Source organism: Fictibacillus nanhaiensis (assembly GCF_042686385.1).
GTDB classification, from domain to species: domain Bacteria; phylum Bacillota; class Bacilli; order Bacillales; family Fictibacillaceae; genus Fictibacillus; species Fictibacillus nanhaiensis.
Genome location: NZ_JBHUPF010000006.1, coordinates 634,384 through 692,054, shown reverse-complemented (window position 1 = coordinate 692,054; position 57,671 = coordinate 634,384). Strand labels below are relative to the sequence as shown.

The window sequence follows — 57,671 nt, the reverse complement described above, 5'->3', positions numbered from 1 at the left end:
TCCTTCAGGCAGGTAGCGTTCTCCAGAGCTTTTCACGTCTAGGTCTTCGGGTTGGCGGTAGTCTAGAAAGCGGATGACGTGGTCTTGGAGTATTAGGTTAATTCTTTTTTTGTTGAAGAGACCCAGACCAATTTTCATAGTACATCCCCTATGCATAAGTTTTTTACTAAAGTAGAAATTATATTTAGAAACTACAATTCCTTTAACCATTTCACAATTGCTATTATGAAATGATTAAATGATATAGATAAGAATGAAGGAATCACCATTTAAGAGTGATTCCATTAAGTATGTGTATTTATTCTCCGTCTAAATAATTAGTTAAATTAGATTCAGGGACAACTGTAGCATCGGTATTCGTACTTAGTATTACTGAAGCTGAGTCATGACCTGTAATATAATATTTTCCATCAGCATCAACCGTAACAGTCCAAACAGCATCCTTATAGTCGCTTAAATAACCTTTAAAGGGATTAACAGTAGCTGAGCTAACCCAACCGGTAGTACCAGAATACTTACCTTCAGCAGAATGCTTTAACTTAGCTGCATTTATTATTTGTACCGCTTCCGTAACCTTTGCTTTATCTTTTGTATTTCCAATAATCCCACCAATACTAACAACAGCAATCGCAGCAATAATTCCCAATATCACGATTACTACTAGCAATTCAATCAGCGTTAAACCTTCTTCATTCTTCGCATACTTTTTTAATAGCTTGTTTAACATGATTTCTTAACTCCCCTTTATATTGTATTTTATTGATACTTTTAGCCAATCGTTTTATAGATTTCAAACATCGGCACCATAACAGAAACTACTATCGTCCCTACAACTGAAGCCAAAAAAACAATCATCAACGGCTCAATCATCGCCTTCAATCGATCAGTCCCTGTTTCTACTTCTTTTTCGTAAAAGTCTGCCACCTTCGCAAGCATTTCATCCAGTGACCCTGTTTCTTCACCTATTGAAATCATCTGAGTCACAAGCGGTGGGAAAATCCAGTGCTTTTTCATCGGTTCTGTTAACCGTTGTCCCGTCTCTAGTGAACTCCTAGATTCACGTATCACTTTTGCCACGACCTCGTTTTCTACTACCTTCTCCACAATCGAAAGAGACTGTAAAATTGGAACGGAGCTAGAGAACAGTGAACTCAATGTACGCGTCATACGTGCCAAAGCTGATTTTTGAAGCAGCTTGCCGAATACTGGTACTTTTAAAATCGCGAAATCAAAGTAATACCGGCTGGATTTATTTTTGCGAATAATCAAGAGTGCTAGATAGAGTAGTACAAAGATTGTGATTAAAAGCCACCAAAACTTCTGTACAAAGTGACTGGCTGCTAGGACGAAAAGTGTGATCGCCGGCAGCTCTCCACCTGCGTCTTGCAGCATCGCCGCAAACGTTGGTACAACCTTTGCAAGCAGGAAGATGACAACAAACACCGCCACTACTCCGACAATCATCGGATACATCATAGCTGAAATGATTTTTTGTTTCGTATAATGCTGTTTTTCAAAATAAGTAGAGAGCTGGTCGAGCGTATCGTCCAAACTACCACCCGCTTCCCCCGCGGACACCATGTTGATGACCATCGGAGGGAAAACATTTCGGTGCCGGCTCATTGCACTAGATAAAGGATTTCCTTGCCGGAGCTCCTCTTCCACATCTGCTAACACCTTTTGCAACGCTTTACTTTCGGTTTGAGCAGATAAAATGCTCGTGGAATCTACGACAGATACACCGGCTCTTAGCAAGGTCGCAAACTGTCTTAGAAAGATGACAAATTGCTGCGACTTTACAGGACTGCCTAACGAAATTTCCTTGTTAAACAGCGTCTGTTTCATCTCTTGCACTTCTGTGACGGCAATTCCTTTTTCTTTTAACTTTAGAACCGCTTCACGTTTTGAGAGTCCCAGTACGGATCCTGTTCGCTTTCTCCCACTTTTGTCACGACCCACATAACTAAACTGTGCCATCTTAGCCTCCCTTCTCCAGGAGATATGGCTCCACGAACTCTCTTGAAACTTCATTGCGTTCAAGAACTTCCTGAGCCGACATTTCGAACGTATGCATCCCAGCGTTCTTGCTTGTCTGCATCACACTATGAATCTGGTGAATCTTCCCATTGCGGATCAGGTTTGCAACGGCAGGCGTGTTCACTAACACTTCGGTAATTGCCTTACGTCCTTTTCCATCCAAAGTCGGAAGCAGCCTTTGCGACATTACCCCGACTAACACAGAAGCTAACTGAATACGAATCTGACCTTGTTGTTCTGGCGGAAACACATCGACAATTCGATCAATCGTTGACGATGCATTTGTCGTATGTAGTGTGCCTAAAACAAGGTGACCCGTTTCCGCTGCTGTGATGGCGGTCGCAATGGTTTCCAGATCTCGCATTTCCCCTAGTAAAATCACATCAGGGTCCTGGCGGAGTGCGGCGCGTAGACCGTTTGCGAAGTTGTTGGTATCAAAACCAATTTCCCGCTGGTCAATCACGCACGTTCGATGCTTGTGCAAGTACTCAATCGGATCCTCTAACGTAATTATGTGTCGGCTCATACTCCGGTTCATAAAATCGATCATCGAGGCAAGAGTCGTGGACTTTCCGCTTCCCGTAGGTCCTGTAACTAACACGAGTCCTTGGTGTCTCCCCGCCATCTTTCTCACACTTTCGGGGAGCGCCAAATCTTCCATGCTAGGAATGGAAGTTGGAATGATTCGAAACGCTAAGCTTACACAAGAGCGTTGACGATAGGCGTTCACCCGGAATCGCGACAACCCTTGAATACCATAAGAGATATCAATCTCTCCCACTTCTTCAAACTCTGGATAATACTTCTCTTCAATGACGATTTGTGAGATTTGCAAGGTATCTTCCGGTTTCAACGATTCACTTCCGTAACGTTTCAGCCCTCCGTTAATCCGAAAAACTGGAGGCATGCCAACGGACAGGTGAACATCGGATGCTTTTAATTGAAAGGCTGCTCGGAGCCATTGTTCCAATTTCTCTTTCATGACTGCACCTACTCGTTGATAGCTACACGCAAGACTTCTTCAGTCGTCGTTAAGCCTTGTTTTACTTTTAAAAAGCCATCATCAATCAAAAAGATCGTACCGTTTTTCATCGCATACTCTCTAAGTTCAACGATCGGTCGGTTGTTCATGATCAACTGGCGGATGTGTTCATCAATCACTAACACCTCATGAAGCGCAAGGCGTCCTTTATAGCCTGTACTGTTGCACATGCCGCAGCCCTTACCGCGCGACACCGCTTCGATCTTAATACCACGTTTAGCGAAGATCTCTTTTTCGCGTTCAGTCGCTTTAAACGTTAGTTTACAATCACGGCATACTCTTCGCACCAAGCGCTGAGCGACAACACCAGAAAGAGAAGCTGCCACAAGAAATGGCTCTACTCCCATATCTGTCAAACGAGCAATCGTACCGATCGAGTCGTTCGTATGAAGCGTACTTAACACCAAGTGACCGGTTAAAGAAGCACGCACCGCAATCTCGGCCGTTTCCGTATCACGAATCTCCCCGATCATGACGATGTCTGGATCTTGCCGCAAGATGGACCGCAATCCACTCGCAAATGTTAGGCCGACATTGGCATTCACTTGAATCTGGTTAATGCCAGCAAGCTGATACTCAACAGGATCTTCAATCGTAACCAGATTCACTTCCTCTGTGTTCAGCTTGTTTAGCGCTGCGTATAAAGTGGAAGATTTTCCTGATCCTGTCGGCCCCGTGATTAATATAATGCCATTTGGCTGTTTGATGAGATTGGAAAACCGCTGCATGTTGAGTTTGTTAAACCCTAGATTCTCTAAGTGGTTCAGTGAACTGCCGAGATCCAGAATACGCAGAACGATCTTTTCACCATAAATGGCTGGCAATGTAGATACACGAAGATCTACAGGATGCATATCGAGCGTCATCTTAATTCGGCCATCCTGTGGCAACCGGCTTTCTGTTATGTTCAAGTTCGCCATAATTTTAATCCGAGCCGTCAGCATATTCTGCATATGCTTAGGCAGACTGCGCTCGGTCTTCAGCATGCCGTCGATGCGGTACCGCACAACGAGCTTGGTTTCGTGCGGATCAAAGTGAATATCACTCGCTTTTTGTTGAACGCCTTGCTGAATGATCTGGTTCACAAGCTTGACGATCGGCGAGTCTTCTTCTGTCATTCGGCTGTCATCTTTTAGAGAAGCACCTTGCGGAATCAGGTCCAAAAACTCTTCCATGGAATCATCGATATCGTAAAATTTGTTATGAGCGCGAATGATATCGTCTTTCGCTGAAATGGCGCGTTCAATTTGAAAACCCGTCGTCAATCGCAGGTCATCAATGACGGTAAAATCCATTGGATCTGCCATAGCAACGAACAGCTTGTCCCCTTCTTTTTTCACCGGCATCAAAAAATGCCTGCGCGCAAACTCTCTTGGAACGATCGCTACTGCCTGTTCGTCAATCGGATATCGGTACAAACTGATGTGCGGGATACCCAGTTGGAATTCCAATACCTCAATTAGCTGTTGTTCGGTTAGAAGTCCTTTTTCAATCAGCGCGTCTCCAAGCTTTTGGTTGCCGCGTTGTTCTTTTAACGTTTGCTGAAGAACTTCATCAGAAATCAATCCAGATTCAACTAACAGATCACCAAGTCGTTTTTTAGGAACGATCATTGCACATCACCATAGCTCTCTTTTTCAGGTTCGGTGGTTGTTTCTTTTTCTTTTCCTTTTCCTGTTCCAGGAAGCGGCATCTGTGGAATCGGTTTATCACTCGGATCTGTTCCAGGAATACCCGGTAACACAGGTACGTACGGATTCGGATTAGCTGGATCTGGGTTCCACGGATATGGGTAGGGAAACGGGTATGGATATGGAACGACAGGGTATTCCGGTTCTGGCGTTGTTTCACTCGTTTCCTCTTCCTCGATCGGGTAGCCTCTTTCTTCTATCCGATGCTTAGGGGGATAAAAGTCTTCCGCTAACTTCTCAGAAGCCACTTCTTCTCCTCCTGAACCAAACGACTTTCGATACACGGTTGTCAAGTAGCCTTCACTTCCACTGTTCACCGTCACAGAACTGAAAATAGAAGCGAGTTGATCTGTAAAATGTATAATCGTCTTCGGCTCATATACTTTCTTATCAACCTTAACCGTGTACGTGAAAGGAAGAGGGACTCCAACAATGGAAGTCGTTAATTGACTTCCTTCTAATACAAAGTTCAATTTGTAAGTAGAGGCATTCGGATTTTTGAAAGCCAAATCCATATCTTCAGGTTTAACAAAGGCCTCATATCCAAGAGAGGCGTAATGCGGAAGTTCTCGTGATGTATGGCGTTCGATGATCGTAAAATTTGTTTTTTGTATCGCTGTATAAATGCCGCTCGCTAGCACGTTTAAGTCAATCGAATCTTGTGGTGTCAAACTCACACTTTCAATGGCTCCGATGAGGGAAAACACCTCTCCAGGTTTGATCTCGTATTCCTCAAGACCTTCCACATACTCTTCCAAAAGTACATTCTCATTTGGTAGTTTGATGGTGCTTTCACTTACGATTTCTTCGGCTTGACCGAACGTTGTTAAAAACTCATTCACCGGAACTTCAAGATTTGTTGTTTGAAGGGTGGAACCCATTTTCTTTAAATGGGCATACAACATTTCCTCGTCTAAAAGTTCTTGAAGTCCCGAAACGTCTAGCTGCTCAAAAGATGCTGTAACCGCTTCTTCGTTCAGATTAACCACCATTGGAGATGAAGTACCCGTTATGCTTTTAAGGCTTTCTTCGTTTTGAAACTGCCACGCTTCGGGTGATAGTTCTACTTTTTTATCGTTGTAAATGAGATAGACAGGATGTTCACTCTGCCACTTTGAGATTTGATCGTTGACTAAGCTTATGGCATCTGACTTAACAACACCTTCTAATGGTATAGAAGCGAGCATAACTCCCTCGCTATACTTGTCCTCTTCAAAAAATTGAGAGTATACCTTTGTCCCTAAGTGACTAAGAAAGAATAAAAATAGAGCTGCAAGGCTAAGGGATGCAAAGATTGCAAGAAAATTTTTCGGATTGAATTCTCTTTTAGCCATCGCTTTGTCTTTATCCCACAACGTTCATGGAAAGTTCAGCTAGCACAGCAGGTCCTTTTTCTTGAGCTTTCCTAACATCCTCTTTCTTTAAAGTCGTACCGTTCGGAAATAACAGATTGCCGTTTCTCTCGAAAATATCTTTTGTTGTCGTTCTTCCTGTAAGCAAAGTTAATTGTTTTTCTTGGAACTCAGACAGTTCTTGTGTTTCTTCTGGTTGTTCAACGGTAGCGGCAACTTCATTCAAATTGCCTAACAACATTTCCGCTTTATCTAAGAAATTTAGTTGTGCTTCCTCTTTAATGACGATCAGATCACGGCCATAGGTAATGAGCTGTTCTGAAGACAAGATCACTTGTTTAGAACGTAACGAAAGTTCAAGACCAAGAATGGCTCCTGTATCTTCGTTAATAAAAAACTCCGTTGCTTCACCAATCAGTTGACCCTTACGATCAATTAACTTTGCGCCAACGACGTTGATCTTTTTCTGGACAAGTTCGTTAGCAATCGGAATCTCCGTTAAATCAAAAATCGATGTGCTGTCTTCAATCATGACAGCAAACTCCCCTACACCAACGATCTTTTTAAAGGGAACGGCACGAACACTGATCTGCCAATCAGCATGTTCAACCGTAAGAAAATCAACCATTCCTTCTTTTGGGTTAACGACTAACGACTTAACATGACCCACTTCCGCTCCATCTGCAATACTAATGATTGGTAGTCCAACAAACTGATTACTCTTTTTCATAACATTCACCCAGTCCTTTTATGTTTAAATAATATGTTGTTATAAAGTTATTGTTTTACAAGAAAAGTATCTCGGTACCTTTTTAGCTCTTCTGCAATAACAGGGTACGAGTGCAAACGACCCTCCATCGCGTCTAACAAATCACTCACTCTCAATCGTTCATCTACTGCCGCATAAGAATCTAGCAAAAGCTTGCCAAACAGATAACAATCTTTGTCCGATAACGTTTGGTTCCATATCGTGTGAAGCATCACTTGATAAGACTCGTCGTCTCCTTGCTCTTGATATCCATTCAAAGTACTTAACAACATATCCTGTACTTCGACATTCATATCTGGAACGGGACGTTCAATCTCTGCTTCTTCTTTAAATGAAACTTCACTCTCAGTTTCATTTTTTGTCTCAAACACAACAGCAGCCTGATCTTCCACCTGTTCTTCTTGAGTAGATTCAGGCGCGTAACCGTCTTCTTCCTTTTCTTCAGCCCGTTCGGCTATGTCGATTTCTTCAACGATTGATTCAAAGTGTTCTGGATTTTGATCTGCAAGATTTTGTTCATCTAAGAGGATTTCTTCTAAGATGGTGGATTTCTCTACGAAGTGGTCTTGTTCTGTGTCTGGTCGTTCTTTTGCTTCCATAACCATTTCGTTTGTTAAATCAATGTCTAAGTCTCTAACAAAAGCTTTCTCAACAACTTCTTCATCGTTGTTTAGAATAACTTCTGCATTCTCTTCTACGATTTCTTTGGTAGCAATCGGTTCTTCATCTGGTTCTTCATCTAATGGTAGCTTTTCAATCCATTCTTCCTCATCAAGTTCTTCCAAAAGAGCAGAACGTTGCAAAAAAATGTCCACATCTTCTATATCGGTTTCAACGTTTAAATCCGTTACATCTTCTTCTCTTGTTTCAGTCAGGAAAGCAAACTCATCATCCGTCAATTCAGCAAGTCCATTGATCACATCTACTTCCATTGGAGGTTCTACAACAGATTCTGCAATTTCTAGTTCAACGTTTCGATTGTCTTCAAGGACAATTTTATCTAAATCTAAGTCTAAGAGATCGATAACATCAAGACTCTCAAACGCTTGTATAACAGAATCATGTTCCTCGTATGGCTTATCGATCAAAACTTCTTGTTTCGTCATTTCTTTTACTTCTGGAAGTTCATTTATTTCTTGAAATTCTTTTATTTCTTTAAGTTCATCTACCGTTTCAGCACTTTCTGGTTCCAGAACTTCTGTTTTATGTTCTAAATCCTCTGCCTGCCTCTCACGTAAAGGCTCTTCTTCTGTGAAAGATAGAACGATCTCCGTTTGTCCAGCCGTTGCTGGCATCAAGTTCAATCTTTTTTCTGCCACATAAGAAGCAACAAATGCAATCGCCATAATGGCAGCAAGGGCTAGTCCATAAGACAAGTTATCTAATACAAATAAGCCGCCTAAAGCGAGTAAGAACGCAAGCCCTAGCAGCGTCATCTTTAACTTTAATGGGATGTTTGGCGGATAAAAATACAACACCGTACCTGCAATCAATGTAAACGTGAATAAAAGAACAAATGGTATCAATAGCTTCTCCCCAATTCCAACATTAGCTAATTAAACCTATAATACTACAAATTTACTAAAAAACACCCAAAAATATCAAACTTTTCTAAAAAATATTGTATAATAAAAGAGAAAAATGAGGTTTTCATAGTACTTTTGTACCGGTACTCACAAGGAGGCAGATGTGATGTTATCAGAAAAAGGTTTCTCTCTTATTGAAGTGCTTATTTCACTTACCATCCTTTCTGTTTCAGTGATCGGTATTTCGCAGTTTTTTAACCAAGCGAATCAAATCTCTACCGGAAACAATAACAAGCTGGTCGCAACGAACCTGGCAAGAATGACGCTTGAGCGTTTACAGAACGATTATGGTGCCTATGAGATGAAAGCCGTTCCTAAAACGTACGAAAAGAGCGCATGTACCTCATCGAGTTGTAGAGATGTCTATGAAACGCTCATCAACAACAATACATACGAAACCAAAATTACTGTTAAACCACAAAAGGGAAAAGAATCCTCTATCAACCTTTTTCCTGTAAAAGTAACCATTCAATATACGAGCAACCAAAAAGTACAAAGGACATCAGTAGAGGGGTATGTGAAAAATGTTAAGTAATATCCGAAATCAAAAAGGGCTAACCTTGGTTGAATCCCTCCTCTCCCTCATCCTTTTTTCTATTATCGGTACCGTTATTTATTTTGTTTTGCTTAGTGGCCTAAATACCGAAAAAAAAATTTATAACGAAACACTGATTCGTGACGAAGCCGACCTTGTCATGTCCCAAATCATAGATGCACTCTATACAGCACCGGTTTCCAAAGTAAAAGACGCTTCAACGGGTTCTCAAAGTCTTTTAGTCTATGAAATAGGCAAGAACACTACCAATACAGTTGGATTCGTCAATCACGTTCCCGTCATCAACGGGCAGTCCATCAGTACGAATGACTACAACTTTAAAGATTCCACTATCGTAAAAGTTGGAAAAAGCGTCAAGATTACGTTACATGTTAAAAGCAACAAAAATGAACGAGCCAAAACGCTAACACTACAAAGTCAGTTCGGACTATTGGAGGAGTAGGAATGAGAAAGCTTTTATCTGAAAAAGGAAACACACTCATTATCGTCCTATTGATGATCGTAATTTTCACGGTAGCTGGGCTTTCCTTGGTTTCCACTACCTTCAACGGTGTCAAAAAAACGGGTGCACGTGAAACACAGATTCAATCCGTCGAGCTTGCTGAAAAAGGCATCGATTACTTGTCCACGCTCCTTGAAACAAAAACACAGCCATTAGCTGGATTGCCTGCAAAAGACTTTAACGATTCCCTAAATATCATTATTAAAGATTACAAAGTAGATCATGCGAACGCCCCATTTTTAACAACTGCTACGCTCTCTGATGACGCTGACGGTACATTAAAAGTAAAGATCTATAACGTGAAAAAAGTAACATCCGACCCGGACGACTTAAGCCAGACGATGACACTACATAGCCAAGCAACGGTCAACGGCAAAACGAAAACGTTGATCTCAACCATCCACCTCGGGGCCAAACAAGTACCAGAAGCCTTAAACTATGCCATTGGTGCATATAACCCGTGTAAAGGAAAAGACGGCTGTACCGCACGTGAGGATGATGGCAACATGTTCCTGCATGGCGGCGTCGCCATTAAAGGAGACCTTTATGTAGAACGAAACTTAATTACAAAAGACAAAGGGATCGTAGGAACAGACAACGACTGGATTTCTTCTGATTTACCGAGTGTTGAAGGGGAAAACGGTAAGAAAGCGCACTTGATTCTTCCAGGCAGTCTTTATAAGATGACGTCGGATTTAAAATATAGCGACCATATTAAAGAAAAGGTTTTTGAGAACAAAAGTCCTTACCAAAGAGTAAACAAAGAGAATGTAAGAAATGCCTTCACCTCTTTTACAGAGATAAACAAAGAATATGTCCCGATTGTGGATACAAGGAACCCGGGATTTGCCCCGATTGATATTGAAGGACAGCGGAACAAATATTACTTTGCTGAACTCGGTAACTCTTTTCCTGTTACAAACGTGAAAGACGGAAATTTCAACAATAATCCACATAAAGATCACATTAGGGACCAGTATGCCTCTTCAAATGTACATGTAGATTCAAAAAACGATATAAAATTTAATGGAAGCTTTGTCTTCAATCGCTTCAGTTCTAGAACGTATGCTGAGAATAGAGATATCACCATTAAAAACGGTAAAGATGGCTGGAGTAAACTAACGTTTAAACAAGGTGCTTATTTTGGAGGGAACGTTGTAATCGGCGATAAGAGTACGAGCCATTACAACTATAACGACTATGAACAATTTGAAATTGACGGGCCCATTTTTGTAGATGGAGACCTAACCATCTGGGGCTCTCATATCAAATTCAACTCTACGGTTTATGTAACAGGCAAGACGACGATCCGCTACTCTCGATTGCAAGGTATCCAGAACAATAACATCGAAAAGTCACTTGTTCTGTTTGGCAAAGACTCTATTTTGATTGCGAACAACAACGTTTATGGAGATACAGCAAACATCATTAGAGGGTTCTTTTATTCAGAAGAACAAATGGAGATTTACGGTGTGGGATCAAATGTAGAAATTCAGGGTGGGGTTTTTGGGAGAAAGGTTGTCTTGAATGCAACAAAAGGGCAAGTAAAAAGAGGAAGCAGCCAACCTTACCTTTTTGATTCAGGACAAACACAGATGTCACCTTCTAGGTCACGTCTAAAGATTGTTTATAATCCAGAGTTAATTAAAAATCCGCCAGAAGGTTTGCCGACTGTTAGAGACTTATCTGTTTCACAGATAGATCGACAACTTCAATGATGCAGCCTTAATAGCCTTAATGATGCAACCTCCCCATTCGGGAGGTTTTATTATTTCACAAGCCACACATTAATGATGACATGCCAGGAAATGACGATAAAATAAACAAGTAAAGCAAGGTTTAACAGTATTTGCACTCTTCTCTTAAGAGGCACAAACCCAATGGCAATAATGAGATAGGTAAAAAAGAATTTTACGAGTAAGAAGATAACAGGATCATATTCATACAGACTGCGCATTAACGGATTAAGTTCTCTTCCACCCTTTTGGAGCAACTGATGAGTGAACAGAGCATCTGCCGCATTTAAAAGCCCTAGACTCAAACAGACCAATAGATGTTTTTGTATACGAAACACGCGATCCATCCCTACTCACTCCTCTCTCTAAAAGAAGTATACCCATAAGTAGAGAGAAAGTTTACTAGAAATGTGTTGCAAAAAGCGACAAAGAAAAAGACCTCTGAAGTGAGGTCTTTTATAATTTCATATCAAGTTTGCTGCCTAAGTGTGGTTGAACGGATTGTTCTAAAATCTTCGTTAAGTTGTATTTATCGCCATTTACAAAACGAAAAGATGCCAAAAGTGTAACTCGGGAGTTAGATGTTATCAATAAATAGCATAATTCATTTAGAAATAAACGCATTAAGTAGATTACTTATTAAGAGTACTGTATCTTTTGTAAAACATCACCAATTTATAACTTCATTTAGAATACTAGTCATCTTATAAGCACCCTTTTTATTCAAGTGATCCCAGTCCACAAAATCATCCATATTAAATTGTTCTGATTTAAACATATCGATCATTTGAAAATCATATTGGACAGAAAATTCATCAATAATGTTGTAAAACCTTTTTTTAGTATCATTACTAACATGATGATAATAATATGGAGTAGTTGGGAAGACAATTAATACAGGTTTTACCTGATATTTTTTAAGTAGCTCTAACATATCTTTAAATATTTTTTTGTTCTCTATAGTAGTTGCAGGATAGAAAAGTTTGTTATGAAATTCAGCTCTTTCTTTACCTAGTTTATATCTATCACTTTCCTTGATTTTACTAATATTAGTATTAAGATAAGTTCCCGATTCCCATAAATCCTCATTAAAATCTGGTGTTAAATCTACCCCTAAGACATCCTCAATATAACAATTAAATGCATCTTCTTTAAATAAGGTAGTAAACAAAGGGTTTATTTTGTTCAACACATTATCTATCCCTTTATAAATTGGATACTTCTCACCTATTTGCAAGTTATGTGAGTCATTAAATATTGGATAGTAGATACTTTCTATTCTATTTGATTCTTGTTTAGTTAAAGATAAATCCCAATCGAAAGAATAATAAGCAAGACCCATTAACCAATGTTCTACCTCAACACCAGACTCTAGTAATTCTTTCATAATCTTATAGTCATAAAATAAATCTTGGGAGGGGAATGCTAATTTAAGGGTGTTTTTTTTAGATTCTTTCTCAACAAAGCCACGTAAAGCATATGATAACCCTGATAATACACCTTGGAAGTGATTACGCTTTTTGATTTTTTTCATTCGAGTTGAAAGCATAGCATGATAATAATTTTCATTGTGATAATTATTATATTCATCAATATAAATTCTTACATATTGAAAAAAATCAAATATTTTGTCTTTGGGAACACCCATCATACTGAATTCTTCATTAATTTTTTTACTATTATTATTAATAATTAATATAAGATCAAAAGCCTTTTCTTTAATATAAAGTTTAGCTTTGTTACATCTATCACCTTTTATATGCGCTACAATTTTCACATTTCTGTTAAATAAATTTGAAATATAAGATGAAACATTTCTAGAATCGAAAATTAATATTTTTATAATTAATTTTGATTCAATCTCACGGTATAAATTTTCAAAAATTTCAATTAATTCTTTGTATCTAGTGGAAATTTCATTGTAAAAAAAGTTTGTATTCGGTTTTGAAATAATCTCTACAATTTCTAACATTTTATTGGCTGTTGTATCTAACATATTAATGTTTATGTTAATGAAATGTATTTTTTCAGAGATTAATATAATACAATCCACCAAAGTATTAAAAGTCTCTATATGAAAAATACCTTTATCTAAAATTCTCTTCATTTCATCAATTATATCTAAGACATTTACTCTGGCTTCAATAATGTTTTTGTCAGTCATATTAATCCTCATTGAATCTCTAAATTGTTAGATTAATTATTTATTCGAATTTTAAGAGACTAGAATTTGTCTTTCAAACTCTTCTATAACATTTTTAATAAATTTAGAATAGAAAGGACAAATTTGCACGGCCTCTTTATATAGTTTAATGACAGGAAGTGTATTATTTGAAAACTCAAATTGCCTAATTCGTGAAAATATCATAAACAATTTCAATTCTGAGTCATCTAATGTTTTATAAGTTAACCCTAGCAAATTCGGGTTGAAAATTAAATGAACATAGTTTTTCCCAGCATCTATATATCTATTAAAAAGATCATTATACTTACTCACATCAACTAATTTATTTACTTCTAGAAGAATTGCTGCCGTCATACAATAATAAACACGATTTCCTTGAAGATCATTTTCACGAAGCTTTTTTTCTTCTAGGTAATTAACAATTAATTTATTAGACTTTTGACTTGAATTTAAAAGAAACCTCGTGATTTCCTTTATTTCTAGACTTTCTGCTTTTTTCAATAAATTAAATAATTTATTCATATCTGTATCTGTAATATAATCAAATATTTCCCAATAGAAAGGGGTTTTTATTATTTTCTCTATGTTATTCTCTATCTCTTTAAGATATTGATTTTTTTCATTTTTATCCTTTGTGCGGAAACTGTTAAACAATCCATAGAATGTTTTACTTTTGCTAAGTAAATAGTATATATTCTGTCTTTCTAAAATACTCATTTTAAGAATCTCTTGTTCAACTTCTAATAAATAGTCATCGTTTTCATCATTTTGTACGGAATTTAACTGCTCTATTAATAGATTTACCTTATTAAAGGTCATAAAATACTTTATAAGTAAAGATTTTTTCATTATTTGATCTGTAATCATATCAATATAATTTATACAAATTTCTTGTTTATTATCTAATAATAATTTCGAAAATTTATATAGCAAGTCATTTTTGTGGTCAGGTGTTACTCGAAAAAGTTCTATACTTGGATTAGCAGAAATAGAACAATTTTTTATATTGTTAAAAAGAGAAAGATACTGATTTACTTCACTTTTTACTTTTGCTTCAATACCCATTTTCATTTTTGTAGTAGCAGCAACATAATAAAGATCTATAAAATCTTCTACGATAGAATATCCTTCCTCTGAAACTTCTATAGCCTCAGTATATTTGCCGAGACTTAAACAAGCATTAACATAAACCTGATAAATATAAGAATTCGTCTTCTTCAGTTCAGTAGAATCCAACAAAGAATAAGCGTATTTTATCTCTATATATGCATTTTTATAATCAAAATGCATATTATACGTTTGCGCTAGTTGAAATCTGTAATAAATATTATTTGGATCATTTTTCAATTCATTTACTAACAGTGATTTTGTTCTAAGAAACTTCCTTTCCATTAACTCACGATCCTGGCTGTTGTACCCGTAATGATTAATTATAATTTCTTGGTTGGTATAAATCGGATATTCAATGTATGGTTGATTATGAACTGTACCAGTATATTTAAATTTCTTTGAATTTCTAAAAAATCTCATTGTAGGTATTTGTGAATAGTTATTAGGGTTGTTTGTAGTTATATTTCTTAAGGTTACTTGTACTGAATTATAGTTATCTATGTCATTGGTTGTAATCATATTAATGATTGCTTCTTCTTCACAAATTTCCTCGTCGGCATCTAAAATAAAAAGCCATTCTCCCTTAGCGTATGAAATAGATTTATTTCGCATATCAGAAAAGGAATTATTCCATTTTTCAAAATAAACACTTTCAGTATATGATTTTGCAATTGAAATCGTGTTGTCATCAGAACCAGTATCTAATATAATAAGTTCTACGTTTGTAAGCTCAATGGTTTTCTGAATACTCTCTAAACATCTTTTCAAATTCTCTTCTTCGTTTTTCACCATCATGCAAATACTTAACTTAATTTTCTCCATGTTAGATAATACCTCTCCAATGTTGTAAAATTGGTGATAACTCATATGTTAAAATATCATTGACCAGGTATTCTTCTTTATTCTCTATGTTCTCCGCCAAACTATTTAAAATATAGTTTAGTTCACTATTATCTATTATCGTTTCTAATTTTGAGAAACCTTGGACTAGTGTATCTAAATCATCCAATAAATAGATAAGTCGTCCTTTTACTTCTTTATTCTCACCGTTTATAAACATAGAATTGATTTGTTCAATACGAATTATTAAATTGTCCAGCAATTCTTTTACAATTTTAATCAGTTCATCTGTCTCCATGCCCATGCTCCTTAATTACTAAATTACTTCTAATATACAAGAAAAAGCCGACGATAGCCGGCTGTTTTCTATTCTTCTTTAACTTATTAACGAAGAAGTTGTAAAACTCCTTGAGGCTGTTGGTTAGCTTGAGCCAACATAGCTTGAGCAGCCTGAGATAGTATTGAATTCTTAGTTTGGTTCATCATCTCTTTCGCCATATCAACATCACGAACACGAGATTCAGCTGCTGTTAAGTTTTCAGAAGAAGTACCTAAGTTATTGATTGTATGTTCTAAACGGTTTTGGTATGCACCCAACTTAGAACGTTCCGCTGACACTTTTTCAATAGATTTATTAATAACTTCGATTGCAATTGTAGCATTTTTGTTTGTAGAAACATCCAAAGCACGTTGAATCCCAGTATTATTTGTTCCGTTAGTTACAACTTGAGTTGATGCAGTGTAAGTAATAGTTTGTGCAGTACCATTAACCTTAATTGTTGTCGCAATCGCTGAAGCATTTGTTGATGCAACTGCTAGTGCACGTGAACGCATATCAGTAATATCTACTGTCATACCTTGTAATCCATTAGCACCAATTTGGAAGTTTAGAGCAGAAGTAGCTCCTGTTTTTGTACCGTCTAATAGTTTTTGTGTATTGAATTCTGTTGTATTACCAATTCGGTTAATTTCTGAAGTTAACTGGTTAAGTTCTTTTTGGATTTCTCCACGGTCAGTTCCAGTATTTGTATCGTTAGCTGATTGAACTGCGAGTTCACGCATACGTTGAAGAATATCATGTGTTTCGTTTAATGCACCTTCAGCTGTTTGAATTAAAGAAATTCCATCCTGTGCATTACGGGACGCTTGATCTAATCCACGGATTTGACCACGCATTTTTTCAGAGATTGCTAGACCTGCAGCATCATCACCAGCACGGTTAATTCTTAGACCTGATGATAGTTTTTCCATTGATTTAGATTGTCCTACAGCTGCGTTGTTAAGCTGACGGTACGTATTAAGAGCCGCGATATTGTGATTAATTCTCATTTCTATTTCCTCCTTGAATGTGTTCCGCCCACATCCTTGTGGTTGGATTCTTTATTGAAACATTCGTACTTTTACGGCCGTTAAAAGTACTACTTGTTCCTACATTCGTTATATCGGAGTAATTAGAAACATCTTTAATGGATTTTATGAGTTTTTCAACTTTTTTAATGTCTGGAAAGTGTTTAGAGAGGTGCTTGCTGCTTTACTGTTCTCTTGCTGGATAGATAGAAAGATTTCCTTTCGATGAATCTCTATTTGTTTAGGCGCAGAAATTCCTAACTTCACCTGATCACCATCTATGGATAACACAGTTAATTCAATGTCTTCACCAATTTTAATAGCTTCTTGTAACTTCCGGGTTAATACAAGCATTTCTTAACCCTCCTGTCCAATAATGCTAGCTTCTAATAGTTCATGTCTTGTTCGGTATTTATTATCAGTTAGTACTACTTGTTTTGCTAAGTTTTCCTTTACATTAATCACTACAGGTGCTTGAAGATTGCCTGTTGATTTTTCTAATGGTTCTTGAATCGTCAAGATGACCTGAACCAACACATCAGATTCTTCTTTTATCTTTAATTGTTTTTGTACCGATTCTATTAATTCAAAATCATAATCCTTAAAGAATAAAAAAGGATTTGTTGTAAAAAAAGCTAGTTCTTTAGTGGACACCGATTGCAGAGTTGAAAATGGAGTCCCCTCCATTGGCAGAAGAACAAATTGTTTTTCGTCTTCAAAACCCGGTAAACCTTGTTCAAAATTTAAAATATCTTTCTCGGATATCTCTAATATTTCTTCGAATTTCGTATGAAGTATCATCGCAATCATCCTTTACTTTTTAATTCTTATGTCGTCCAGTTGATTGTTAAAGAAGGCATTTGTTCCATACTAACGTTTACCTTACCAGGAGTGTACTGATGCTGAGGTCTATTAATCGTAACATCAATCTCTGGTTTGTGAGTCTGCCAATTCAATTGAATTTTACTTGGTTGATAATTGATTTTCACACTGTTTGCTCTTGGAATAAAGCCTATATTAAACTCATACATCGGACTTTCACTATTCATTTTTGCATGTTCCGCAATTGGGTTGCCGCCGTTTTCTACCCTCATCAAGTCATCGCCTTCTTGAGACATCCTAGCTAGACCAGATAGCCAGTCTTCGTAACCCCTTTGTGCAAATTCTTCAATTCTGCGTGAAATGTGTTTTAAATCCATATCAGCCCAAGCTTCTGTTTGATCGATGGTTAACTGACTTGGTGTTCGATTCACTTCTAGTTCCGCTTTTTGCTGTTGGATTTGCAAATCAGCGGGAGCTTGTTGGATTTCTTGAACCGGCTGCTGAGTGTGTAGCCCTATTCTAGCATTCGTTGACTCTAGTCTAAGTTGAGGAACATTCATTAGTAATCCCTCCAAAAGGTTTTATTGCAAGAAAAGAGCTATCACAAGGATAGCTCTTTTAGATTTATCGTAAAAAGTCCATAAGTGTCGGTTGCATGATGCGAGAACCTACCCCTAATGCTGCACGGTGTAAACTTTCTTGCATTTTCAAGTCTGTAATCACTCTCTCGATATCCGCATCTTCATTATCAGAAAGTATACGATTTGCTATGACTTCTTGCTCTCCAAGTCGAGCATCGATTAGTTCGACACGATTGTATCTTGCCCCTAGTTCAGAGCGTTCCGCAACTAATTTATTGATGTGTGAATCTAACTTATCTAAAAATCCATTAATCTCATTTCCAGAAGTACCTTCAAGGGCTTTCTTTAACTCATTAATATCCCCAAACAAACCGCTTTCCGGTGAGCCAGCTGTGTAAGTAAATACATTTTTAGGGTTTATATTAATTGCTACTTCAATGCCTTGAGACAGCTCCAGATTAACCTTATTCTCATTTACGGAAACAGAAGGTGTTTTGCTTAGATCAACTGGCTTTTTCGTTGTATCATTTCCATTAAAAATGTACTTTCCAGCAACCTGTGTGTTGGCGATGGAAACGAGATGTTCTTTTAATTGCTCAATCTCTTTTCCAATCATGCCTTTTTGTGACTCTTCATACGTTCCGTTGCTTGCCTGAACCGTCAGTTCACGAATTCGCTGCATCACACTTGTTGCTTTATCAAGAGCAGCATCTGAATTCTCCATCCAGTTATACGCTTCAGATAAGTTACGCTTATATTGCTCAACTTCTGTTAAGTTTGTTCGGTATGTCATGCCCTTCATTGCAACGACTGGATCATCCGATGGACGACTGATCTTCTTACCTGTTGTTAGCTGTTCTTGTGTTTTGGCCATACTTTCGTAGCTTTTACTTATATGGCGAAGCATGTTATTAGATAACATCGATTGCGTTACGCGCATTTAGTTGCACCTACCTTCCGCCGACACCCAAGCCGTTAATAATTTTATCGAGTATCTCGTCAATAACTGTAATGTTTCGTGCAGACGCGTTATATGCATGTTGAAACTGAATCATGTTCGTCATTTCTTCATCTAGAGAGACACCACTTACAGACAAACGGCGTTGTTGAACGGAATCCGTTAACACAGAAGAATTGCTTGTTAGACGCTCGGCTTGCTCCGCATCAACTGCCATTTTCCCTATGGCACCTTCATAATAGCTTTGGAGTGAAGCAGTACTTCCTGGAAAATCAAGATTCTTATTCTTCACATCAGCTAGCAAAAGGGCATTGCTTCCATCTCCGCTAAAAGGATTTGTGGCAGCCGCAATGTGGTTCAATTCATCCATATCTTTGCTAAGTACAAGTGATTTCGCAGCTCCTGTTACATTATCTTTATCAAGTGGTGTTACAGTATTAAAATCAAAGAAATCATAAGCATATGGTTGAGTCATAGGAGTTTTTTCATGATCTTGAATGCTATTTAAACTCCATCCGCTAGAATGAACTTCATTAAACTTGGTAGCGAAATGATAAGCCATTTGATCGAGTTTTGATAGCATATCAGGATAGACTCCTTTTACAACACCATTATCGTTGTATCCGTACGACTCTATCATTCCTTTTAATTTTCCATTAGTAAAATCTACAATATTAATACTTGTTGGTGTTCCTTCTACCGTTATGGTGTCTGCTAGTTTGTTACCAGCATCATCATAATTAATCGTTAAATGGTTTACTTTTGCTGTTTTTGAATCTACTAACGTATATTCTTTTCCGTTCTGGTCTTTCATTTTTATATCGTATAATCCAGCTGCTTGAGGATCTGATTTTCCGCCACTTGGTTTTGTAGTCACCTCTATGTTTACAAGAGTGGATAACTCATCAACCAATTTATCTCTCTCATCGTAAAGGGTATTTGGCAAATATCCATGTGGCTCTACTTCACTAATTTGTTTGTTAATACTATTAATATCATCTAAAAGTGCATTAATTTCTTTGGTGGCAATGTCAGTCTGTGCTTTTATATCACCTTGTATGGCAGTTAGTGAGTTTGATAGATAATTAAAAGTTTCTGCTACTGCTAACCCCCGCTGGCGCACCACGGAACGTGCTCCCGAATCTTCAGGACTTGCAGATAAGTCATGAAGTGATTGCCAAAAGCGGTCAAGGGTCTTTGCTAGACCGTTGTCAGATGGTTCATTCATGATATCTTCCATCTTCTCTAACGCTTCACTTCTCGCACTCCAATAGCCCAGCTTGTTATTCTCTCCTCGAAATTGAGTATCTAAAAATCCTTCGCGAACACGCTGTATCGATCCCGCCGCTACACCCGTACCCATCTGTCCTGGAATTTGTGGACGGTTCATACTCGCAGCTGGATAGGCTTCAGTTTGAACAAAGTTCACTCTTTGACGGCTATACCCAGGAGTATTCGCATTTGCTATATTGTGACCTGTCGTTTGAAGAGCGGTTTGCTGTGTAAACATTCCTCGACGGGCTGTTTCTAATCCATGAAAGGTTGAGCGCATTGTAATTCCTCCGTAGGTTTAAGCTTTTGAATCAAAAAGTGATGCTGCGTTATTGTGATAAGGATTTTTTTTCGTCTGGTTATACGTCACAGGTTCACTTTGTGGCTGCATCATACTAAGTGATATATTCACGTACTGAAGTGATTGTTCAAGCAACCCTTGATTAAGCTGATTTCTATTCTTTAAAGCATTATAGATATCGATTAATCGGTTTTGCAGATTCAACAATCGTTCTTTTTCCGGTTCTTCTACTTGTTCTAAAACATCACCTAACGTGACATTTGCGAACTTAACAAGTCTTTCCTTTTCAATCTGTTGTAGTTTCTTCACTTGAAGATCTTCTTCTTTTAACAAAACATCTAGTGACTTCATATCTCCTGATTTAAGTACTTCTGTTTTGCGTTCTCCGAGAGTTAGAAGATCTATGTGAGATTGAAGTAAACGTTCAAGAAGTGATGTCATCTGTGCCGTTTCCATGAGATCCTCCTTATACTTGCTTGTAATAATGAATAATGGAAGCTGCTGTTTTAAAAACGTTGATTTGATATGTTCCGCTATCCACTTGTTGTTTGATTTCATTCACTTTATTCATCCGGTCTTGTTCAAATTTCGAGGAAGATAAGAGTTTCTTTGCTTCATCAGAAATTTGAATATCATCTTTTTTGTATGCAGCCTTAACATGATTATCCTTCATATGGGGCACCTGTTTTGTGTATGGGTTATTTTGAATAGAGTTGAAATGATTGATTCGCATTTTTAGTCACCTCATTTAGAGACTTTAATCTTATTTAATGTATCGGCTAAATTATAAAATTCTTTAAGTGATGAAAAGAAATTAGGTTAATTGTCATCAGTATGGTAAGAAGGTAATGCTTCTTCTTGTTTTCTTCTAATTAAGTCTTCAATCGAGAGCTCTGATTTGATACGAGCTTTACACTCTTCGCATAAACGGCCATCGTTGATTGGCGCATGGCATCCATCACATGGATACGTAAAGTTTGGATATCCTTTCACACGAATTCTTCCTTGGTGTATGAAATAGATGATTTTACTTTCTGAGACCTTGGTTGCTTCACTTACTTCGACGATTGTCGCTTTGCGATTTTCGCTTTTTCTAATATATCGGTATACATAATCATAATCCTGTTCTTCTTCTCGAAAGCACACATCACATTGTTCACGTATGTACTTCACAAAAAGTTTGCCGCACTGCGGACAGTTCATCAAATTGTCCATATCGCTTCCCGCTCCTTAACACTTCTATCTTCTGTATATATCGGATTTGAGTGAGCGAGTTTTAACAGGTCATTCGTTTTATTTATCGTGCTAGGGTTATAGATGAAACTTCTTTAACTCCAGCTTCAATAAGGACTTTCGCCGCATAACGTAATGTGCTTCCTGTTGTGTATACATCATCAACTAGAATGACTTTCTGATCTTTCACTTTTAAAGAACCTATTACTTCAAACGGATTCTCTTTTTGAGATAAACGTTCTTCACGTGTTTTCTTACTCTGTTTCTCTTCATGTGTTTTTCTCTTTAATAAGTGTTCTACTGGCTTTTTAATTCCTTTTGCTATTAGCTCAGCTTGGTTAAATCCTCTTTCATAATGCCTCTCATCACTCAATGGAATGGGAACAAGGATTGCATCACGGGAAATCATTTTAAATGTAGAACTCAGCACCGGATAAAATGCTTTAACAATTTCAACATCTCCACGATATTTCAGCTTAGCTATTAGTTCTTTCATATAGTCGTTATAGACATAAAGTGACCGATTTTGCTGTAGAACTCCGGTCCTTGTTTCATCTTCTTTCCACCGAATACAGTCAAAGCAACAATCACCCTGTCGATATTGCTCGGGAAATATTGAAAAGTCACGACTACATATTCTACAAATCTCACCCTTTATCCTCACTAACTTTCCTTCACAGTCATGGCACAATAATAGTGATTGCTTTAAGCCAATCAGCGCTTCCCATGACCAAGCTTCAGTATAAGATTCATGGCAATATAGGCAATAACTCAAAGTCCAGCCTCCTTGTTCATGTTCTTAGTATGATTGATCGCTTGTATCATGCTGAGCGATTTACCGTAATGAAAGAGAAGGACCTCACCATTATGATCATCCTTACTTCTTCCCGCCCGTCCTGCAATTTGAACGAGAGCACTTTCTGTGAATACGTCGTGATCCGCGCCAAACACTGCTACATCTAAAAAAGGAACGGTCACTCCGCGTTCTAAGATGGTTGTAGTCACTAATAATTGAATGTCTTCATTCCTAAACTGAGTCACTTTTTCTTTCCGCATTGGATCTTCTGCATGAACACTTTCAACGGGTACATCGACGATCTTTTTTATTAGTTCTGTCAGCTTTTCTAAAACGGATACTGAAGATACAAATATCATCGCTCGCCGTCCACTTTTTGCTTGAGCTTTCAACCAATTAAGAAAAGGAGCAGGGAGCTTTCCTCTTTCTAACCTCTTCTTCCACTCACCGCCCCAAACCATACCTGGAACAGGTAATGGAAATCCATGAAACCGGTTTGGGATTTTCACGCATGGTAATGTTCTTTTTCTTGTCGCTTTTTTCATTGCTTTAGAAGGAGTCGCAGATAAATAGAGAAGAAAGTGTTTTGGTGTAACGGCACGAGATACTGCATGCTGAAGGGTTTTATCGTAGGAATACGGAAAAGCATCAACTTCATCGATGATCATGATGTTAAACGCTTGTTTAAATCGGTACAGCTGATGTGTGGTTGAGATGACGAGCTGTGCTGGTGTTTCACGTTCTTCTGTGCCGCCATAATAACCCGCGACTATCGTGTTTGGAAAAACCGCTTTTAAACGAGGGGCTAACTCTAGTACAACATCCGTTCGTGGCGTTGCTATACAAACACGAAGTCCCAAGTTCAATGCTTTTTCAATGCCCTTGAACAGTACTTCAGTCTTTCCCGCCCCACAAACAGCCCAAATTAAAAGTTCACCTTCACTTCCGATTCGCTTCACAAATTCTTTAGATGCTAATTGCTGTCCACTCGACAACTCACCATTCCAGTGCAGATTATTTTCATGGGACCACTTCACTTTAGGTCCATTCCACGACACTAACGGAGTACACTGACTCACTCTCCCCATCATGATGCAGTTCCTACAGTACGCACAATTATCACTCTTACAGCGAAAACAAGAAAACGCCGCAAACAAACGACTCTTCTCATTTCTGCATCGACTACATAAATAACCGTTAGAAGTTTTACTGATCCCAGGTGAATATTTCACATAACCATTTTCATAATGCTGTTGAATTTGCTCAATTGTAAAGAGAAGCTCATCAAATAAAAGAGACTTACCATAGAGGGTTTGTTGAAGTTTCTCATCATACTGAAAAGTTGGATTTAAAGGAGGTTGTTCTACAGTTGGAAGTTCACTAAAAGGGACAGCTTTCACAGGGGAAACAAGCATTTCAGGGGCAATGGTTAAACGGTTGTTTAAAAAAAGGGAGACAAACCTCATCGTGTTGTCTCCCCCTGTGTTAGAGATTTCATTTACATCTCTCCAATGATTATTCTTTTATCCACGTAATGCCGAGTGAACCTTCACCTAAGTGAGTGCCGATTACAGGGCCAAAATAGCTAATCCATACGTCTGCGTTCGCAAACTTTTCCCGTAGCTCATCTGCGATTTCTACTGCTTCATCTTCTCGCTTAGCATGAATTACACTAATTTTCACTTTGTCATCCGGCTTTACGTTTTCATCCATGATATCGAAAATACGTTTTAACGCTTTTTTCTTCGTACGTACTTTTTCAAACGGAACGATCTTTTTGTCTTCAAAGTGTAAAATCGGTTTGATTTGTAGCAGATTCCCTACAAAAAGTTGAGCTGTGTTCAAACGACCACCACGATGCAGATGGTTCAAATCATCAACCATAAAGTAAGCTGGGATTCCGTTGTTCTTCATCTGCAACAGGTGATTCATAATGTCATAACCGTTCGAACCTTCATTGGCTAGCTCAGCAGCTTTCAACACATAAAACGCTTGAGGTGAACAGCTGATCTCAGAATCAAACACATGAAGCTTGATTCCTTCGACCATCTCGCCTGCTGCCACTGCACTTTGATAGGTTCCACTGATTCCGCTCGATAATGTAATCATTACGGCTTCATCATAGTTTTGAGAAAGCTCTTCTAATAATTCTACAAGCTCACCAATTGCAGGCTGCGACGTTTTAGGAAGGGCTCCTTCTTTACCAACCATGTCGTAAAAATCGTCTGCTTTTATTTCAGCTTCTTCTTTGTATGTTTCTTTATCAAAAACCACGTTGAGCGAAATCATTACAATATTTTTTTCGTTGCGGATATGTTCGGGTATGTAGGAAGTACTGTCTGTAATGACGGCTACCTTGCTCATAATTTTAGTCCTCTCTTATGCCAAAAATCTTGTTTTTTTCTCCTCTAACAGTGTACACCATCAGAAAAAGTAATTCACTAAATTCAAATTTACTTACACTAAGTATTCTCTTTTTTCTTCAACTATCCTTTATGTGCTTTTCACCAGTTTTTCGGCATAACGAGAAAGCACCGTACAATACGGAGTGATTTTGCATAGAGGAAATTCTTAATTTCGGTTTGTAAGGGACATGTTTTTCGAGATTCCCATCTATTTTCTGAAGATATGGAGATAGTGCTCTTCCCACTCCACCACCCAGTAGAATTACTTCAGGATTTAAAATAACTGTCATGTTAATTAGTGCAGAAGTAAGTTGATCAACAGCTTCATCCACTACCTTTTTCGCCATGTCATCCCCTTTATCCACTAAAGAAAATAACTCCTGGGCTGAAACGTGGTTCCCTGTTTTCTTCTTATATTCGTAAGCCATCCCGAATCCCCCAGCTTTTGAACTAAGAAAGCCATACCCTGGACGAGCTGGGTTCAACCCGTCATGAAGAACTGATTGATCCGTTATCATGTACCCTACTTCTCCCGCTGAAAATTGTTGACCTTCATATAATTCACCATTTAAGAGAAGACCAACACCAATACTCGTCCCGATCATCATATAAATAGCATGCTGTACATTTTGCAGACCGCCTGCTTCAACTTCACCTAACAAGCCGGTGTTCACGTCATTACCTATATAAACGGGTATACCTAATAAGCTCTGAAGCTTCTTTCTTAAAGGATAGTGATTCCACTTTAAGCTCGGAGCTTTCATCACAACACCATTTTTCACATCAACAATTCCTGGCACTCCAAGTCCTAATCCGTAGACTTCTTCTAACAATATCCTCTTCTCATCCATTTTTCTTCTCAATTCTTCTGCTATAGCTTCTGCTACATCACCTTGCAGTACTTCCATTGTATTTAACGTACTTGTCGAAAGAAGGTTTCCGCTCCAGTCAAACAGTCCACACTCTATAGATGTGCCTCCTACATCAATTGCTAATACGTATTTTTTTACCAAGTAAAATCACCTCCAAATCGTTTTCTACACCGGTGTTCATTATTAAGCACGCGAATTATTAATCTTTTGAAAAGTTTTTTTCGAACGAAGAAGGAATTTGTCGGATATGGAAGAAATTAGAATGTGAGACATGTTTTAAAGGAGGGCTAGGACCATTGGATCATAATCTATATATCGTTATACTCTCTCTATTCGTTTGCTTTCTGTTTGCTTTAATCTCACTCGATTGGGCGATACGGCGTACAGAAGAGCAAAAATCGCAGCAACTATTCTTACTGATAGGTTCTGTTACAATGGGCATCGCAGTATGGGCAACTCATTATATGGGGATGTTATCCATCCAAAGTCCTGTTCGTGTAGACTATAAATTTATAATCGTTACCGCAGCACTTGTTGCAGGTATTTTCTTCTCATATGTATCGTTCTTACATTTTACCTCTCAAAGACATCAGAATAAACTTTTCGTACCTGTTAGTTTATTTAGCATCGGTTTAGTGTCCGTTCATGTGATCGGATTGTTGTCCATGCACATGCATATGCCGATGGAACCTAATCTCTTATATATCATTCTTTCCATTTCTTCCGCTTTTCTTTTTTCCTTACTTGGTTTTTACCTACTCACTTTAAGAGATTTTTCAGCAAGAAAAGTTTCTGCTAGCCTTTCATTCACACTAGGTGTTAGTTTTATGCACTATATCGGTGAGATGGGCTTAATCGCTGGAACCCCTACTTTCGGTTGGCATAGCAGTTTTCCGATCAATAACATCAACATGACGGCTACTTTACTTGTATTTGGCGCGACAACCGTCGTATTAATTCTATACATTCTAGAACAACGAAACCAAAAAAGACTCGTAGAGCATCAATTTCAACTGCTTGAATCAGAGCACCGTTATAATTCACTTTTTGAATTAAATCCTGAAGGTGTTTTTGTGATCGGCCCAGATCTAAATTTTATTAAAGTGAATTCTTCTCTAGTCGATATTTCAGGCTATTCTTTAGAAGAACTTCATGCTATGCCATATACGAACCTTTTAAAAGAAAATGAAATCTCTAATTCCTTGGATTACTTAAATAGAGTGATTGAAGGCGAAACTATCAAACATCCACTAACCATCATTCATAAAGAAGGGCACGAAATAGAGCTCGATATTACGAGCATCCCTTATTCAATAAGAAGTGATATGACCGCCGTGATCGGAATCGCAAAAGATATGACTGCAATTAACGAAGCACAGAATTTCAAACAAAGAGCAAATACACTCGCCTATGTCGGAGAACTAGCTGCTGGTCTTGCTCATGAGATCCGTAACCCTCTAACTTCTATAAAAGGGTTCGCGCAATTGTTTCAATCACAAAACACGACAGAAGAAACTCATCATTTTTTAGGCATCATGTTACGAGAAACAGATCGAATAAACTTTATCATCAGCCAGCTAATGATACTAGCTCGCCCGCATATGATCCTAAAAAGTGATCACGATTTAACCGAGGTCATCAAACGTTCACTTAGATTTATCGAAGAAGAAACACAATTTGAAACCATTTCGCTTCACCTTGACCTACCAGAGCAACCTGTGACTATAAAATGCGAAGAAAATTTAATGGCGCAACTCATATTAAATATCGTAAAAAATGCGTTAGAAGCGACACCTTCTTGGGGGAACATCTCGCTTCAACTTAAACAAACGAAAGAAAACATCACCATCGCCATTCAAGATGATGGACCTGGCATCCCCGAGCACCTCCTATCAAAGCTCGGACAGCCGTTCTATACAACAAAAGAAGGCAATCCTGGACTCGGCCTCTTAATCTGCTACCAAATCGTCCAGAACCACGGTGGCAAGATGAGAATCGAATCAAAAGAAGGCCACGGAACAAAAGTCTCACTAGAATTCCCAATAAGCGTTCCGTCAGAAGAAAAGATCTTCGAAATGAGCTTGAGTTGATTTGGTTTTTCTTTAACTCGAAGTAAATGAACGAGAAGGATTTTATTTTAATTCCTCTCTGAAAGTTGATTGAAGCGCAAGGTGCGAGACTCCTGCGGGACAGGTGGGCAGGTGAGACACTTATACGTGAAACGTACGAATGTGGCTCACCGCGTGCCCCGCGGAAAGCGAGCAACCTGGAGCGGAAATCAACCACATTTGGCATCCTTGAAAACCCTATTACCACCCACAATGATTCAAATATATATCCCCGCACCAACCCACACGCATCAAAAAGACAAAACAAAAAGACCTTCACAATCGAAGGTCTTTTCTCCTAAATAAATCAACGCACCTTTACCCAACCATTCTTGATCGCCTCAACAACAGCCTGCGTACGGTCATTCACATTCATCTTCTGAAGAATATTACTCACATGGTTCTTAACCGTCTTCTCACTAATATAAAGCTCTTCCCCAATCGTACGGTTGCTGCGTCCATCCGCCAACAACTGAAGAACCTCACACTCACGACGCGTTAAAATATGAAGTGGCTTACGGTACTCTACCTCAACAAAACCAGCTTTGTTTTGCTGTTTATTATTCGTAGTCGATAAACGACGGAACTCGTTCAGAAGATTATACGTAATCTTCGGATGAAGATAAGCTCCACCGTCCGCTACCACGCGAACCGCTTCAATTAACGAATCAGCATCCATCTCTTTTAGAAGGTAACCAGATGCACCTGTTTGAACCGCATGTGACACATACGTCTCATCATCGTGGATTGAAAGAATAATAACTTTAGTATCTGGAGACTTCTCCACCAAACGACGTGTTGCTTCAACACCATTGATGTTTGGCATGTTAATATCCATCAACACCACATCTGGGTTATGGTCGCGGACGATATTTTCCGCTTCAGAGCCATCGTCACCTTCAGCAACAACAGAAAATTGGTCTTCCATATCTAGAATACGTTTTACTCCTTCGCGGAACAAACGGTGGTCATCGATAATCGCTATTTTTGTTTTCTCAGGTGCTGAGGCGTTATTTTCGTACACATTAACATTATTCATGTGTGAACCCTCCTAGTCTTGAATGGGAATTTGAATGTAGACACTTGTACCGTATTTTATGCGGGATTTCACTTTTAAAGTTCCTTCGAGCAGTTCGACCCGCTCTCTCATCCCCATCATACCAAAGGAATTTGATTTTGCTGGCTGTGCCATATCGAATCCTTTGCCATCATCTCGGATATATAACGAAATAAATTTTTGAGTAAACTCAAGTTTAACTTCAATAAGATTTGCTTCAGAGTGCTTAACGGCATTGCTAACCGACTCTTGAATCAGACGGAATATCGCAATCTCCATCTTATTCGGAAACCGTCGGGATTGACCAAGCGCATGTAGTTCAACCTCTATACCTGTACTTTCTTTAACATTTCGTAAATACTTGTTTAAAGTCGGAACGATACCAAGATCATCGAGAGCCATCGGGCGCAGATCATAAATGATTCTACGTACCTCTTTTAAGGAGTTTCGAACCATAACCCGTAAATCTTTTATTTCAACACGGGCAGCCTCAGTTCCTTTTTCTACAAAGATTTTCTCTAATAATTCTGAGCGAATAAGCACATTTGCCATCAATTGAGCTGGCCCGTCATGAATTTCACGCGAAACTCGTTTACGCTCTTCTTCTTGGGCTTCTATGATTTGAAGTCCAAACTCTTGCTTTTGCTGAGCGTTTTGAACGAGTTCATTAATTTTTCTTAAATCACCGTTTAGATAATTTAGTACAACTGAAATCTGACCTGCCAGAGACTCCGCTTTTTGAACGGTTTCGTTCAATGCACCGATTCTCCGCTCTAGCTCATCTCTTTTTTCTCGAAGCTGCTTCTCCGTTTGCCGGATGATGGACAGTTCAATCTGATACTTATTGGCATTCTCATACGCATCTCGAATATCAGATTCGCTATACTTTTGAAAATGCTTGCTCACTTCTGCGAGTCGAGTTCGTGCTAGCTTTGCGTATTCCTCAGTACGATCAGATTTATGAATGACTTCAATGACCTGTTGCTTCACTAACTCAAGCTCACGGCGCAGCTGCTGAAACTCTTGGCGAGAATGCTCACTAATCTCAAAGATTTGCGATTGACTTTCCGTAACCGTTTCGATGGTCTGATTTAGTATTCCGTCCAACATATGTGGATCTATCGTTAACTTAGCTGCAGTCATGTAAATTTCCCCCAATTAAAACGATAAAGAAGTGTACCCGGAAGTTCTAGAACCATCTTGCCTAATTTATATATAGGACTTACTACCCACTTAGACGAATAAAACCGCGAAGACATTAATCCTTCTAATATACTACATTCGCCAGGATGTGGAATTTTATGACTTTTCTTGCTAAAATTTTTTAAGAATTTGAATGGTTTTTATAATCACCTTATAATGAAGGATAACACGATACACTTGAAACATGAAGATTATTCGACAAATTTGACATCAAATTCTTAATATTCACTACTTAAAGGAGTCTTCACATATATGCTTGCTAATTATCTAACCGTAAAAAACGAAGGACAGCATGAGATCGTGATTGAAAAATCACGTTTTATCGCTCATATTGCACGGGCTACGACTGAAGAAGAAGCGCAAGGATTTATTCAAAAAATTAAAAAAGAACATAGCAGCGCTACACATAACTGTTCCGCCTACTTGATCGGAGAAACAGACAATATTCAAAAAGCAAACGATGACGGAGAACCGAGTGGTACAGCGGGTATTCCGATGTTAGAAGTGCTAAAAAAACGGGAATTGAAAGATACAGTTGCTGTTGTCACACGTTACTTCGGTGGGATTAAATTAGGTGCTGGAGGACTCATCCGGGCATACGGCAAGTCTGTTTCAGAAGGCCTCAATTATATTGGCGTTGTAGAACGTCAGCTTCAACAGATCGTTCACATCACCGTTGATTACACCCTTCTCGGAAAAATGGAGAACGAACTACGCAATTCTATTTACCCCATTAAAGAGATGAACTACATGGAAAAAGTAGAGATTCAGATGTATGTACCGATAAAAGAAAAAGAAACGTTTAAAGAATGGATCATCGACCTTTCGAACGCTCAAAGTGAGGTTATTTTTGGTGAGCAGGAGTATTTGGAAAAAGATGTGAAATCCTAATATATACCCAACAATTATCTTGAAGAGCCGAACATACTATTAGTCACAAAATCGTGATTTGTTATGAGTATTAATATTGTGTAAAATGAAGAAGATTCAATGTATGTGTCAAATTAAAGGAGATAATATTGATGGATAATAAAAATTCTTCTCAGCGTATGAGAAGGCGCCGAAGAAAGAAAAAGCCTTTTCGGAAATTTTTGAAGCTCGTTCTTATATTAACGATTTTTCTAGGCATCGGAGCAATTGGTTACGGTGGTTTCTTAGCATATAAAGTTAAAACAGCTGCAGATGATAGTTATTCAGAACTTGAACGAGAAAAATCCGATTTACGCAAAACAAAAGTAGAACTAGGTGAAGACCCTGTAAATATATTAATGATGGGTGTCGAGAGCTATAAAGGTTCTCCTGGTCATTCAGATGCGCTAATCTTGTTGTCTGTTAATCCAAAAACGAAAGAAACGGTTATGCTCAGTATCCCTCGAGATACAAGAACATACTTGCCGGTAATTGGACGAAAAGATAAAATTGGACATTCCTATGCATATGGAAAAAAGGGGCAAAAAGAAGAAGCTACTATTGAAGCAGTCGAAGAGTTGTTAGATGTGCCAATTGATTATTATGTTCGTACAAACTTTACTGGTTTTCAAGAAATCGTTGACGAAGTTGGAGGAATTACGGTAGATGTTCCTTTTAAATTCAGTCAAGTATCCATTGAAAGTAAAACTATCTATTATCAAAAAGGCCCTATGAAAATGAATGGGATTGAAGCATTAACGTACGCTCAAATGAGAAAACAAGATAAACGTGGTGATTTTGGAAGACAAGAAAGACAGCAACAGGTTATTCAAGCCATTGCAGATGAAGCATTATCCATTAAATCATTTGCAAAGGCGGGTAACATCGTCGAAACACTAGGTGATAACGTGCAAACAAATATAACTTTAAAAGAGATGTTTGCGTTTAGAAATTTCTACAAAGAATTAACGCAAGGTAACATTGAGCGTTTGAACCTTAAGGGTGAAGATCAATATATCGACAACATATACTATTATGTCCCTTATGATGACTCCATTGAAGAAATTTCAACTGAATTAAAAAGAGTACTTGAAATTGGAGAAACATCTTCAGGAGAAAACAACTACTAGGAAAAAGATTTAAAATTAAAAATACTGAGGATTTATAAACAGAGTCGGCTTACGGCTCTGTTTTTTTTTCTTTGTTCTTTATTGTACGGATTAAGCTCATAAATGGGTTGAAATTTTCGTTAACCAAACCAACGAGTTCTGCTAATAATACTAAGAGAATTATCATTATTAGTAGAATAATGATTGTCCCCCATAATGGTGTATAAGCTGAAGTAATAGCAATTATACTAAAAATAACACCCATACCATAAATAAATAAAACCGCATTTTTATGACTTAAACCTTTACTCATTAGTCTATGATGCAAATGATTTTTATCTGGAGACATGATTCCAGTTTGGTTTATCGTTCTGCGTATTATCGCAAATAATGTATCAAATAAAGGAACACCCAGCAATAGTAACGGCACAAACATGCTAAATAAAGTTACGCTTTTATAAAGTCCTAACAATGAAATAACAGAAATGGAGTAGCCAATAAAAAGGGCTCCCATGTCACCTAAAAAAATTTTAGCTGGGTAAAAGTTGTAAATGAGGAAACCCAATAAACTGGCCAATAATATAACACAGAATGTAAGAATTAATGCTTTCCCATGAATAAAAGCCAATGATCCAATCGTTATTAAAATAATGGATGATACTCCTGTAGCTAATCCGTCTAATCCGTCGATAAGGTTAATTGAATTGGTAATACCAACAATCCACAATAGCGTTAATGGGTATGATAATAATCCAATTTGATAAGTACCTAATAACGGAAAATGAATTACTTCTATTAGTAAACCGCTTGAAATAACAATTAAAGCTGCTACTATTTGAAAGATTAATTTGACTTTAGCACTTAATGTTATTAGGTCATCAATAATACCTAACAAAAGAATAACAACACCGCCTATTGAAATAGCGGTAATGGGTATGAAGTAGACACCACTTATAAAATAACCTATTACGACGCCTATAAAAATGGCTAACCCACCGATTCTTGGCATTGGTTTTATATGAACTTTTCTTTTGTTCGGTTGATCAACTGCACCGATTTTTAATGCAAACTTAATGACGAAGGGAGTAACAATTACGACACTGATAAAAGAACCTATAAAAGCCAACAAATTTATTTTATCCATAGTTATCTCTCCAATTATTTATCACTCTTATGTTTTCCAGAAATACGAATAATAAATATTAGAATATTTACCAATAATAATAATAATAAAAAAGACAGTTATTCCTTAGAGGGAACAACTGCCTTACAATCTAATTTAGTTTTTATTGACTGAATTTGAACTTTTATTAATAAATTTCGGGTCGCCTGTAACTTTTCCGTAAACAAATAGCAGTGGACGATACTTATAATGCACCAAACCGATCAATTCAGCAATTAACTCAAGAAGTAAAAGGAGACCAAAAGTTATTAATATTGCTCCCCACAAAGTAGTAGTAGAGAAAACAGCTGCAGATACACTAAACAATATACTTAGTAAGTAAATGGTTATTACCGTTTTCCGATGAGTTAAACCTATTGATAATAATCGATGATGTAAATGCCCTTTATCCGGTGCCGATATAGGTTTCTTATTTACTAGCCTACGGATTATCGCAAACGTTGTGTCAAAAACAGGAACACCTAAAATAATTAGTGGAACAACAAAACTGAACAAAGTAACACTTTTATAGACACCAAGTAAAGAAATAATGGCTATAGAGTATCCTAAGAACAAGGATCCTGTGTCCCCCATAAAGATTTTCGCTGGGTGAAAATTATAAAATAAGAATCCTACAGTAGAACCTAATACAACTAGAGATAATGTAAGAATCATAACATTTCCGTTGATTCCAGCCATAATTGCAATTGTTGCAATGACTATCGATGATACTCCAGCAGCTAAACCATCTAATCCATCAATTAAATTTATTGCATTCGTAATGGCAATAATCCATAGAACAGTTAAAGGAAACGCTATTGGAAATGTTAAATCAAACTCTCCGATAAATGGGATGTTAAGCAAATCAATTAGAAGACCTGTTTTAGCGACAATTAATGCAGCAGTAATTTGCCCTAGAAGCTTGTACTTAGCTTTTAATTGATACTTATCATCTAAAATCCCAGTAATAATAATGATTAACGCACCTATTGTAATACCAGTTAATGGCGCATTCTGTAAGTCACTGAAATAATAACCTGTTACTACTCCGATAAAAATTGCAAGACCACCAAGTCTTGGCATGATCTTTTGATGAACTTTTCGTTTATTCGGGCTATCAACAGCGCCAATTTTAAAAGCAAACTTTATGACAAAAGGTGTCACAATTAAAACTGTAACGAATGGAATAAGAAAAGTTAGAACTAATTGAAGATTCATTTTATCCCCTCTTTGTTTATCACTCTTCTGAATATTTAAATTCTCTCTCTTTTACCCAGAAAAACACATACTCTAAACTTATATTTATGCTCTCTGAGACATTATAAGGTTAACCTCGAAAATGTTCAATGATAATTATTAATCTTAACACAATATTAATATGTCTAAAATTCTTTTCCTATATTGTAAAAAAATGTAGAAATTTATCTCATTTTGTTAATTTTCTGCTATAATTTATATTTAATGGAATCTCTGTAAATATAACCTTTTATATGACATAGATTCCTAATTTTCAAGCAATGGGGAAGGGGAATGTAAGTTGAGTTTGAAAAAAGTTGCAAGCAGTATTTTAGGTTTGTCCGTCATATGTTCAACATTATTGCCTTTAAATAATGTTCATGCAGGTGGCATTTCAGTTAAACTACAAAATTATATCGGAAATCCTACGAGTCTTAACGTATCAATTGAAGGGTCTTATCGTGTAAATCAATATAATGATAATACTCGAATCAGTGGCATTGACCGTTTTGAGGTAGCTAGCAATGTATCTAAGAAAGGATGGGCAAGTGGCGCTGACACGGTGTTGATTGCTAATTATGATGCTTTTGCAGACGCATTATCAGCAGCACCTTTAGCTTATAAATTGAATGCACCTATTTTACTAAGTCGAAAAGACAAATTAACATCTTTTACAAAGCAAGAAATAACAAGATTAAAACCTAAAAATATCATTATTATTGGTGGTAGCGGAAGTATTGCTTCTCAAGTAGAAAACGAGATTACTAGTATGAAGTTGGATATTAGTTTAAGAAGAATCAGTGGTTCGGATCGTTATGAAGTGTCTCAAAAAATAGCCAGTGAGGTAGGCGTTAAAGGGAAAGCAATTGTATCAAGCGGAATATCTTTTGCAGATGCATTATCCATAGCGCCTTACGCATCAAGAAGAGGTCTCCCTATCTTATTAACAAGAAAAGACCAGCTTCCTACCCAAACTTCTGCAGCTTTAAAAGCAAACCAAACAACTAGCACTATCATTATTGGTGGTGAGGGCAGTGTTGGGACCAATGTTGCTAAACTACTACCTAGCCCTGTAAGAATAGGTGGCGCAGATCGTTATGAAGTTGCTACGAATATTATTAAACAATTGAAACTTGAGGCTGAAGCAGCGTTTGTAGCTAACGGGGTAAAGTCTGCAGATGCTCTTACAGGTTCTGTTTTAGCAGCAAAAGAAAATGCACCAATATTATTAACAAGACCAACCGCATTGCCTCCGACAATTCAAGAGGTAATTAGTGATAAATATATTTCAATGTTCACCGTTTTAGGCGGAGATGCCTCTATTTCTGAGAACCTAGAAAACTCATTACCGAACTTTTTACCTTTAAAAGCAGGGGTGAATTATAGCATTAAAAGCGCTGGTTCGTCCTTATCTTTATATGAAGGGTCACATCTAGTAAAAGATTTTGGTACACAATCTTTTCTATTAACACCGGATGCGTATGGTAAATCTATTATTAAAATCAACAATATTCCCTACATAGGCGAGATGCAATTTAAAAATGAAACAGGAACCATTCAACCAATAAATCTTAATATTCCTTTTGAAGATTATTTAAAAGGCGTTGTACCAATGGAAATGCCAGCTTTATGGCACCAAGAAGCACTAAAGGCGCAAGCTATTGCAGCTAGAACTTACGCTAATAAATATCAGAATCGAACGGATATTAATGATACTACTTCCTTTCAAGTATATGGTGGCTATCAGTGGCACTCTAATTCAACAAAGGCAGTTGTAGACACTAATGGTGAGATGATATATGTAAATAATACACTGATCGATACTGCCCCTTTTACTTCATCTAATGGCGGTCAAACTGCATCGAGTGTTGACGTTTGGCCATCTGGTGGTGGAAGATCATTCTTAATATCAAAAGCAGATCCGTATGATAAATACACTTGGAATTTATCTTTCTATAAAGAGCAGATTAATACAAGTGAGCTTGATTTAACAAATCCTGGTCACTGGTGGTGGAGTATTAAGGAAACAAAAGGTCCTAACACAAATAATCTCCCTAATCTAAACAATGTGAAGAATTGGTTAAAAGCAAACGTCCATAATAATGGTAATGTTGACTTAAGAATTCACCATATTCCGCTTCTACATGTATATCCTGAAACCAATAGTAGTGGCAGAAATTTAAAAGCTAAGATAAAAATTGAATATTTCTTGAGTGAAAATGGCAAAATTCAAATGGATGATAGTACACCAAAACCTTTAGTCAAACCTTATGTCTTTGAACAAGACGTTACGATGAGCCAACTTAGATCCATGTTTGGATACAATGCTATTAAAGAAGCTATGATTTCTTCAGTAACTGATAAAGATGGGGCAATCAAGATTAATGGAAGTGGTTATGGTCACGGTGTTGGCCTTAGTCAGCATGGTGCTCAAGGGAGAGCAATCGCAGGACAAAACTATAAACAAATACTAGAATTCTATTATCATGGTTCAACGATAAAATAGTAAAAAAAGCTGATGTCTAGAGTTTCACAAGATTGTGAAACTTAAACATCAGCTTTTGTTTTGTTTACCGTTTATTTTCGAATAACTTCTGGAAAAAGAAGGATAGAAATACTAAACATAAGACCAACTAAGAATCCTAAAATTGCTTTTCTCAATGGATTATTATTTGTTTCTTCTACATATACGTCTTTTTCGATTTGTGTAGGTCTAAGCTTCTCAAGATCTTCTTTTCTGTCAGATATTTCTGCTGTTTTATTCGCATCATTAGAATCTTCCAACTCTTTAATCTGCCCTTCTAAAATATCCTTCCATTCCATATAACTAATATCATTTTTATCATTAACCACATCATTACTATCCTTTAAAAACGCATTAACTAACTTTTGAAGTACCTTTTCACTTTCTTTCTTACTATCAGATGAATAAGAAAGTTCAATCACTTTTCTAGGTTTTATTATCGGATTGGTTTTACTTGCAAGTTCTATTGGATCATCCGTTACGTTTAAATTGCTAAGATAGTTTTCATTTTTCAGAAGATCCTGTACTTCTCCTACATTGGTAAATTGTGATGAAGCTATAAACTCACCTAGCCTTATCTCCGCTTTTGCAGTGTATGTCGCTTCCTCGTTCATTCCAAGAAAATACCCTAGCCCCGCAAAGATGATAGGCAGCAATAACAATACAAAGAATAACTTTTTAAACCTAATTAGGATTCTTTTAATACTTTCATTTTCTAACAAGCTCATTTTAGTTCCTCCTGATTATTCACTCTGTAATAATTAATGAACGCTATTACAAAACCATATAAAACCCAAAAATAGTTTAAGGCAATTTGCGAGCTTGGACTAACACTCGATAAAGGAAAGACAACCATTGCCAAAAGAAGTGAAACCGAGACTAATTTTAACTGAGATTGTTCTGAAATATCCTTATTAATAATAAACAGTTCTTTTACTAGATATAGATAGATCAAACAATAAAGGGTAAATATTACCACTCCATAATTAACAAGAATCTCTACCCACCAATTGTGCACATTCACAATATTCCCCGTTGGATACACTCCATAATTTTTCATAAAAAATTCCGAATTTCCTGTTCCTACACCAAAACCTAACGTATTTTCTAAAAAAATAAAAGAATTTTTCAACAAATTTAATCTTATATCTGTTGAAGTTTCATCAGACCCAGAAGTTACTATAAGACTTAACACAAGTTGATATATTGCATTAAAGATAGCATTCACTTTCTCAAAAAAGAGAAGTGAAGTAATACCTGATCCTAGAGCTCCCCAGAAAATAAGCTTTATTTTCGATTTAGTTTCTGTTAAAAAAACAAACCAAAAACCTAAACCGATAAAGACTGCTAATATGTTTGCCCTAGATGATGTAATATCAAGCATGTAAATTGAAATTAGGATAAGCATTAAACCTATAAATTTTATGAACTTGCTTCTATAATACAAAATTGCACTTAAAACAAAGAAAATACTTAGTGAAATAAAGCTCGCAAAATCATTTTCATTCACAAATACCGAAGTGGGAATATAGCTATATATAGGATTTGCGGTTGAAATCCTTGAAATTGGTAAATGAATATGAAAAAAATGATTAATCACACCCATTCCTAAAATCAACAAAAACGAAACCATCCAAATACTGTATATGGTATTGATCTTCTTCTGTTTGTTTGCAAAAGAAACCATAAATACAATAATTCCTATACCCATCAGTAAAAAAATGAGATCCATTACACCTTGGCTTAAACTTTTAACCCATATTAATGAAGTAAGGGCATACGTTAACCAAAATACAAATAGTAATAAAACTTTCTTTGTATAAAGTTGATTCCAAGTGAAAACCAAGTCTTTAAAATACAAATAAAGCATGATTAAAACAATCAAAGGAAATAGTATTCTAAACGGAAAAAGGCTAAATGGTCCAATATTATAATTTAAAAGTGCTGGACCAAAAAAAGCACTTAGTATGAATATATAAAATATATTTTCCCACCATTTATTTTGTATCATTAATGGTTTAATAGAGATGATTCCTAACAAGAAGAACGTATAGAACATTACGCCAACTGTCATTATTTTTATAGATACATCTAGTTGATCTATCATAAAAATTCCTAAACCTAACATGACTAAAAGTAGAACTAAGTAATTTTTATTCTCTCGAATGAAAGACATACCAAACCTCTTTCTTCGTAAAATTGACCCACTCATTATAACATAATGGTTATCAAATAATGACTGTTCACAGTTTAGTCATAATATTTTCATAATAAACAAAAGAAGATGATTTTCATCATCTTCAGTTATTATTATTTATAGAAGTTAATAGTACCCTGTGCGATTGCTTCTGCAGCAAGTCTTCTGTATGTTGGTGATGCCAGTTTTTGCGCGTCTTGAGGATTGGATATAAAACCTAATTCTACTAAAACACTTGGTATCTTCACGTATTTAATCACATAAAAATCAGCTTCTTTAACTTTTCTATCATCCGTTTGTAGCTTTTGGATAAGTAGTTTTTGTATTTCGGTTGCTAGGGCCTTACTCTCCGAAGAATTATAAACATCATTCCAATATGTTTCACTTCCGTTTGGCTTAGTGCCAGGGTATGAATTTGCATGAATACTTATAAAAGAATCAGCTCTTGAGTTGTTACCCATGTTTGCTCGATTCGTTAACGTAATAAAAGTATCCGTTGATCTTGTCATTACAATTCTAGCTCCACTATTTTTCAATAATTCTTTTGATTTTAAACCTACATCTAGAACTACGTCTTTTTCTTTCAGGCCATTTCCTATTGCACCTGGGTCTGTTCCCCCATGCCCTGGATCCAGTACAATACTCTTACCAAATAGGGATGTAATGTGATTAGATACTGATGCTTCCCCACCCAATATTGTCCCCTGCTTTATCACTTTGTCTTGGATAAGAGCTTTAGTAGTATCAGGCAATGAAGTTGGTCGAGTTAAAATCACTGGCGCATTATGTTTAGCAGCTAGAACTGAACCCGTTAAGGCATCAGCAAATGTAGTACCAGTAGTTAAAAAGGTGTTATATGTACTTAAATTTAATTCTCTAATAACGTTTGCAGCGACTTCATAGCGATCTGCTCCCCCAATTCGAGTTGGTTTTGGAAGCTGTTGAGCAACTAATGCACTAACACTCCCTTCTCCTCCAGATATTATCGTCTGCTGTACGCCTTTTTCCTTAATTGCTCTCTTTGTAAAATTGGGTATCGCATTCTGATTCGTCAAAAGAATGGGATATTCGTTCTTAGAGGCATATGGTGAAATAGCAAGAGCATCGGGGAAGTTTAAGCCATAAGCTATAATTGCTTTCCCTTTATTAGAGAGTTTCTTAGATACGTTATAAGAAACTTCATAACGATCCTTACCGTTAATCCTCTCAACTGATAATCCCATATTCTTTAGTTGTTTCTCCACAGAGGAAGATACGCTTCCTGTACCTCCAATAATGGTAACCTTTTTATTTTTAAGTCTAATTATTTCTTGTTTTGTTACATCTGTGAGTACTTTTGGATGTGTTAATAGAACGGGTGCATTTAACTTGTATGCTAGCGGTCCTGCCGACAAAGCGTCTGCAAAAGCATTATAATTGGCTAAAACGACGTTGGATGTTCCACTCGTCCACCCCTTCTTAGAAACGTTAACTGCAACTTCAAACCGATCGCTTCCTGAAAGTCTGGTAGATGATGCCGAAGCTTGTTCAGGTACCAATAAAAATAATGTAAAAGCCGCAATAAACGGCAAAAATAGTCTCAACACGTTATATCTCTCCCCAAGTAATTTAATAATCTTTAACCGATCCTCCTTTACGACAATATGTGCCTTAATCTGACAAGATTAATCGACATGTATATTATCGTAAAATACGGAAAAAAATTAATAGTACTTTAGGGAAAAAAAGACCAGATGTTTAGAAACACTCTGGTCTTTAAAACTAAATATTATTTTTTAATAACTGATCCTCAGGTACTTCTCTCAAAACTCTTGCAGGACTACCTACAACAATTTTTTGTTTTTCAACGTCTTTTGTAACAACACTGCCTGCAGCTACAGCCCCATCTTCATGAATAACTTTACCTGGAAGAATAGTTGAATTCGCTCCTACACGACCTCCGTTTTTAATCGTTACACCTTTAAATTTGTCATAACGCTCTTTGGATCTTGCCATGTAATTATCATTTGTAGTAACAACATATGGAGCGATAAACACATAATCACCCAGCTCCGAGTATGCCGTAATATAACAATTTGTTTCAAGCTTACACTTTATTCCAACTTTACAATCGTTTTCAACAGAAACTCCGCGGCCTACAATCGTCTTTTCACCAATTGTTACTCTTTCACGAACCGTAGCCAAGTCTGCAACAAATACATCATCAGCTAATTCGGCATTAGCATAAATAATAGCTGACGTGCTGATGGTAACCCCAGAACCAATTATAGTTGGAGGCAGTTTCTTAACCTCTGGAAGGATAGAGTTTTTAGCCCGTGTTGGCTGCTTACCAATAACAGCATTATCCTGAATAATGCAGTGATTTCCGATTGTAACTCCTTCATAAATGACAACATTATTCCCAATAACAACATTTTCACCAAAAGTTACGTTTTCCCCAATTACAACATTTTGACCTTTTTGAACTGTCATATAAGACACCTTCTTTCTTAAGTATGTAAAACAGTGTTCACCCGTAGCGGATGAACACCATTAAAAGAATTAATTTTTGCTATAGAACTCAGCGATTTTGTCCACAACATATTTTTGTTGCTCAAGCTTTAATTCAGGGAACATCGGTAAAGATAGAGCTTCTTTTGCTGCTTTTTCAGTAACTGGTAGATCTCCCTCTTTATAACCAAGCTCTTTAAATACAGGTTGCATATGCAACGGTTGTGGATAATAAATCATTGAAGCCACACCATTGTCTTTTAGGAAAGCTTGTAACTCATCACGTTTTTGAACACGAATCGTATATTGGTGGAAAATATGATGTGAATAGTCTGCAATAAATGGTGTAACTACCTCATTAGGGAGTTTCTCATTTAATAACTCTGTGTAATTTTGTGCGTTCTCTCTTCTCATATTGCTCCACTCATCCAAGTGAGGGAACTTAACATTTAAAATTGCAGCTTGTAGTTCATCAAGACGGCTGTTATAACCAAGAACATGATGATAGTATTTTGGTTTACTGCCATGTACGCGGATAACACGCATCTTTTCGGCTAATTCTTCATTATTAGTTACAACCATACCACCGTCACCATAAGCACCAAGGTTTTTAGTCGGGAAGAAGCTGTAAGTTGCTGCAGTACCTAGTTCTCCTACAGACTTACCTTTATATTTAGAACCGATCGCTTGAGCAGCATCCTCAATAACAGCTAAATTATGCTCTTTTGCAATTTCAGAAATTGGATCCATGTCTGCCATTTGTCCATATAAATGTACAGGTACAATCGCTTTTGTTTTCTCTGTAATAGCTTCCTTGATTTTCACTGGGTCTATATTGAATGTCTTTTCATCACAATCAACAAAAACAGGTGTTGCGCCAGCACGAGCTACTGCACCAGCTGTTGCAAAAAAGGTAAAAGAAGGTACGATTACTTCGTCTCCAGGTCCTACACCACACGCAGTTAATGCGATGTGAATAGCGTCAGATCCGTTAGCTACTCCTATTCCATGACCAACATTGCTGTATTTCGCAACATCTTCTTCTAACTTCTTAACATCTTGACCAAGGATGAAACGCCCATTGGACATTACATCTTCAATGGCTTCCTGAATTTGTGGTTTTAAAGTTTGATATTGTTGTGTTAAATCAAGCATAGGTACTTTCATGTTTATTACCCTCTTCCTTATTAGTTTGACAAGCTTCAATAAATTTATCGGCTAATTTCTCGATGTCATGGTGGGCTGATACATATTTAAAACTGCTTTCTTTTATCTCTTCTCTCTCTTCATTTGTAAGTGAGAGGAGGTTGTCCAAACCATTTTTCATAGCCTCTTTATTTTCTGGTTCTACTGTAACACCTGCATTAGCCATTTCAACTATATTATTATATACATTACCGGCAAACAAAATAGGTTTGCCCGATAGTAAATAATCATTTAACTTATTTAAACTAATTCCAAAACGATACAACTTTGTATTAAGCATTGAGACAATTAATACATCAGCTTCAGCTAATGTAGCCATTACTTCTTTTTTTGCTACTGGTTCAAAGAAATAAATATGGTTATAACCTTCAGAAGCTTTCCGAAGGATTTCCTTTTCAGGTCCATCACCTACAAAAACAAAAGCTACTTGCTCTGGATCCATTTCTTTTGCCGTATCCACTATAGAATGGAGCGCATTTGCCATTCCATGAGCACCCACATACATCGCGATTTTTTTATGTTTCTTTCTTATTTGTTCTAGTTCTGATTTAATTGGAGTTCCATAATCTATCTCATATCGTCTTTCTAAGTCAATTCCATTTGATATAACGTAAATGTTTTCTCTTTTCACACCAAAACTTTCAATGTAATCTACAGCACCAGGAAGCGTAACAATAATTCGATCCGCCTTCTTGTAGACAAACTTTTCAATAGCGCCAAACATGATAGCTGCAGGGTGTTTCTCTGACATAGCACCAAAATCTATAAGTGTTCTCGGCCAAAGATCACGAAGCTCAACGATGTAAGCAGCTTTTTTCCATCTTGCTAAAAAGTAGCCAGCAAGACAAGCAAATAAGTGAACAGAAGATCCTACAACAACATCAGGGTTTTCTTTTGAAAATAAACCTCTAAACAGGACCATAATAAAATAGCTGATCATGTTAAACACACGTTTAACACCATTGCCCTTATAAGGTAAATTCCATAACCACTCAAACCAAACTCCGTTTACATTCTCAGAGTAGTTTTTTCTGTTAGGATCGCGCCATTTAAAATGATAGACTAGAAAACTGCTGGCAAAGATACGAATATCATGTCCTTTTTTCTTCATTCCTTGAGCCAGATCATAGTGTCTTGTAATACCAGATTCATTGGGTTTTAAAGCCACAGCATTTAGTATCCAGATTTTCAAAATACCACCTCAATTCAACTCTTCAATCGGCTGTATAATGAAACAAGCTCTTTACTCTCGTGTTCCCAATTATACTTCTCAATCACTGCTTTTCTTCCATTTTCACCCATTTGTTTTGCTTCTTCAGGGTTTTCAATCAGCCATTTCATTGCACTAGCAATGTCTTCAGGATTTAATGGATCTACACAGATTCCACAGTTGTTCTTTTCGACAATTCCCTTCCACAATGGGAAGTTAGAGGCAATAGCAGGAATGCCTGCAGACATGTATTCAAAAAGCTTGATAGGGTAGGAAACGACGTATCTAGGTTCTGGATGGATTAAAACTAATCCGCCAGTAGCTTCTGCTAATTCCTTTTTTACTTCCGCTCTTGTTAAATACCCTTTGAAGTCTGTGTGTTTCCAACCTTCTTCTATTTGTACCTCTTCTTGCAAAGCAGGAGGACTAAATGATCCGCCAAGTACTAGCTTACTTTCCTTTTCTTTGTTCAATACACCTATAGCTTGAACCATTTCTTTTGTGCCTCGTAGCCCGGTTAAACCACCTACATAAATAAAATTATTAAAGGTTACATTTTTAACTTCTTGAATGTTATTTAACAACTCATTTAAGATTGGGAAATTGTGAATAGTAACTGTATTTTTATTATATGTTTTAAAGCGATTAGAAATATGAGGAGTAGCGGTTACTACTGCATCAAAGCGCCTTGAACAATAACTTTCTATTTTTGTAACGAAGAAAGAAACTACTTTTCGCAAAGGACTAGGAATCCATTGTTTAGATAAAACTTGTTCTGGAACATCCTCATGTACATCATAGATTACCTTTTTTCCTTTTTTCTTTAGCATAAGTCCAACCCAAAGAAGTTCAGGATCATGAAAATGATATACATCGGAATCTATCTCAAGTGCTTTTTTATAAACCGCTCTTGTCGCATTTATCATTCTTGATACACGACTAGATGCTTTTACATCTAAACCTATGATTTTAACTCCATCAACCTCATAAGATCCTGTATTAGCGGTTATCAATGAAACATCATATCCTGCTGCGGCTAAAGATCTACACTCTTTTATAAATATCCTTATATCTTCGGAAGGATGGACCGATGTCAAGTGGGAGACTTTCATTTTTACCCTACTTTCAACTAGTATCATGGAAAGGCCAGACCGGAGTTGGTCTGGCATTCTTTCAACTTATAGTAAGTGATATTTTTTAACTTCAGTTTGAAGTTCTTTAAAGGCATTGCGCGTATCAAAAACAACAGGGCTGTTTTTCGCAATCATTTTATAATCGAAATCAGTGTGATCTGTCGTAAGCATTACTAAATCAGCTCCTGATAATAGTTCCTGACTCATCTCAGCTGTTGGATACATTTTACCATTAAGCTTAAATTCTTTAACATGTGGATCGACCACAACCCAATCAGCACCAGCCAGTTCTAATTTTTCAAGAATAGGAAGAACTGGTGATTCACGCATATCATCAATGTCCTTCTTATAAGCTACTCCAAGTAAAACAACACGTGCTCCATTTAATGCTTTCTTATCTTCGTTTAGAATTTTCATTACTCTTTCTAATACGAAATCTGGCATAGCATTGTTGATTTCTCCAGCAGTTTCAATCAAGCGAGTGTGATAGTTATACTCTCTAGCTTTCCATGTTAAGTAGAATGGATCGATTGGAATACAGTGTCCGCCTAATCCCGGACCAGGATAGAACGCCATGAAACCATATGGCTTAGTAGCTGCAGCATCAATTACTTCCCAAACGTTAATCCCCATTTTTTCACATAGGATGGCCATTTCGTTTGCTAAGCCAATGTTGATATTACGGAAAGTATTTTCAAGAATCTTTTCCATCTCAGCTACACGAGGGCTTGAAACTTCATGAACATCACCTTCGAGAACAGAACGGTACATCGATGCAGCGATTGCTGTACACTCACCCGTTAATCCACCAACTACTTTAGGTGTGTTCTTTGTATTAAAGTGCTTGTTACCTGGATCAACGCGTTCAGGAGAATACGCTAAATGAAAATCGACTCCAGCTTTCAGTCCACTTTTTTCTAAAATCGGCTGTAGAACTTCTTCAGTTGTTCCAGGATAAGTTGTGCTTTCCAGTACGATTAGCATACCTTTGTGCAAGTATTTAGCAATATCAGTGGCTGAACTTTCAACATAAGAAGTATCGGGTTGCTGATATTTATCTAATGGTGTTGGAACACAAATAGCCACTGCATCTACTTCAGCAATCTTTGAATAATCCGTAGTTGCAATTAGTTTTTTTGAAGATGTTAGCTCAGCTAACTCTTCATCAACAACATCACCGATATAATTGATTCCATCATTTACTAGTTGCGTTCTTTTTTCTTGTACATCGAAACCAATAACATTGAATCCTGCTTTTGCTTTTTCAACAGCTAATGGTAAACCTACATACCCTAATCCAACAACACCAATTGTAGCGTTCTTACCTTCTAATTTTGATAACAGTTCTTGAGATGAAGAACTGAAATTAAGTTCTTGAGTCATTTAATTGTCCTCTCTTTCACTTACATCTGAGATTTTAACAGCTTTTTGTGTATCAGCTGATTTGTATAGAGCCAATACGAGTTGAAGAGCTTTTTTCCCATCTTCACCAGTTACAATAGGCTCACGGTCTTCTTTAATAGCTTGCACCATATCTTCAATGATACATTGGTGACCCGGTTTACCAAATGGATCTGCTTTTACTTGTTCGATGATTTGATTAACTGATTCATCATCCATACCTTCAACATCCCAATGTTGAATGTAGTTAGCTGTTTTACCACCAATTTTTATTGTTGCCTTTTCTCCGAAAATAGCAAGTGATTCTTCAAAATTTGAAGGATAAATAGTTGTTGCAGCTTCAATTACACCTAAGGCACCGTTTTTGAAACGAACAAGTCCTGTAGATACGTCTTCTGCTTCAATGTTTCGTAAACGTGTAGCAGCCATACTATAAACTTCTTCTACATCGCCCATTGTCCAAAGTAAAAGGTCTAAATTGTGTATAGCTTGGTTCATTAATACTCCACCGTCTAGAGATTTCGTTCCTCTCCATGGAGCTTGATCATAATATTCTTGATTTCTGTTCCATCTAACAGTTGCATTTGCGTGACTAACTGTTCCTGTCTTTCCTTCAGTTAATACCTTATTAAGTTCCATAATAGCTGGTCTGAATCTATTAGGATGCACGACAGAAAGCTTCACATTATTACTCTTACATGCTTCAATAATGGCTTCTGTATCTTCAATTGTTAAGGCGATTGGCTTTTCAACAACCACATGTTTTTTTGCATTTGCCGCTGCTATAGCTATATTTGCGTGATAACCGCTTGGTGTACAAATATTGATAACATCTAAATCATCTTGTTCTAAAAGAGTCGTTAAGCTCTGATAGCCCTCTACTCCATATTTTTCAATGTAGTATTCCATATTTTCTGGAATAGTGTCACACACTGCGATTAACTCAGCACCTTCTGCTTTATCAATTGCTTCAGCATGCTTTTTAGCAATGTGGCCACAGCCTACAATAGCGAATTTTGTCATGGAAACATACTCCTTCTATTAACCTGTGTTTTACTGTCACAATGTATATTTTAAACAATTGTTTAAGAATAGCAACTTTTATTGTTACTCTTTTCACACATACACGTTTCGTATTAGTTACTTTCTTTTCGACTATAAAAGAAAAGAGGAAACTTTTCTCAGTATCCTCCATAATTATTCCCTATTTTTTTCATTTAAATCGACATTTATGATCTTCTCAATTTTCCTTTGATTTTCCTAAATGTGGTCATATAAAAATTAAAGTCTGACCTTTTCAAAATCAAAAAGTTCGAATAGGCTTGGCCGCTTACATATTTGAAAATCATAATCTTCACTAAAAAGCTCACTGTATAGGTAATAGTCGTTGCGTATGCAGCTCCTATTACTCCGTATTTTGGAATTAAAATAATATTGATAATGATGTTGAAAATAACATTAAATATAGACAGATACATATTTAGTTCTGGCTTACCCCGACCGGCAATATCGTTGGAAAGAACCTTCTCAACCGCCAATAGAGCTATACCTGGAAGGATGATTTGAAGTAGCAATACACTATCAGAGAAGTCCGATCCAAGCAAATATATGACTAAAGGCGCTACGGGGATCCCAATCAGCGCAACTAAAACAGTGACTGCCATGATATTTCTGCTAACAATGCTTGTTATTCGATTCCTTCCGCCTTCATCTGCTGTTGATGCAATCTTTGGATACAATACGCTCGAAATCGAAACCGCAAATATTGAGAGCCTTTCACCTATATTCATGGCAGCAACATATCTTCCGACGTCATCATCCACTAAATAATACCCTAAAATAAAAATAACTGCCCTGTAATTCAAAAAACTAGCGGCGTTGCTAATATTAGCTTTTATCCCATACTTTATGGATGATTTAAGATATTCAGTCGAAAAATCCTTTAAAGATAATCTTAGGTGATATTCTTTTCGAAGCTGGTAATTCATATAAAGAAAACTAAATAAACTTCCTAAAAGAAATGCAGAAATAGCACCCGTCAACCCTACGTTAAAAATTATTACTAATAAGATTACAAATCCTAGAATGGCAGTCTGATGAATAACCATTGCAGAATTGTATTTTTTAAAATCTTGCAATCCTTGAAATACAGTTTGGAAATATTCCCTTAAGAACAAAGGAGGAAGCGAGAACAAACCCAGAAATAACAAATAATAAGGAATGTCAGCAAAAAATTTATCTTTAAACAATAATACAAAAATTCCACCGAGTACTACTCCCGTAAAACTTAATACAATTCCTGTAATAATGTTGTTATTATACACCGTCTGAAGTTTAACCTCATCCCTGCTGACATAATAAATAGTAGAGGTGTTAATGCCAAGTGTTAAGAATATCATTATAACGGTGGGAACTAGTGTAATTAAGGCGTACTGCCCCTGGCCAGTTGGGCCTAAAAATCTTGCCAGTACAATAATCAACAAAAATCCGACTACAATATTAGTGACCTGTCTTGTAAAGGTAAAGATACTGTTTTTAATAAAACTATGTTTTGATTGTGTCATTCTCTATCATTCCTTTTTACTCTGAAAGCTCTCTAGCAAACGATGTAAAGTTTACTTCTGCATTGTAATATTCTTGCCATATTTTTAGCGCGTTTTTTCCTAATTCTCTTCTTTCGCCTTTACTCATTTGAGCAATCTCGTCTATTACTGTTGCTAACTCTTTAGCATCAATATTTTTAGGCAATAACCTTCCTGTATTAGGATTTACTAGTTCTCTAGTCCCTCCTACATCCGTTGCAAGGGCAGGAATTCCAAAACTAAATACTTCCATTATAGATACGGGTATTCCCTCAGTCGAACTGACATTAATGAACGCATCTACTTTATTAGCTGCATAGTATTCGTAAATCTCATGATTTTTTTTGTTTCCAAGAAAATTGACAGAAACATGTGGAGGAAGTTCTTTAGCTAGAAGCTTTATCTGTTCGAAAAGTGGTCCGTCGCCTATATGCTTCCATTCAATTTTTTGCTTACAAAGCTTTAACGCTTCTATTAATAATTCTAACCTTTTAACTGGAACAACGTAAGAACAGGAAACAATACGAAATACTTCATCTGTAGAATGTTCACTTAAAATTTCAGGATCTCTTGTACCTAATTTACGAACACTTAAGTGCTCTTTTACGTTTGGATATTTTTTGGACAAATAGTCCTTTCCATCCTCTGATATTAAATACAACTGATCTAATCCTTCTATTACTTCAGCTTGTAATGGAAGATATGCGGGGTTATGACGTTCAGCATAAACATCTCCACCATGAGCTCGACTCACTGTCTTATAACCATATTGTTTTTTTAGCATTACACCGGCTAGCGCTCCAGGACTTTGCCAATAGGAGTAAATTACTGTATTATCAATGGATATATTTTCCTTTTCAACAACCATTTCCAAAGTTTTTTTAACTTGAACGGCGATTGAAACCCAATTCAAAAGCTTCAACCATTTTTTTGGATTTGCAAAAACCTTTCCGAATCCTTTACTTACCCATTCTAAACCTTCCTTACTTTTAAACAGCTGATTTAACAAATAAGTTTTGCTATGTCTCTGTTCGAAAGCATGAAAAACTTTGACTAAAGGTTCAAGATTTCTTTTGTTCTCTTCTTTTATTAGAGCGTTTGTAGTGACTATATAAATATGGTTAAATTCATTCTTTAAATATGGAAACTCTGTATGCAAAAATTCTTCACCAGGTAGATACGGATAACGATTTGTAATTAAAAGTAGATTCTTTTTCTTCATTAAATTCACCTTATTCACTATTGTGTTTATCAAATATACTAATCTTTACCCACTATATCATTAAGATTAATATAATTTATAATATTTCGTTGAATGGAACGTATACTTTAGGGAAGTTTGTAAAATTTAAAGTTGATTTTATCAAGTTAGTGTAAGATTTAATCTCCTGACTAAATACGGTGTGATCTCACAGACATAAACATGCACTTTTGGCTAATCGGCATTATACTTCCCCCAATAATTAAAGATTTAGCTTCATTAAGTCTTTGAAATGTTTTCTTTATTTATACATCTCTATTTCAGTAGCCATAATTTTTTACATGAGATTCAACATAAAAGTACATGAGGACAAGTGGAGTTTTAAAATGCTGAGGGTAAGAGCAATGTTAAACAAATGATAACATTAATTCAATAGCCTGCTTATTTAAATGTATCTTTAATGATATCGGATCAAATAAAAATAGAGCCTCCTCTTAAACATTATTTAAGTGTAGATCCACTTTTTTTAAAGTTTATTGCTTTTGAAATAATGCTGAGTTATCTACTGTTATTCGAAAAGATTTCAACATTATAATAGCAACAAATTTTTAATAACATTTAAGAAAAGGCAATTATTTTAAACGCTGTAAAAAACAAATTAAGATAAAGGATTTCTTACTATTTTAAAAGCTCATTCATGGCATTTATAGTAATTTGTTCTATTTTTTGATTAAAATTCGCATAATCTTTTTTTCCATACGGATCCAGGAACCAATTCCAATAAAAGGTGCCCGTTGCAAATACTTTTCCACCTTGTGGTTTTTGGTACCAAATTACATGTGACACTGATTCTTTACCATATAACTTAACTGGTGAGGCAGCGATTACCTCCACATTTGGAATTTCTTTGTCATAGCGGTCAATCTCTCCACCAACAACCCCAGATATTTTCTCACCATTTTTCAGCCCGGTGTCTTTATAAAGCCAATGTGTTGCATTTGTAATAACTAAGGGCATAGTTTTTTCTGGAATACCATGATACATCATTCCAAAAACTTGATTTTCTGGACGGTTCACGGGTGATGATCTAAATGTTGTTGTTACTTTAGAAGGATCAATTTTTTGATAGGGATCCTCAAATGCTCTAGCTTTATAACCAACCATTACACGATTGTTCTTTTCCATACGAATTTGCCAATAACCTACATTAGCACTAAATAACCCTATATTCATTTTAGAGTTAGTTTGTTCCTCAATACTATCTCTCATCTCTTTTGACCAATACTCATCATGACCCGCTATGATGAGGGACTTTGCGTTCAGGGTATTTAATGCCCCTTTATGAACGTCATCATCTGTTAAATACGTCAAATTATAGTTTTGTTTTTCAAGCCATCTAACTAAATTATATTCAAAAGCAAAAAACTCTCCTGCTCCGTTCCCAGCCGTATAAGGTCTATTAAAGGAAAGTTTAATTGCTGGAACTTTATTTGCGCTGTTATATCCATACATACTTTTCCCGCCCCAATTGTTGTAGGCTTGGTAAGTATTTGTTGAAATTAGAACTGCCGCATCCACATTTGCAAAAGGATTAGGATTCGAAACTACAAAAGGCATATAGGATTGTTCATTATCCAAGTTAGTAATCTTCGCTAAATAAAATCCACTCTTCCACTCTTTAGGAATAGTAAATGATGTTGTTGGCCTCCATCCAGCATCCATGTTTTCAGTATTAAAAGACCTAGGTTGAATATGAGCATTGAAACCTTTCATACTTCTAACTAGTGTTCCACCTTCACCATCATAATGACCCATTCTAAATATTTGCAACTCAAAAGGCTTATTACTTTTTAGATAAAAAGTTTGAAGCTCTCCTGGTTTTACAGACGTTTTTGATGTATATCCTTGAAGGCGATTACCTCCTGATTTTGTTATCTCCCAATTATGAAAAACTGTAAAAGATTGATCATATACAGATGCGTGTCCACCTAGGATAGTCAAATTGGTAATATTCTTATCCCCCATGATATTGATAGTCTCTGAGGGAATAGATTTGGGATAGGTAAGCAATAGCGGTGAAGATTCTTTTGCTGCAAGAACAGAACCAGTAAGAGCATCAGCAAATGACTGGCCAGTTGCCATATAAACTTTTTCCGTTGATAGTTCTAGCTGTCTAATAATGTTCGCTGCAACTTCGTATCGGTTCTTCCCACCAATACGAGAAGGCTGTGGAAGTTGATTATAAACAGCTTTAGAAACGCTGCCTTCCCCTCCAATAACATAAGTTTGCTTAATATTCTTTTCAGCTAATGCTTTTTTTGTAGATTCATTCAATTGATCTTTATGAGTTAATAATATGGGATAGCCATTTTTGGCTGCGTATGGAGCTATAGCCAATGCATCTGAAAAGTTTAGACCATATGTAACTATTGCTTTGCCTTTCTGATCTAATTCTTTTGAAATATTATAAGCTACTTCAAAGCGATCTTGACCTTCAATTCTCCGAGTAGAGATATTCATAGCTTTCAATTCAGAAGCAACTGCAGGATAAATACTGCCTGTTCCACCTATGATTACGACATGTTTAACACCTAATCGAACAATTTCATTTCTAGTTGTGTCCGTTAATCTCTCAGACCTGGATAATAAAATAGGGGCATTGTTTTTAAAAGCTAATGGCGAAGCTGCTAATGCATCAGCAAAAGCCATGTAATTTGTAAGAAATACTGTATCTGAAGATGACCAGCCTTTTTTAGAAACATTGACAGCAACTTCGAAACGATCTTTACCGGATAAACGTTCTTTTTTTAAGTATGCAGCATCTACTTTTCTGTTATCCCCCCATAATAAAATACAAAACAAAACCAAAAATAATAAGATATGTTTTTTCATGCTATCTCCTCTTCGTTCCTTTTTCATTATTTTAGCATATTTTACTTTTTAAGGATTATGCGTACTTAACAAATATATACAATTATTCATCTGAGTTTTTATGAACTTACTGATTCTCCTTAAGTTAAAAATCAGCATTCTCCATTATAATTTCCTAACATTATGTAGAATTGTTTCTCATAATCTATCATCGTAATCTTATGTTGTTTGTTTAGTACAATTTTAAAAACATTAATGGTAAGTTATTCCTATTGTGTTAAATTTTAAAAATCATATATTATTAATTTGCATGCCAAATGGTATAGCTTAACTAAAGGGGAAAGATCGATTGAAAAGAATAACAGCCAGCGCTTTTTCTGTATCGTTAGCAGCTTCTTTATTGTTCACAACTGGGGTAAGTGCAAATACGTCTGAAAATAATCCTTTTTCCACAAACAAACGTGAATTTCACCAAAACAATCACCTTGCGCAATCTGCAGTTCAAACCACTGTAACCTATAAACAAAGGATAGATATGCATTCTATTCATGAGTATTATTTTGAATCAGCAGGTGGACAGTTCAAAATCTCAAAATTTCACAGTGAAGAGGATATCAATGTAACTTTAACCAACATGAGTACCCAAGAAGAAATTGAGTTCGAATACGATCAGCCTTTTAACCTTCCTCATGGCGAATATATCTTTATAATTCAAGGTGACAGCGAACTTTCACAGGGGTATGAATATGAATTTTATGGTATTTATAAAGAACAGCCATCCGTTTTATTACCTTCTCTAACCATTTCTAATCCTAGTTCTCAAAGTCTTAGGCTTGCAAAAGGAAATACACATATTGATGTTACAGGCACAACAGATGCTAATGAGTTGGCTTTTTATTTAAACAATGAAGAGCCAATTAGTCTTGGGAAATCTTTTAATACAGCTGTATCCTTAAAGGCGGGTTATAATTCATTAACATTTAGTGCTTTAAATACAGATTCAAACAATGCTGTATTGTCGTTGTATAATGTGATATCACCCGGAATAAAGCGAATAGGAGGAAAAGACCGTTTTGAAGTTTCTGCTGGAATAAGCAAAGAAGTTGAAGATCAAGGAGTTTATTCTGATACAATTATTATTACACGCGGTGATTTATACACTGATGCATTATCCGGTGGACCTTTGGCTGCATTAGAAGACTCACCAATTTTATTAACTGGTACCCATGCGTTGCCAAATAAGACACTTGATGAAATAATCCGGCGTAGCCCTGAAAAAGCTATAATTTTGGGAGGTACTGGTTCTGTTTCAACAAAAGTCGAAAACCAATTGCGATCTTTAGGAGTACAAACTATCCAAAGAATCGCAGGAAAAGACCGTTTTGAAGTTTCTGCAAGTGTGGCAAAACAGTTGGCTGAATACACCGATACAGCTATTATTGCAAGCGGCTTAAATTTCCCAGACGCACTATCTGCATCTAGTATGGCAGGCTATGCAGGTATGCCAATTTTATTAGTCAGAACAAGTACAGTACCAGATTCTATTCAAGCGTTCATTAAAGATAATCCAGACATTAATAACTTCATTATTGTAGGTGGACCAGCTACTGTTTCTGACTCTGTTAAAACGAAGATTAAACAATTACGCAGTGATGCCTTTGTTGATCGAATCGGCGGTTTAAACCGTTATCAAGTGTCAATCAATACTGCGAATTATGGAATTGAAAACTATGGAATGGATCTAAGCTCTTTGGTAGTGGCAAGAGGAGACGTTTTTGCAGATGCTCTCTCCGGAAGCCCACTTGCATCGTTCACAGGAGCACCAATCTTATTAACAACTTCAACTAAAGTAGAAAATAATATCATAAATTATTTAAAACAAAAACAAGGTGAAACAGACTTAATATATATTCTTGGTGGTACTGGTTCAATCGCGACAACGACAGAACAGCAGCTTTCAAGTTTTATCAAGTAAACAAAAAGAGCTTCCTTAAATCATTAAGGGAAGCTCTTTTTTTGTCTCTACGGAATTCAACCACTTTCAAGAACAACAACGTTTACGAAAACAGCCTTATTTATAGAAATTTTCAATTGCTTTCGCTAAAGATAAACTTCTGCTATTTTGTACACTAGACTGTTTCAATAAAGAGATCTCGTTTGTGTTAGACATGTACCCTAGCTCAATCAGGATAGAAGGCATGGTTGTCCATCGTGTTACATATAAGTTGTGATCCTTAATGTACCCTGCACCAATACCGCTGTACTTAATAGCAGTCGATGCTACAGGTGCAAGATTTTTACTTTCTACAGCAGCAGGAGATGGTGAAACCGTATCGTAAGCAATGATATCTCCTTGATAACTCATGCTTTTGACTGTACTGCCATCTCGATAGTAAAATAATTTTTTTTGTGTATCTTCCTTAACAAAAGGATAACTCTTTCCTGCAAAAACCACATAAGCATCTTTTGTCTCAATACCAGGTCGATAACTGCTGTAATGAATACTTTGACCTGTTGCAGTTTTATCAACTGACGAATCATGATGAATGCTAATAAATAAATGTGCACTTTTTCCATTAGCAAAAGTCGCTCGATCTTCAAGAGAAATAAATTGATCGTTTGATGGATCCCGAGTATATATGATCTCAGCTCCCATACCTTTCAGATGACCCGCTAACATCTTTGTAAAACTCATATTTAAATTTTTTTCATAGATAGTGCCATTTACAGCACCAGGATCTGATCCACCATGCCCTGCATCAAGTACAATTCTTTTACCTGTTAAAGGAAGAGCACCTTTTAATTGTGAGACGACAGTATTACTTACTGATCCCGTCCCTCCAAAAATCGTAAATCTAGTAATCTCACTTTGATCAATATAAGATTTTGTTACAACCGGAATAGAACTCGATTGTGTTAACAACAAAGGCATGTTCTGTTTCGCAGCTAGTACGGATCCTGTTAAAGCATCTGCAAAAGTGGTTCCATTTGATATAGCCGCTTTTGTTGATGTAGGACTAAATCTCTTCGCAATATTCACTGCTACTTCATAACGGTCTTTTCCACCTAATCTAAGCGGACTAGTCAATTGACTTTCAACTGCACTTGAAATGCTGCCTGTTCCACCAACAATAATTGTTTGCGTAGGATTCTTTTCTTGAATAGCTTTTTGTGTAGAATAAGGTAATCTATCTTTAGCTGTTAAAAGAATAGGATACTCATGTTTAGAAGCATAAGGAGAAATACTAAGTGCATCTGCAAATGTAGTACCATTAGAAATGACTACTTTTCCGGCAGGACTTAATTTGCGAGATACTTTATATGCCACTTCATAACGGTCTTTTCCGCCGATTCTTTCTACAGTCTTACCAAGACTAGTTACTCTCGACACAACATTTTGATTAATACTGCCTGTTCCCCCAATAATAATAACCTTTGAAGCATTTAACCTTTTAATCTCTTCTTCAGTTTTAGTATTTAATCGATCAGGATTTGTTAATAAAATAGGCGCATTAAGTTTATAAGCTAACGGAGATGCAGAAAGTGCGTCCGCAAAAGCTTGATAGTTTACTAATAGTATTGTTGAACTTCCAGAGCCCCAACCTTTCTTTGAAACATTTACAGCTACTTCAAAACGATCTTGACCACTAACACGTTCTACTGTTACTGCACTACTGGCACCGGCTACATCATTACTTGAAAATAAAAGTGCCAATGCAAAAATAAGAATACTAATTTTTTTCTTCATAGTTCCCCCTCATTCAGATAAACATTCTAAGTAATTATATCCTTTTTATTGAATATTTTGCTAAAATATTATAAATTTCTACAAAATATGAATATAGAACTAAAAAACCCTTATGTAGGAATACATAAGGGTTAAAATTTATTTAATTTACGATTATTAGTAAATGGTTTTCCGATCCAGGTATTTTAGAAAGACTTATCATCCTTTTCAGGTAAGTTATTTAAATAATAATCAGAAAGATTTAGTAGTTTTAGGATCGTATCCTTTTTTTTAAACGCTTTACTATTCTCTACATAAAAAGGTTCATTTTTTACAATCAATTCTTTTGTTT

General features: G+C 36.6%; 51 protein-coding genes (2 of these 51 only partly in view). 8 read left to right on the top strand and 43 right to left on the bottom strand.

Annotated features, from left to right (window positions below; all coding sequences use genetic code 11):
• The 8 genes from pilM to ACFS5O_RS06995 form a co-directional block, all read right to left on the bottom strand.
• On the bottom strand, positions 1-138 hold the start of the coding sequence (gene pilM / locus ACFS5O_RS07030; RefSeq protein ID WP_205725271.1) for a type IV pilus biogenesis protein PilM. It extends 846 nt beyond the left edge of the window; only the first 138 of its 984 coding nucleotides appear in the window; its start codon is at positions 136-138; its stop codon lies off the left edge, out of view.
• 160 nt (positions 139-298) lie between these two features.
• Entirely contained in the window at positions 299-727 is a 429-nt protein-coding gene (locus ACFS5O_RS07025) for a type II secretion system protein (RefSeq protein ID WP_205725270.1), read from the bottom strand.
• Positions 728-768: 41 nt separating this feature from the next.
• The gene (locus ACFS5O_RS07020) at positions 769-1,977 is read right to left on the bottom strand and encodes a type II secretion system F family protein (protein WP_205725269.1); all 1,209 of its coding nucleotides are present in this window, start codon (positions 1,975-1,977) and stop codon (positions 769-771) included.
• Between the two features lies 1 nt (position 1,978).
• Entirely contained in the window at positions 1,979-3,019 is a 1,041-nt protein-coding gene (locus ACFS5O_RS07015) for a type IV pilus twitching motility protein PilT (protein ID WP_205725268.1), read from the bottom strand.
• 8 nt (positions 3,020-3,027) lie between these two features.
• Positions 3,028-4,692 carry a GspE/PulE family protein gene (locus tag ACFS5O_RS07010; RefSeq protein WP_205725267.1) on the bottom strand — a complete coding sequence of 555 codons (1,665 nt, stop codon included), beginning with the start codon at positions 4,690-4,692 and terminating at the stop codon, positions 3,028-3,030.
• A complete protein-coding gene (locus ACFS5O_RS07005) occupies positions 4,689-6,104 on the bottom strand; it encodes a VanW family protein (RefSeq protein WP_205725266.1) in 1,416 nt (471 codons plus the stop codon). The genes ACFS5O_RS07010 and ACFS5O_RS07005 overlap by 4 nt, the downstream gene beginning before the upstream one ends.
• Positions 6,105-6,114: 10 nt before the next feature.
• Positions 6,115-6,852, bottom strand: a complete 738-nt coding sequence (locus tag ACFS5O_RS07000) for a PRC-barrel domain-containing protein (RefSeq protein ID WP_205725265.1) — start codon at positions 6,850-6,852, stop codon at positions 6,115-6,117.
• Between the two features lie 47 nt (positions 6,853-6,899).
• Positions 6,900-8,417: a hypothetical protein gene (locus ACFS5O_RS06995; RefSeq protein ID WP_205725264.1), complete on the bottom strand. Its 1,518-nt coding sequence runs from the start codon at positions 8,415-8,417 to the stop codon at positions 6,900-6,902.
• Between the two features lie 166 nt (positions 8,418-8,583).
• On the opposite strand from ACFS5O_RS06995, the gene ACFS5O_RS06990 reads away from it, so the two are divergent.
• Genes ACFS5O_RS06990 through ACFS5O_RS06980 form a run of 3 tightly spaced genes read left to right on the top strand, consistent with a single transcriptional unit; the run spans position 8,584 to position 11,253 of the window.
• Entirely contained in the window at positions 8,584-9,012 is a 429-nt protein-coding gene (locus tag ACFS5O_RS06990) for a type IV pilus modification PilV family protein (protein ID WP_205725263.1), read from the top strand.
• Entirely contained in the window at positions 9,002-9,475 is a 474-nt protein-coding gene (locus ACFS5O_RS06985; RefSeq protein ID WP_205725262.1) for a prepilin-type N-terminal cleavage/methylation domain-containing protein, read from the top strand. Before ACFS5O_RS06990 ends, ACFS5O_RS06985 begins: the two co-directional genes overlap by 11 nt.
• Positions 9,476-9,477: 2 nt before the next feature.
• Positions 9,478-11,253, top strand: a complete 1,776-nt coding sequence (locus ACFS5O_RS06980) for a hypothetical protein (protein ID WP_205725261.1) — start codon at positions 9,478-9,480, stop codon at positions 11,251-11,253.
• Between the two features lie 50 nt (positions 11,254-11,303).
• Here ACFS5O_RS06980 and ACFS5O_RS06975 read toward each other — a convergent pair whose 3' ends face one another.
• The 17 genes from ACFS5O_RS06975 to ACFS5O_RS06895 all read right to left on the bottom strand — a co-directional run bounded on the left by ACFS5O_RS06975 (position 11,304) and on the right by ACFS5O_RS06895 (position 26,134).
• The gene (locus tag ACFS5O_RS06975) at positions 11,304-11,618 is read right to left on the bottom strand and encodes a DUF5658 family protein (RefSeq protein ID WP_205725260.1); all 315 of its coding nucleotides are present in this window, start codon (positions 11,616-11,618) and stop codon (positions 11,304-11,306) included.
• Between the two features lie 320 nt (positions 11,619-11,938).
• The gene (locus ACFS5O_RS06970; RefSeq protein ID WP_205725259.1) at positions 11,939-13,435 is read right to left on the bottom strand and encodes a D-alanyl-lipoteichoic acid biosynthesis protein DltD; all 1,497 of its coding nucleotides are present in this window, start codon (positions 13,433-13,435) and stop codon (positions 11,939-11,941) included.
• A gap of 51 nt (positions 13,436-13,486) precedes the next feature.
• On the bottom strand, positions 13,487-15,388 hold the full coding sequence (locus ACFS5O_RS06965) for a glycosyltransferase (RefSeq protein WP_205725258.1): 1,902 nt from the start codon (positions 15,386-15,388) through the stop codon (positions 13,487-13,489).
• A 1-nt stretch (position 15,389) separates the two neighbouring features.
• Positions 15,390-15,704: a hypothetical protein gene (locus tag ACFS5O_RS06960; RefSeq protein WP_205725257.1), complete on the bottom strand. Its 315-nt coding sequence runs from the start codon at positions 15,702-15,704 to the stop codon at positions 15,390-15,392.
• Positions 15,705-15,790: 86 nt separating this feature from the next.
• On the bottom strand, positions 15,791-16,735 hold the full coding sequence (hag, locus tag ACFS5O_RS06955; RefSeq protein WP_205725256.1) for a flagellin Hag: 945 nt from the start codon (positions 16,733-16,735) through the stop codon (positions 15,791-15,793).
• 144 nt (positions 16,736-16,879) lie between these two features.
• Complete coding sequence (gene csrA / locus ACFS5O_RS06950; protein WP_205725255.1) at positions 16,880-17,107, bottom strand: carbon storage regulator CsrA; 228 nt, start codon at positions 17,105-17,107, stop codon at positions 16,880-16,882.
• Between the two features lie 3 nt (positions 17,108-17,110).
• Complete coding sequence (gene fliW, locus ACFS5O_RS06945; protein WP_205725254.1) at positions 17,111-17,554, bottom strand: flagellar assembly protein FliW; 444 nt, start codon at positions 17,552-17,554, stop codon at positions 17,111-17,113.
• Between the two features lie 26 nt (positions 17,555-17,580).
• Positions 17,581-18,135, bottom strand: a complete 555-nt coding sequence (locus tag ACFS5O_RS06940; protein ID WP_205725253.1) for a DUF6470 family protein — start codon at positions 18,133-18,135, stop codon at positions 17,581-17,583.
• A 64-nt stretch (positions 18,136-18,199) separates the two neighbouring features.
• Positions 18,200-19,096: a flagellar hook-associated protein FlgL gene (gene flgL / locus ACFS5O_RS06935; protein WP_205725252.1), complete on the bottom strand. Its 897-nt coding sequence runs from the start codon at positions 19,094-19,096 to the stop codon at positions 18,200-18,202.
• Positions 19,097-19,106: 10 nt separating this feature from the next.
• A complete protein-coding gene (flgK, locus tag ACFS5O_RS06930; RefSeq protein WP_205725251.1) occupies positions 19,107-20,666 on the bottom strand; it encodes a flagellar hook-associated protein FlgK in 1,560 nt (519 codons plus the stop codon).
• Between the two features lie 18 nt (positions 20,667-20,684).
• On the bottom strand, positions 20,685-21,143 hold the full coding sequence (locus ACFS5O_RS06925; RefSeq protein ID WP_205725250.1) for a flagellar protein FlgN: 459 nt from the start codon (positions 21,141-21,143) through the stop codon (positions 20,685-20,687).
• A 10-nt stretch (positions 21,144-21,153) separates the two neighbouring features.
• Positions 21,154-21,420, bottom strand: coding sequence for a flagellar biosynthesis anti-sigma factor FlgM (gene flgM, locus ACFS5O_RS06920; protein ID WP_205725249.1), 267 nt, complete (start codon positions 21,418-21,420; stop codon positions 21,154-21,156).
• An 86-nt stretch (positions 21,421-21,506) separates the two neighbouring features.
• Entirely contained in the window at positions 21,507-21,902 is a 396-nt protein-coding gene (locus tag ACFS5O_RS06915) for a TIGR03826 family flagellar region protein (RefSeq protein WP_205725248.1), read from the bottom strand.
• A gap of 82 nt (positions 21,903-21,984) precedes the next feature.
• On the bottom strand, positions 21,985-22,695 hold the full coding sequence (locus ACFS5O_RS06910) for a ComF family protein (RefSeq protein ID WP_205725247.1): 711 nt from the start codon (positions 22,693-22,695) through the stop codon (positions 21,985-21,987).
• A complete protein-coding gene (locus tag ACFS5O_RS06905; protein WP_205725246.1) occupies positions 22,692-24,182 on the bottom strand; it encodes an ATP-dependent helicase ComFA in 1,491 nt (496 codons plus the stop codon). The genes ACFS5O_RS06910 and ACFS5O_RS06905 overlap by 4 nt, the downstream gene beginning before the upstream one ends.
• A 49-nt stretch (positions 24,183-24,231) precedes the next feature.
• Complete coding sequence (locus ACFS5O_RS06900; protein WP_205725245.1) at positions 24,232-25,080, bottom strand: DegV family protein; 849 nt, start codon at positions 25,078-25,080, stop codon at positions 24,232-24,234.
• Positions 25,081-25,198: 118 nt separating this feature from the next.
• Positions 25,199-26,134 (bottom strand): ROK family protein, encoded by a 936-nt coding sequence (locus tag ACFS5O_RS06895; RefSeq protein ID WP_205725244.1) that lies wholly within the window; start codon positions 26,132-26,134, stop codon positions 25,199-25,201.
• Between the two features lie 155 nt (positions 26,135-26,289).
• Between ACFS5O_RS06895 and ACFS5O_RS06890 the strand changes: the two genes are divergently transcribed.
• Positions 26,290-28,083: an ATP-binding protein gene (locus ACFS5O_RS06890; protein WP_205725243.1), complete on the top strand. Its 1,794-nt coding sequence runs from the start codon at positions 26,290-26,292 to the stop codon at positions 28,081-28,083.
• Positions 28,084-28,408: 325 nt separating this feature from the next.
• On the opposite strand, the gene ACFS5O_RS06885 is transcribed toward ACFS5O_RS06890, so the two are convergent.
• Both ACFS5O_RS06885 and ACFS5O_RS06880 read right to left on the bottom strand, forming a co-directional pair.
• A complete protein-coding gene (locus ACFS5O_RS06885; protein WP_205725242.1) occupies positions 28,409-29,140 on the bottom strand; it encodes a response regulator in 732 nt (243 codons plus the stop codon).
• Positions 29,141-29,152: 12 nt separating this feature from the next.
• A complete protein-coding gene (locus ACFS5O_RS06880; RefSeq protein ID WP_205725241.1) occupies positions 29,153-30,301 on the bottom strand; it encodes a sensor histidine kinase in 1,149 nt (382 codons plus the stop codon).
• 312 nt (positions 30,302-30,613) lie between these two features.
• Between ACFS5O_RS06880 and ACFS5O_RS06875 the strand changes: the two genes are divergently transcribed.
• Both ACFS5O_RS06875 and ACFS5O_RS06870 read left to right on the top strand, forming a co-directional pair.
• The gene (locus ACFS5O_RS06875) at positions 30,614-31,252 is read left to right on the top strand and encodes a YigZ family protein (RefSeq protein WP_205725240.1); all 639 of its coding nucleotides are present in this window, start codon (positions 30,614-30,616) and stop codon (positions 31,250-31,252) included.
• 131 nt (positions 31,253-31,383) lie between these two features.
• The gene (locus ACFS5O_RS06870; RefSeq protein WP_205725239.1) at positions 31,384-32,400 is read left to right on the top strand and encodes an LCP family protein; all 1,017 of its coding nucleotides are present in this window, start codon (positions 31,384-31,386) and stop codon (positions 32,398-32,400) included.
• Positions 32,401-32,449: 49 nt separating this feature from the next.
• Here the strand turns inward: ACFS5O_RS06870 and ACFS5O_RS06865 are convergent, their stop codons facing one another.
• Both ACFS5O_RS06865 and ACFS5O_RS06860 read right to left on the bottom strand, forming a co-directional pair.
• Positions 32,450-33,523, bottom strand: a complete 1,074-nt coding sequence (locus ACFS5O_RS06865; protein ID WP_205725238.1) for a glycosyltransferase family 4 protein — start codon at positions 33,521-33,523, stop codon at positions 32,450-32,452.
• A gap of 135 nt (positions 33,524-33,658) precedes the next feature.
• On the bottom strand, positions 33,659-34,759 hold the full coding sequence (locus ACFS5O_RS06860) for a glycosyltransferase family 4 protein (protein WP_205725237.1): 1,101 nt from the start codon (positions 34,757-34,759) through the stop codon (positions 33,659-33,661).
• 319 nt (positions 34,760-35,078) lie between these two features.
• On the opposite strand from ACFS5O_RS06860, the gene ACFS5O_RS06855 reads away from it, so the two are divergent.
• Positions 35,079-37,283: a SpoIID/LytB domain-containing protein gene (locus tag ACFS5O_RS06855; RefSeq protein ID WP_205725236.1), complete on the top strand. Its 2,205-nt coding sequence runs from the start codon at positions 35,079-35,081 to the stop codon at positions 37,281-37,283.
• Between the two features lie 71 nt (positions 37,284-37,354).
• Here ACFS5O_RS06855 and ACFS5O_RS06850 read toward each other — a convergent pair whose 3' ends face one another.
• The 12 genes from ACFS5O_RS06850 to ACFS5O_RS06795 all read right to left on the bottom strand — a co-directional run bounded on the left by ACFS5O_RS06850 (position 37,355) and on the right by ACFS5O_RS06795 (position 53,613).
• Positions 37,355-38,029: a hypothetical protein gene (locus ACFS5O_RS06850; protein WP_205725235.1), complete on the bottom strand. Its 675-nt coding sequence runs from the start codon at positions 38,027-38,029 to the stop codon at positions 37,355-37,357.
• Positions 38,026-39,477, bottom strand: a complete 1,452-nt coding sequence (locus tag ACFS5O_RS06845) for an O-antigen ligase family protein (RefSeq protein ID WP_205725234.1) — start codon at positions 39,475-39,477, stop codon at positions 38,026-38,028. The genes ACFS5O_RS06850 and ACFS5O_RS06845 overlap by 4 nt, the downstream gene beginning before the upstream one ends.
• Positions 39,478-39,611: 134 nt before the next feature.
• A complete protein-coding gene (locus ACFS5O_RS06840) occupies positions 39,612-41,084 on the bottom strand; it encodes an N-acetylmuramoyl-L-alanine amidase (protein WP_205725233.1) in 1,473 nt (490 codons plus the stop codon).
• Positions 41,085-41,259: 175 nt separating this feature from the next.
• On the bottom strand, positions 41,260-41,970 hold the full coding sequence (locus ACFS5O_RS06835) for an acyltransferase (RefSeq protein WP_205725232.1): 711 nt from the start codon (positions 41,968-41,970) through the stop codon (positions 41,260-41,262).
• Positions 41,971-42,039: 69 nt separating this feature from the next.
• A complete protein-coding gene (locus ACFS5O_RS06830; RefSeq protein WP_205725231.1) occupies positions 42,040-43,155 on the bottom strand; it encodes a DegT/DnrJ/EryC1/StrS family aminotransferase in 1,116 nt (371 codons plus the stop codon).
• The gene (locus ACFS5O_RS06825; protein WP_205725230.1) at positions 43,136-44,386 is read right to left on the bottom strand and encodes a glycosyltransferase family 4 protein; all 1,251 of its coding nucleotides are present in this window, start codon (positions 44,384-44,386) and stop codon (positions 43,136-43,138) included. Before ACFS5O_RS06825 ends, ACFS5O_RS06830 begins: the two co-directional genes overlap by 20 nt.
• Positions 44,387-44,400: 14 nt before the next feature.
• Entirely contained in the window at positions 44,401-45,516 is a 1,116-nt protein-coding gene (locus ACFS5O_RS06820) for a glycosyltransferase family 4 protein (protein WP_205725229.1), read from the bottom strand.
• Positions 45,517-45,582: 66 nt separating this feature from the next.
• Entirely contained in the window at positions 45,583-46,920 is a 1,338-nt protein-coding gene (locus ACFS5O_RS06815; protein WP_205725228.1) for a nucleotide sugar dehydrogenase, read from the bottom strand.
• The gene (locus ACFS5O_RS06810) at positions 46,921-47,961 is read right to left on the bottom strand and encodes a Gfo/Idh/MocA family protein (protein ID WP_205725227.1); all 1,041 of its coding nucleotides are present in this window, start codon (positions 47,959-47,961) and stop codon (positions 46,921-46,923) included. It abuts the gene before it with no gap.
• 206 nt (positions 47,962-48,167) lie between these two features.
• The gene (locus ACFS5O_RS06805; protein ID WP_205725226.1) at positions 48,168-49,502 is read right to left on the bottom strand and encodes a flippase; all 1,335 of its coding nucleotides are present in this window, start codon (positions 49,500-49,502) and stop codon (positions 48,168-48,170) included.
• 16 nt (positions 49,503-49,518) lie between these two features.
• A complete protein-coding gene (locus tag ACFS5O_RS06800; RefSeq protein WP_205725225.1) occupies positions 49,519-50,742 on the bottom strand; it encodes a glycosyltransferase in 1,224 nt (407 codons plus the stop codon).
• A gap of 657 nt (positions 50,743-51,399) precedes the next feature.
• Positions 51,400-53,613 carry a N,N-dimethylformamidase beta subunit family domain-containing protein gene (locus tag ACFS5O_RS06795; protein ID WP_205725224.1) on the bottom strand — a complete coding sequence of 738 codons (2,214 nt, stop codon included), beginning with the start codon at positions 53,611-53,613 and terminating at the stop codon, positions 51,400-51,402.
• A gap of 328 nt (positions 53,614-53,941) precedes the next feature.
• Between ACFS5O_RS06795 and ACFS5O_RS06790 the strand changes: the two genes are divergently transcribed.
• Positions 53,942-55,567, top strand: coding sequence for a cell wall-binding repeat-containing protein (locus ACFS5O_RS06790; RefSeq protein WP_205725223.1), 1,626 nt, complete (start codon positions 53,942-53,944; stop codon positions 55,565-55,567).
• Positions 55,568-55,663: 96 nt separating this feature from the next.
• Here the strand turns inward: ACFS5O_RS06790 and ACFS5O_RS06785 are convergent, their stop codons facing one another.
• Complete coding sequence (locus ACFS5O_RS06785; RefSeq protein WP_205725222.1) at positions 55,664-57,340, bottom strand: N-acetylmuramoyl-L-alanine amidase; 1,677 nt, start codon at positions 57,338-57,340, stop codon at positions 55,664-55,666.
• Between the two features lie 185 nt (positions 57,341-57,525).
• Positions 57,526-57,671, bottom strand: the end of a protein-coding gene (locus ACFS5O_RS06780; RefSeq protein WP_205725221.1) for an LTA synthase family protein. Its footprint extends 1,726 nt past the window's final position; only the last 146 of its 1,872 coding nucleotides appear in the window; its start codon lies beyond the right edge, outside the window; its stop codon occupies positions 57,526-57,528.

What these genes read in the sequence shown, in the direction of transcription:
- ACFS5O_RS07025 (WP_205725270.1), bottom strand. Translation starts at nt 727, where the DNA reads ATGTTAAACAAGCTATTAAAAAAGTATGCGAAGAATGAAGAAGGTTTA.
- ACFS5O_RS07020 (WP_205725269.1), bottom strand. Translation starts at nt 1,977, where the DNA reads ATGGCACAGTTTAGTTATGTGGGTCGTGACAAAAGTGGGAGAAAGCGA.
- ACFS5O_RS07015 (WP_205725268.1), bottom strand. Translation starts at nt 3,019, where the DNA reads ATGAAAGAGAAATTGGAACAATGGCTCCGAGCAGCCTTTCAATTAAAA.
- ACFS5O_RS07010 (WP_205725267.1), bottom strand. Translation starts at nt 4,692, where the DNA reads ATGATCGTTCCTAAAAAACGACTTGGTGATCTGTTAGTTGAATCTGGA.
- ACFS5O_RS07005 (WP_205725266.1), bottom strand. Translation starts at nt 6,104, where the DNA reads ATGGCTAAAAGAGAATTCAATCCGAAAAATTTTCTTGCAATCTTTGCA.
- ACFS5O_RS07000 (WP_205725265.1), bottom strand. Translation starts at nt 6,852, where the DNA reads ATGAAAAAGAGTAATCAGTTTGTTGGACTACCAATCATTAGTATTGCA.
- ACFS5O_RS06990 (WP_205725263.1), top strand. Translation starts at nt 8,584, where the DNA reads ATGTTATCAGAAAAAGGTTTCTCTCTTATTGAAGTGCTTATTTCACTT.
- ACFS5O_RS06985 (WP_205725262.1), top strand. Translation starts at nt 9,002, where the DNA reads ATGTTAAGTAATATCCGAAATCAAAAAGGGCTAACCTTGGTTGAATCC.
- ACFS5O_RS06980 (WP_205725261.1), top strand. Translation starts at nt 9,478, where the DNA reads ATGAGAAAGCTTTTATCTGAAAAAGGAAACACACTCATTATCGTCCTA.
- ACFS5O_RS06975 (WP_205725260.1), bottom strand. Translation starts at nt 11,618, where the DNA reads ATGGATCGCGTGTTTCGTATACAAAAACATCTATTGGTCTGTTTGAGT.
- ACFS5O_RS06970 (WP_205725259.1), bottom strand. Translation starts at nt 13,435, where the DNA reads ATGACTGACAAAAACATTATTGAAGCCAGAGTAAATGTCTTAGATATA.
- ACFS5O_RS06965 (WP_205725258.1), bottom strand. Translation starts at nt 15,388, where the DNA reads ATGGAGAAAATTAAGTTAAGTATTTGCATGATGGTGAAAAACGAAGAA.
- ACFS5O_RS06960 (WP_205725257.1), bottom strand. Translation starts at nt 15,704, where the DNA reads ATGGAGACAGATGAACTGATTAAAATTGTAAAAGAATTGCTGGACAAT.
- hag (WP_205725256.1), bottom strand. Translation starts at nt 16,735, where the DNA reads ATGAGAATTAATCACAATATCGCGGCTCTTAATACGTACCGTCAGCTT.
- csrA (WP_205725255.1), bottom strand. Translation starts at nt 17,107, where the DNA reads ATGCTTGTATTAACCCGGAAGTTACAAGAAGCTATTAAAATTGGTGAA.
- fliW (WP_205725254.1), bottom strand. Translation starts at nt 17,554, where the DNA reads ATGATACTTCATACGAAATTCGAAGAAATATTAGAGATATCCGAGAAA.
- ACFS5O_RS06940 (WP_205725253.1), bottom strand. Translation starts at nt 18,135, where the DNA reads ATGAATGTTCCTCAACTTAGACTAGAGTCAACGAATGCTAGAATAGGG.
- flgL (WP_205725252.1), bottom strand. Translation starts at nt 19,096, where the DNA reads ATGCGCGTAACGCAATCGATGTTATCTAATAACATGCTTCGCCATATA.
- flgK (WP_205725251.1), bottom strand. Translation starts at nt 20,666, where the DNA reads ATGCGCTCAACCTTTCATGGATTAGAAACAGCCCGTCGAGGAATGTTT.
- ACFS5O_RS06925 (WP_205725250.1), bottom strand. Translation starts at nt 21,143, where the DNA reads ATGGAAACGGCACAGATGACATCACTTCTTGAACGTTTACTTCAATCT.
- flgM (WP_205725249.1), bottom strand. Translation starts at nt 21,420, where the DNA reads ATGCGAATCAATCATTTCAACTCTATTCAAAATAACCCATACACAAAA.
- ACFS5O_RS06915 (WP_205725248.1), bottom strand. Translation starts at nt 21,902, where the DNA reads ATGGACAATTTGATGAACTGTCCGCAGTGCGGCAAACTTTTTGTGAAG.
- ACFS5O_RS06905 (WP_205725246.1), bottom strand. Translation starts at nt 24,182, where the DNA reads ATGAGGTTTGTCTCCCTTTTTTTAAACAACCGTTTAACCATTGCCCCT.
- ACFS5O_RS06900 (WP_205725245.1), bottom strand. Translation starts at nt 25,080, where the DNA reads ATGAGCAAGGTAGCCGTCATTACAGACAGTACTTCCTACATACCCGAA.
- ACFS5O_RS06885 (WP_205725242.1), bottom strand. Translation starts at nt 29,140, where the DNA reads ATGAATAATGTTAATGTGTACGAAAATAACGCCTCAGCACCTGAGAAA.
- ACFS5O_RS06880 (WP_205725241.1), bottom strand. Translation starts at nt 30,301, where the DNA reads ATGACTGCAGCTAAGTTAACGATAGATCCACATATGTTGGACGGAATA.
- ACFS5O_RS06875 (WP_205725240.1), top strand. Translation starts at nt 30,614, where the DNA reads ATGCTTGCTAATTATCTAACCGTAAAAAACGAAGGACAGCATGAGATC.
- ACFS5O_RS06870 (WP_205725239.1), top strand. Translation starts at nt 31,384, where the DNA reads ATGGATAATAAAAATTCTTCTCAGCGTATGAGAAGGCGCCGAAGAAAG.
- ACFS5O_RS06865 (WP_205725238.1), bottom strand. Translation starts at nt 33,523, where the DNA reads ATGGATAAAATAAATTTGTTGGCTTTTATAGGTTCTTTTATCAGTGTC.
- ACFS5O_RS06860 (WP_205725237.1), bottom strand. Translation starts at nt 34,759, where the DNA reads ATGAATCTTCAATTAGTTCTAACTTTTCTTATTCCATTCGTTACAGTT.
- ACFS5O_RS06850 (WP_205725235.1), bottom strand. Translation starts at nt 38,029, where the DNA reads ATGAGCTTGTTAGAAAATGAAAGTATTAAAAGAATCCTAATTAGGTTT.
- ACFS5O_RS06845 (WP_205725234.1), bottom strand. Translation starts at nt 39,477, where the DNA reads ATGTCTTTCATTCGAGAGAATAAAAATTACTTAGTTCTACTTTTAGTC.
- ACFS5O_RS06835 (WP_205725232.1), bottom strand. Translation starts at nt 41,970, where the DNA reads ATGACAGTTCAAAAAGGTCAAAATGTTGTAATTGGGGAAAACGTAACT.
- ACFS5O_RS06830 (WP_205725231.1), bottom strand. Translation starts at nt 43,155, where the DNA reads ATGAAAGTACCTATGCTTGATTTAACACAACAATATCAAACTTTAAAA.
- ACFS5O_RS06820 (WP_205725229.1), bottom strand. Translation starts at nt 45,516, where the DNA reads ATGAAAGTCTCCCACTTGACATCGGTCCATCCTTCCGAAGATATAAGG.
- ACFS5O_RS06815 (WP_205725228.1), bottom strand. Translation starts at nt 46,920, where the DNA reads ATGACTCAAGAACTTAATTTCAGTTCTTCATCTCAAGAACTGTTATCA.
- ACFS5O_RS06810 (WP_205725227.1), bottom strand. Translation starts at nt 47,961, where the DNA reads ATGACAAAATTCGCTATTGTAGGCTGTGGCCACATTGCTAAAAAGCAT.
- ACFS5O_RS06805 (WP_205725226.1), bottom strand. Translation starts at nt 49,502, where the DNA reads ATGACACAATCAAAACATAGTTTTATTAAAAACAGTATCTTTACCTTT.
- ACFS5O_RS06800 (WP_205725225.1), bottom strand. Translation starts at nt 50,742, where the DNA reads ATGAAGAAAAAGAATCTACTTTTAATTACAAATCGTTATCCGTATCTA.
- ACFS5O_RS06795 (WP_205725224.1), bottom strand. Translation starts at nt 53,613, where the DNA reads ATGAAAAAACATATCTTATTATTTTTGGTTTTGTTTTGTATTTTATTA.
- ACFS5O_RS06785 (WP_205725222.1), bottom strand. Translation starts at nt 57,340, where the DNA reads ATGAAGAAAAAAATTAGTATTCTTATTTTTGCATTGGCACTTTTATTT.